49 protein-coding genes and 1 pseudogene (1 of these 50 running past the window's edge) are annotated in these 57,671 nt (G+C 40.0%); 42 read left to right on the top strand and 8 right to left on the bottom strand.

Annotated elements, in window-relative coordinates; all coding sequences use genetic code 11:
- Together yidC and DWW10_RS17755 are read right to left on the bottom strand one after the other, a co-directional pair.
- Window positions 1-1,829 carry the 5' portion of a membrane protein insertase YidC gene (gene yidC / locus DWW10_RS17760; protein WP_118487207.1) on the bottom strand. 22 nt of this gene lie to the left of the window's left edge, so 1,829 of the gene's 1,851 nt are visible here — the first part of the coding sequence; its start codon is at window positions 1,827-1,829; its stop codon lies off the left edge, out of view.
- A 42-nt stretch (window positions 1,830-1,871) separates the two neighbouring features.
- Window positions 1,872-3,503, bottom strand: a complete 1,632-nt coding sequence (locus DWW10_RS17755; RefSeq protein ID WP_118487205.1) for a CTP synthase — start codon at window positions 3,501-3,503, stop codon at window positions 1,872-1,874.
- A gap of 232 nt (window positions 3,504-3,735) precedes the next feature.
- Between DWW10_RS17755 and DWW10_RS17750 the strand changes: the two genes are divergently transcribed.
- From DWW10_RS17750 to galE, 9 genes are all read left to right on the top strand, one after another.
- Window positions 3,736-5,178 (top strand): DUF3078 domain-containing protein, encoded by a 1,443-nt coding sequence (locus DWW10_RS17750; protein ID WP_118487203.1) that lies wholly within the window; start codon window positions 3,736-3,738, stop codon window positions 5,176-5,178.
- Between the two features lie 340 nt (window positions 5,179-5,518).
- The gene (locus tag DWW10_RS17745; RefSeq protein WP_044534790.1) at window positions 5,519-5,938 is read left to right on the top strand and encodes a SoxR reducing system RseC family protein; all 420 of its coding nucleotides are present in this window, start codon (window positions 5,519-5,521) and stop codon (window positions 5,936-5,938) included.
- Between the two features lie 43 nt (window positions 5,939-5,981).
- Window positions 5,982-6,947: a Fe-S cluster domain-containing protein gene (locus DWW10_RS17740; protein WP_118487201.1), complete on the top strand. Its 966-nt coding sequence runs from the start codon at window positions 5,982-5,984 to the stop codon at window positions 6,945-6,947.
- 38 nt (window positions 6,948-6,985) lie between these two features.
- Window positions 6,986-8,323 carry an electron transport complex subunit RsxC gene (rsxC, locus tag DWW10_RS17735; RefSeq protein WP_118487199.1) on the top strand — a complete coding sequence of 446 codons (1,338 nt, stop codon included), beginning with the start codon at window positions 6,986-6,988 and terminating at the stop codon, window positions 8,321-8,323.
- A 6-nt stretch (window positions 8,324-8,329) separates the two neighbouring features.
- Window positions 8,330-9,322 (top strand): RnfABCDGE type electron transport complex subunit D, encoded by a 993-nt coding sequence (locus DWW10_RS17730; RefSeq protein ID WP_118487197.1) that lies wholly within the window; start codon window positions 8,330-8,332, stop codon window positions 9,320-9,322.
- Window positions 9,319-9,981 carry an RnfABCDGE type electron transport complex subunit G gene (locus tag DWW10_RS17725; protein ID WP_022391875.1) on the top strand — a complete coding sequence of 221 codons (663 nt, stop codon included), beginning with the start codon at window positions 9,319-9,321 and terminating at the stop codon, window positions 9,979-9,981. The genes DWW10_RS17730 and DWW10_RS17725 overlap by 4 nt, the downstream gene beginning before the upstream one ends.
- A 17-nt stretch (window positions 9,982-9,998) precedes the next feature.
- Entirely contained in the window at window positions 9,999-10,583 is a 585-nt protein-coding gene (gene rsxE, locus DWW10_RS17720; RefSeq protein WP_118220431.1) for an electron transport complex subunit RsxE, read from the top strand.
- Between the two features lie 78 nt (window positions 10,584-10,661).
- Entirely contained in the window at window positions 10,662-11,240 is a 579-nt protein-coding gene (rsxA, locus tag DWW10_RS17715) for an electron transport complex subunit RsxA (RefSeq protein WP_007663245.1), read from the top strand.
- 150 nt (window positions 11,241-11,390) lie between these two features.
- Window positions 11,391-12,425, top strand: coding sequence for a UDP-glucose 4-epimerase GalE (gene galE, locus DWW10_RS17710; RefSeq protein WP_118487225.1), 1,035 nt, complete (start codon window positions 11,391-11,393; stop codon window positions 12,423-12,425).
- Between the two features lie 321 nt (window positions 12,426-12,746).
- Here the strand turns inward: galE and DWW10_RS17705 are convergent, their stop codons facing one another.
- Window positions 12,747-13,493, bottom strand: coding sequence for an IclR family transcriptional regulator (locus tag DWW10_RS17705; RefSeq protein ID WP_022391877.1), 747 nt, complete (start codon window positions 13,491-13,493; stop codon window positions 12,747-12,749).
- A 236-nt stretch (window positions 13,494-13,729) separates the two neighbouring features.
- Between DWW10_RS17705 and DWW10_RS17700 the strand changes: the two genes are divergently transcribed.
- Genes DWW10_RS17700 through rhaM form a run of 11 tightly spaced genes read left to right on the top strand, consistent with a single transcriptional unit; the run spans window position 13,730 to window position 28,913 of the window.
- On the top strand, window positions 13,730-16,741 hold the full coding sequence (locus tag DWW10_RS17700; protein WP_022391878.1) for a SusC/RagA family TonB-linked outer membrane protein: 3,012 nt from the start codon (window positions 13,730-13,732) through the stop codon (window positions 16,739-16,741).
- Between the two features lie 10 nt (window positions 16,742-16,751).
- Entirely contained in the window at window positions 16,752-18,422 is a 1,671-nt protein-coding gene (locus tag DWW10_RS17695) for a RagB/SusD family nutrient uptake outer membrane protein (RefSeq protein WP_022391879.1), read from the top strand.
- A gap of 21 nt (window positions 18,423-18,443) precedes the next feature.
- Entirely contained in the window at window positions 18,444-20,519 is a 2,076-nt protein-coding gene (locus DWW10_RS17690; RefSeq protein ID WP_118487195.1) for a GH39 family glycosyl hydrolase, read from the top strand.
- A 1-nt stretch (window position 20,520) separates the two neighbouring features.
- A complete protein-coding gene (locus DWW10_RS17685) occupies window positions 20,521-22,179 on the top strand; it encodes a sodium:solute symporter family transporter (protein WP_118487193.1) in 1,659 nt (552 codons plus the stop codon).
- 3 nt (window positions 22,180-22,182) lie between these two features.
- Window positions 22,183-23,127 (top strand): mannonate dehydratase, encoded by a 945-nt coding sequence (locus DWW10_RS17680; RefSeq protein WP_022391882.1) that lies wholly within the window; start codon window positions 22,183-22,185, stop codon window positions 23,125-23,127.
- Window positions 23,128-23,138: 11 nt separating this feature from the next.
- On the top strand, window positions 23,139-23,861 hold the full coding sequence (locus DWW10_RS17675) for an RraA family protein (RefSeq protein WP_022391883.1): 723 nt from the start codon (window positions 23,139-23,141) through the stop codon (window positions 23,859-23,861).
- A gap of 12 nt (window positions 23,862-23,873) precedes the next feature.
- Window positions 23,874-25,274 (top strand): glucuronate isomerase, encoded by a 1,401-nt coding sequence (gene uxaC, locus DWW10_RS17670; protein ID WP_022391884.1) that lies wholly within the window; start codon window positions 23,874-23,876, stop codon window positions 25,272-25,274.
- A 2-nt stretch (window positions 25,275-25,276) separates the two neighbouring features.
- The gene (locus tag DWW10_RS17665) at window positions 25,277-26,122 is read left to right on the top strand and encodes an SDR family NAD(P)-dependent oxidoreductase (RefSeq protein ID WP_022391885.1); all 846 of its coding nucleotides are present in this window, start codon (window positions 25,277-25,279) and stop codon (window positions 26,120-26,122) included.
- Between the two features lie 30 nt (window positions 26,123-26,152).
- Window positions 26,153-27,283: a glycoside hydrolase family 88/105 protein gene (locus DWW10_RS17660; protein ID WP_118487189.1), complete on the top strand. Its 1,131-nt coding sequence runs from the start codon at window positions 26,153-26,155 to the stop codon at window positions 27,281-27,283.
- Window positions 27,284-27,293: 10 nt separating this feature from the next.
- Window positions 27,294-28,592: an alpha-l-rhamnosidase gene (locus DWW10_RS17655; protein WP_022391887.1), complete on the top strand. Its 1,299-nt coding sequence runs from the start codon at window positions 27,294-27,296 to the stop codon at window positions 28,590-28,592.
- Between the two features lie 6 nt (window positions 28,593-28,598).
- Entirely contained in the window at window positions 28,599-28,913 is a 315-nt protein-coding gene (gene rhaM / locus DWW10_RS17650) for an L-rhamnose mutarotase (RefSeq protein WP_022391888.1), read from the top strand.
- A 98-nt stretch (window positions 28,914-29,011) separates the two neighbouring features.
- Here rhaM and ispE read toward each other — a convergent pair whose 3' ends face one another.
- The 5 genes from ispE to DWW10_RS17625 form a co-directional block, all read right to left on the bottom strand.
- Window positions 29,012-29,842, bottom strand: a complete 831-nt coding sequence (gene ispE / locus DWW10_RS17645) for a 4-(cytidine 5'-diphospho)-2-C-methyl-D-erythritol kinase (RefSeq protein WP_022391889.1) — start codon at window positions 29,840-29,842, stop codon at window positions 29,012-29,014.
- A 13-nt stretch (window positions 29,843-29,855) separates the two neighbouring features.
- Window positions 29,856-31,055 carry an ATP-binding protein gene (locus DWW10_RS17640; RefSeq protein WP_118487187.1) on the bottom strand — a complete coding sequence of 400 codons (1,200 nt, stop codon included), beginning with the start codon at window positions 31,053-31,055 and terminating at the stop codon, window positions 29,856-29,858.
- A 189-nt stretch (window positions 31,056-31,244) separates the two neighbouring features.
- Complete coding sequence (locus DWW10_RS17635; RefSeq protein WP_118487185.1) at window positions 31,245-31,946, bottom strand: DUF4373 domain-containing protein; 702 nt, start codon at window positions 31,944-31,946, stop codon at window positions 31,245-31,247.
- A gap of 31 nt (window positions 31,947-31,977) precedes the next feature.
- Window positions 31,978-32,340 carry an SH3 beta-barrel fold-containing protein gene (locus DWW10_RS17630; RefSeq protein WP_118487183.1) on the bottom strand — a complete coding sequence of 121 codons (363 nt, stop codon included), beginning with the start codon at window positions 32,338-32,340 and terminating at the stop codon, window positions 31,978-31,980.
- A gap of 179 nt (window positions 32,341-32,519) precedes the next feature.
- Entirely contained in the window at window positions 32,520-32,687 is a 168-nt protein-coding gene (locus DWW10_RS17625) for a hypothetical protein (protein WP_022392242.1), read from the bottom strand.
- An 830-nt stretch (window positions 32,688-33,517) separates the two neighbouring features.
- Between DWW10_RS17625 and DWW10_RS17620 the strand changes: the two genes are divergently transcribed.
- From DWW10_RS17620 to DWW10_RS17510, 22 genes and pseudogenes are all read left to right on the top strand, one after another.
- A complete protein-coding gene (locus DWW10_RS17620) occupies window positions 33,518-34,054 on the top strand; it encodes a UpxY family transcription antiterminator (RefSeq protein WP_118487181.1) in 537 nt (178 codons plus the stop codon).
- Between the two features lie 65 nt (window positions 34,055-34,119).
- The gene (locus DWW10_RS17615; protein WP_118487179.1) at window positions 34,120-34,608 is read left to right on the top strand and encodes a UpxZ family transcription anti-terminator antagonist; all 489 of its coding nucleotides are present in this window, start codon (window positions 34,120-34,122) and stop codon (window positions 34,606-34,608) included.
- 509 nt (window positions 34,609-35,117) lie between these two features.
- Window positions 35,118-36,302, top strand: coding sequence for a UDP-N-acetyl glucosamine 2-epimerase (locus DWW10_RS17605; protein WP_182021457.1), 1,185 nt, complete (start codon window positions 35,118-35,120; stop codon window positions 36,300-36,302).
- Window positions 36,303-36,423: 121 nt separating this feature from the next.
- Entirely contained in the window at window positions 36,424-37,677 is a 1,254-nt protein-coding gene (locus DWW10_RS17600) for a polysaccharide biosynthesis C-terminal domain-containing protein (protein WP_118487175.1), read from the top strand.
- 89 nt (window positions 37,678-37,766) lie between these two features.
- Window positions 37,767-38,852, top strand: a complete 1,086-nt coding sequence (locus DWW10_RS17595; RefSeq protein ID WP_118487173.1) for a polysaccharide biosynthesis protein — start codon at window positions 37,767-37,769, stop codon at window positions 38,850-38,852.
- Window positions 38,853-40,134: 1,282 nt separating this feature from the next.
- The gene (gene aepX / locus DWW10_RS17590) at window positions 40,135-41,445 is read left to right on the top strand and encodes a phosphoenolpyruvate mutase (RefSeq protein WP_118487171.1); all 1,311 of its coding nucleotides are present in this window, start codon (window positions 40,135-40,137) and stop codon (window positions 41,443-41,445) included.
- Window positions 41,446-41,450: 5 nt separating this feature from the next.
- A complete protein-coding gene (gene aepY, locus DWW10_RS17585; RefSeq protein ID WP_118487169.1) occupies window positions 41,451-42,578 on the top strand; it encodes a phosphonopyruvate decarboxylase in 1,128 nt (375 codons plus the stop codon).
- 3 nt (window positions 42,579-42,581) lie between these two features.
- On the top strand, window positions 42,582-43,310 hold the full coding sequence (locus DWW10_RS17580; RefSeq protein ID WP_118487167.1) for a metallophosphoesterase family protein: 729 nt from the start codon (window positions 42,582-42,584) through the stop codon (window positions 43,308-43,310).
- On the top strand, window positions 43,311-43,790 hold the full coding sequence (locus tag DWW10_RS17575) for an NAD-dependent epimerase/dehydratase family protein (protein WP_259320503.1): 480 nt from the start codon (window positions 43,311-43,313) through the stop codon (window positions 43,788-43,790).
- Between the two features lie 12 nt (window positions 43,791-43,802).
- Window positions 43,803-44,543 carry a DUF6564 domain-containing protein gene (locus DWW10_RS17570; RefSeq protein WP_118487165.1) on the top strand — a complete coding sequence of 247 codons (741 nt, stop codon included), beginning with the start codon at window positions 43,803-43,805 and terminating at the stop codon, window positions 44,541-44,543.
- A 2-nt stretch (window positions 44,544-44,545) separates the two neighbouring features.
- Window positions 44,546-45,745, top strand: coding sequence for a Rossmann-fold NAD(P)-binding domain-containing protein (locus DWW10_RS17565; RefSeq protein ID WP_118487163.1), 1,200 nt, complete (start codon window positions 44,546-44,548; stop codon window positions 45,743-45,745).
- Window positions 45,746-46,413: 668 nt separating this feature from the next.
- Window positions 46,414-47,757: a Gfo/Idh/MocA family oxidoreductase gene (locus tag DWW10_RS17560; protein ID WP_118487161.1), complete on the top strand. Its 1,344-nt coding sequence runs from the start codon at window positions 46,414-46,416 to the stop codon at window positions 47,755-47,757.
- Window positions 47,754-48,485, top strand: coding sequence for an SDR family NAD(P)-dependent oxidoreductase (locus DWW10_RS17555; protein WP_118487159.1), 732 nt, complete (start codon window positions 47,754-47,756; stop codon window positions 48,483-48,485). The genes DWW10_RS17560 and DWW10_RS17555 overlap by 4 nt, the downstream gene beginning before the upstream one ends.
- Window positions 48,486-48,495: 10 nt before the next feature.
- Window positions 48,496-49,923, top strand: coding sequence for a lipopolysaccharide biosynthesis protein (locus DWW10_RS17550; protein ID WP_118487157.1), 1,428 nt, complete (start codon window positions 48,496-48,498; stop codon window positions 49,921-49,923).
- A 1-nt stretch (window position 49,924) separates the two neighbouring features.
- Window positions 49,925-51,082, top strand: a complete 1,158-nt coding sequence (locus DWW10_RS17545; RefSeq protein ID WP_118487155.1) for a CDP-glycerol glycerophosphotransferase family protein — start codon at window positions 49,925-49,927, stop codon at window positions 51,080-51,082.
- On the top strand, window positions 51,082-52,266 hold the full coding sequence (locus tag DWW10_RS17540) for a CDP-glycerol glycerophosphotransferase family protein (protein WP_118487153.1): 1,185 nt from the start codon (window positions 51,082-51,084) through the stop codon (window positions 52,264-52,266). Before DWW10_RS17545 ends, DWW10_RS17540 begins: the two co-directional genes overlap by 1 nt.
- Window positions 52,259-53,095, top strand: coding sequence for a glycosyltransferase family protein (locus DWW10_RS17535; protein WP_118487151.1), 837 nt, complete (start codon window positions 52,259-52,261; stop codon window positions 53,093-53,095). The genes DWW10_RS17540 and DWW10_RS17535 overlap by 8 nt, the downstream gene beginning before the upstream one ends.
- The gene (locus DWW10_RS17530) at window positions 53,092-54,294 is read left to right on the top strand and encodes an O-antigen ligase family protein (RefSeq protein WP_118487149.1); all 1,203 of its coding nucleotides are present in this window, start codon (window positions 53,092-53,094) and stop codon (window positions 54,292-54,294) included. The genes DWW10_RS17535 and DWW10_RS17530 overlap by 4 nt, the downstream gene beginning before the upstream one ends.
- Window position 54,295: 1 nt before the next feature.
- Window positions 54,296-55,099 (top strand): glycosyltransferase family 2 protein, encoded by an 804-nt coding sequence (locus tag DWW10_RS17525; RefSeq protein WP_118487147.1) that lies wholly within the window; start codon window positions 54,296-54,298, stop codon window positions 55,097-55,099.
- A gap of 104 nt (window positions 55,100-55,203) precedes the next feature.
- Window positions 55,204-56,361 (top strand): N-acetyl sugar amidotransferase, encoded by a 1,158-nt coding sequence (locus tag DWW10_RS17520; protein ID WP_118487221.1) that lies wholly within the window; start codon window positions 55,204-55,206, stop codon window positions 56,359-56,361.
- A 736-nt stretch (window positions 56,362-57,097) separates the two neighbouring features.
- Window positions 57,098-57,394 (top strand): hypothetical protein, encoded by a 297-nt coding sequence (locus DWW10_RS17515; protein WP_118487145.1) that lies wholly within the window; start codon window positions 57,098-57,100, stop codon window positions 57,392-57,394.
- Window positions 57,354-57,671 (top strand): annotated as a pseudogene (locus DWW10_RS17510) (UDP-N-acetylglucosamine 2-epimerase); the annotation flags it as partial. The gene DWW10_RS17515 and the pseudogene DWW10_RS17510, both read left to right, overlap by 41 nt.

Below are 57,671 nucleotides of genomic sequence, written 5' to 3'. Positions count from 1 at the left end.
TTCAACAACTGTTCCTGTTGTTTCTGCATTGCCTCCAGGCGGGCGGCAAAGCCGGTTTTTTTAGCTTTCTTCGGATCTTTCTTTCGGGCTTCCAATTGGGCAAGAAGCTTCTCTTCATTCGTAGTTTTGCGCAGAATGAGAGTAGTCACCACACTAATCAATGTCGATATGAAGTAGTAATAGTTCAAACCTGAAGGATAACTGTTCAAGATGAACAACATCATAATCGGCATAAGATAGGTCATCCACTTCATCGCTGCCATCTGCGGGTTTGCTCCGGTGTCTTGTTGCTGCATCATGAACTTGGAGTTCAATACATTCACTACTGTCATCAGCAAGCAGAACAAACTGAGGTGGCTGCCCAGGAACGGGATATTGAACGGGAAGTTGATGAAAGCATCGTACGTTGAAAGGTCATCAGCCCATAAGAAGCTCTGCTGACGTAATTCGATAGCACTCGGAACGAACATGAACAGCGCTATCAGAACGGGGAATTGTACCAACATTGGCAAACAACCACCCATCGGACTCACACCATACTGGCTGTACATTCCCATCATTTCCTGTTGTTTCTTCATTGCATCTTCCTGCTTGGGATACTTCTTGTTGATCTCGTCTATTTTCGGTTTCAACACACGCATCTTGGCAGAAGAAATGTATGTTTTCCAGGTAGCGGGGAATACGACTGCTTTTACAATCAATGTCATCAGTAACAATACGATACCCATGCTTAGACCCCAACCAGACAACCAGTCGAAGATATTGATGGTAAACCATTTGTTAATCCAGCGAATCAACGGCCAGCCTAAATAAACCAGACGGTTCAGTTCCCATTTTTCCGAACGTCCCTTATCCAGTGCGGTCAGTGTCTTGTAATGGTTCGGGCCAAAGTAAAAGAACATCTGTGTAGGCTGTTTGCCTGTCGGGTCAAAGCTCGTACTCATTTCAGCAGAGTAGTCCTTGATGTATCCGCTGCCTTCTCTCTCCATTTTAGATACTAACTTCGTTTTTTCAAAGTCGGTGTCTGCAATAAATACTGAAGAGAAGAACTGATTCTTGAAAGCAATCCAGTCCAGACGTTCCGGCACTTCTTTTTCATCATCTTTATTGGCTGATAAATAATCTGTGCCATTACCCATGAACTTGTATGTCAGTTCAGACAGACGGTTCTCGTATACATAACCCTTTTCGATTTGACGGGCGCGTTGTGCCCATTCGATGTCTACATAGTTATTACTTGCTGCCAACTTGTCTGTCATACCTTTAGCTTCGATGCTGAAGTCCACCAGGTAAGTGTTGGGATGCAATGCATACTTGAAGTCTATATAACTTGCACTGTCAGCTGACAAACGCATTGTTACGGTGCTGTCCGTACGGTTCACAGTGGTGAAATAATAATCCTTAGTCTGTATTGTTTCCTTTTTATTATAGAAAAGGAAATTCATGGAAACATCGTTTCCGGTGAATAAGGTTACAGGAGTCTTCTTGTCCTGCTCCATATACTCTTTCAATACAGCGGAGAATATGGAACCGCCTTTGGTGCTGAGGGTCAACTCAGCCACGTCGTTCTGAATAGTAATCAGCGAATCTGTTCCTTGGAGAGCATTGAAGAAGAGTGAAGTAGAATCCACTGTTTCTACATCTTTTTCATTTGCCAATGCTGCATCCGCTTTGGCTTTCAGTGCTTCTTCACGTTGCTGTACCAGCGCAATGGAATCATAATAACGCTGCTGTGCTTCCAATTGCTCTTTGCTGGGGCGACTCAGAAAACTGAAGCCGACTAACAAAATTGCTATTAAAACAAGACCTGTAATGGTGTTTTTATCCATGAATAATTTCTAGTTTACAATTTTATAATTATTGAAATAATCTTATTTCTTTGCCTTTTCCTTTTCCTCGAAACTTTCGATAGATGCTTTAATGAAAGCCACGAACAACGGATGGGGATTCAATACCGTACTGCTGTATTCCGGATGGAATTGAGTTCCGACAAACCACTTCAGTTTCGGTATTTCCACAATTTCTACCAAGTCTGATTCAGGGTTGATACCTACACATTTCATGCCGGCAGCTTCATACTCCGTTTTATACTGGTTATTGAATTCATAGCGATGGCGATGGCGTTCCTGGATGTGTTCTGTTCCATAAGCCTCATAAGCCTTGCTGCCTTTCTGCAAAATACATTCGTAAGCTCCCAGGCGCATCGTTCCACCCATATTGGTGATGGATTTCTGCTCTTCCATGATGTCAATCACATTATGCGGAGTTTTCTCATTCATTTCGCGTGAATCAGCATCAGTATATCCCAGTACGTTACGTGCAAATTCGATAGCAATGCATTGCATTCCCAAACAGATACCGAAAGTCGGAATATCATGTGTGCGTGCATATTTGATAGCCACGAACTTACCGGCAACACCACGTTCGCCGAATCCCGGGCCAATCAATACGCCTGCCATGCCTTTCAATGCTTCCGCTACATTTTCTTCCGTGAGCTTTTCACTGTTCACGAAGTCTACAGATACCTTACGGTCATTGTACGTACCGGCTTGTGACAGGGCTTCACGGATGGATTTGTATGCATCCTGCAAATCATATTTGCCAACTAATGCAATGTGTAGCGGTTCTGTATTTTCCGCTTTATGACGACGCTCAAGAAAAGCACGCCACGGACCCAGTCCCGGTGTGTCGCCTACGGGCAATCCCATTTTCTTCAATATCGTTTCATCCAGTTTCTGAGCCTGCATCAGGATGGGAACTTCGTAGATGGTAGGAGCATCGATGCTCTGTACTACTGCGTTTTCGTCCACATTACAGAACAAAGCAACTTTCTTGCGTACGTTGCTACTCAGTTCGTGTTCCGTGCGCAAAACCAATATATCCGGTTGGATACCTGCACTCTGCAATTCCTTTACGGAGTGTTGTGTCGGTTTGGTTTTCAATTCACCAGCTGCTGTGAGGTAAGGCACATATGTAAGGTGTACACATAATGCATCACGTCCCAGTTCCCACTTCAACTGACGGATACTTTCCAGATATGGCAAGGATTCGATATCACCCACCGTACCACCGATTTCTGTAATTACAAAATCGAATTTATATTTGTTACCCAGCAACTTTACGTTTCGTTTGATTTCGTCCGTGATATGAGGAATGACTTGAATGGTCTTACCTAAATAATCACCACGGCGTTCTTTATCGATAACGCTTTTATAGATGCGTCCGGTTGTGATGTTATTGGCTTTTGTAGTCTGGATGCCAAGAAAACGTTCGTAGTGACCTAAGTCAAGGTCAGCTTCGTGTCCGTCTACAGTCACATAACATTCTCCGTGTTCGTAGGGGTTTAAAGTACCCGGGTCAATATTGATATACGGGTCAAACTTTTGAATGGTTACTTTGTAACCTCTTGCTTGTAGCAATTTACCAATGGATGAGGCGATGATACCTTTACCTAAAGATGAGGCAACGCCACCGGTGACGAAAATATACTTTGTTTCTCCCACAGCTATACTGTTTTTAATATTATTGTTTTGTTTGGTACGATGTACACATTTGTGTATCTATCTGTCTACACGTGAGACTTAAAAAGCGCAAAATTACAAAAAAAAGAGGAAGTACATAAAGTTTCGGCGAAACAATTATAAAAAAAGCATGTTTTCTTTTTCTTTCTCTATTTCTATGTTTTCTAAACATTTTAATTTAATTTTGCGCTCAAAACATAGATTTTAGGGCGTTATGAAGAATAAATTTTTATCTTTATGGGCAATCGCTGTGCTTTTTTCTTCGTCGGTTATGGCGCAGAATTCGGTGAAGCCTGTATTAAAAACCGGTGAAAAAACGGCTGTAGTACAAGCGGATACTTTATCGGACTTAATGAAGCAATATTTTGTTTTAAAGTTGAAACCGGGAAGTGTTACCCGGCAATTGGATACTGTTTCCATATCCTATGAAAAATATTTCGGAGTATTAAATTACCTGAATGATCCTTCTACTCCGGAGCGTTACATTGCGGACAATCCTAATTATTACCGCTTGTTTATCCCGTTGACTTATTATAATTCTCCCATGGAGAGCATTTCAACATTGAAATGGAAATTCCAGCCTTTTGATACAGCAAAAACTTCTGTAAAGGAACCATTGATGTTTGATGAAGCTCCTTTTACTTCGAAGAAACGTGCCAATGAAGTAGTGGACCGTGCGCTGTTATATCTTTATGCTAATGAGAACCCGCGTAAGATTGTGGCATGGGAAGATGAATTAATGCAGGTGAAAAGCTTCAGGGATAATATTGAAAAAGAAGTTTCATCTAAACCTTCTGTTATAAAATTATTTGTTCAGGAAGATATGGCCAATGTAAAAGAGGATGCAGAGGTTGTGATCCATAAGCCCAATTGGTGGGTGACGGGTGGAAGTGGTTCTTTGCAGATTACTCAGAACTATATTTCTGACAACTGGTATAAAGGTGGTGAAAGTACAAATTCTTTCCTGGCGAATCTGCAGCTGTTTGCTAATTATAATGATCGCGAGAAAGTGCAATGGGAAAATATGTTGGAGGCCAAGTTAGGTTTTGGTTCCACTCCTTCGGACAAGTATCACGATTATCTGGTAAACACTGACCTGTTACGCTTGTATAGTAAAATGGGTATCCAGGCAGCTTCTAATTGGTACTATACCATTTCAACAGAATTTAAAACCCAGTTCTGTCATGGTTATAAAGCGAACAGTGAAAAGTTAGTCTCAGCTTTCTTTGCTCCGGCGGATTTATCCACCAGTGTCGGTATGGACTACAAACTGAATAAGAAAAAATTTAATCTGTCTGTCTTTATAGCTCCGTTGACTTGGACGATGCGGTATATAGGTAATAAAGATGTAAATGAAGTGGATTTTGGTCTGGAGGAAGGCAAGAGCGTGCGTCATAATTGGGGTTCGCAAATACAACCGACATTGAATTGGACTATTATTCCTTCCATCGTACTGAATTCCCGTCTGAATTATCTGACCAGCTACGAGTGGACTCGTGTTGAGTGGGAAAATACGATCAATTTCATATTGAACCGTTATCTTTCTACAAAACTGTATGTACATGCACGTTATGATGACAGTAGCAAGCCGACTACAGGAGACAGTCACTTCCAGGTGAATGAGATTCTGAGTTTTGGTATCAATTATAAGTGGTAATTATAGATACTTGATATATGATGTAGTAAATAAGGCTGCTTCCTTTAAAGGAGGCAGCCTTATTTATAAATATCATTTTGTCATTTTGTACTTGCCAAAGGCTCTACTCCTTATTTATATTAACAGATAGATTCTCTGCTTTGCTTTAAATGAGGGTGCAAAGTGATATATCAATCCGTGTTTTAAAACAGCTTTTTTGACTTTTCCTGTGAAAAATGCGAAGAAAAACAGTTAAAACGGGAAAAAGTGCGTTAGCGTACACATAAAAAAGTAGGTGAAAGCCTTGCAGTTCACAAATAATGCGTAAATTTGCCGCAATTTGTAATGCACAGTTTGCAAAATGGCAGATATTATAAAACATCAAGGTATTGTGGAAAACATAAACGGTTCTCATGTTATGGTGAGAATTGTCCAAACGTCAGCTTGTGCAGCGTGTAGCGCTAAGGGACATTGTGCTTCAGCTGATACCAAAGAAAAAATGATCGATGTAATCAGTAATGATGCATCTTCCTACCAACCCGGTGACCGGGTAATCGTCTTCGGAGAACTATCCATGGGGATGATGGCGGTGTTACTGGCCTTTATAATACCTTTCTGTGTTCTGATTATTTCTCTCTTTATATTTATGGCTATCTGGAACGACGAACTTCTCTCTGCGATTTGTTCGTTAGCTCTCCTTATACCTTACTATTATATATTATGGCTAAATAAAACACGTATGGGGAAAAAGTTCTCTTTTTCCATAAAGCCGATAGACTAACTATTAGAACATTAAAACAAATAATTAAATAAATAACTAATTTATGAATGTAATTCTGATTGCAGTGATTTCATTGGGGGCTATAGCGCTGGTTTCGGCTGCTATTCTGTATATCGCTTCCAAGAAATTCGCCGTGTATGAAGATCCGCGAATTGCACAGGTAGGAGAGGTGTTGCCTCAAGCAAATTGCGGTGGGTGTGGTTACCCGGGTTGTAGCGGTTTTGCCGATGCTTGTGTAAAAGCAGGTTCGCTGGATGGAAAATTCTGTCCGGTAGGCGGGCAGCCTGTTATGACGCAAATTGCCGAAATCCTTGGTTTGGATGCTACTGCTGCCGAACCGATGATTGCGGTTGTGAGATGTAATGGAACTTGTGCCAATCGCCCACGTGTAAACATGTACGATGGTGCGAAGAGTTGTGCTATTGCAGCTTCTCTTTATGGTGGTGAAACAGGTTGTAGTTTTGGATGTCTGGGCTGTGGCGACTGTGTGGAAGCCTGTCAGTTTGATGCTATCCACATGAATCCTGAAACAGGACTTCCGGAAGTGGATGAAGCCAAATGTACTGCTTGTGCTGCTTGCGTTAAGGCCTGTCCGAAGAATATTATTGAAATTCGCCCGCAAGGCAAGAAGTCACGCCGTATCTATGTACAATGCGTGAACAAAGACAAGGGTGCCATAGCACGTAAGGCTTGTACGGTTGCTTGTATCGGTTGTGGTAAGTGTGTGAAAGTTTGTCCGTTCGAGGCCATTACGCTGGAGAATAATCTGGCTTACATTGATCCGAACAAATGTAAATCATGTCGTAAGTGCGAAGAAGCTTGTCCGCAGAACACGATTATCGCACTCAATTTCCCGCCACGCAAGCCGAAGGCGGAAGGTGCTGCTCCAAAAGTAGCTGTTGCACCAAAAGCTACAGAAACTCCTAAGGTAGCAGAGGCTCCTAAGGCTGTAGAAACCCCGAAAGTAGTTGAAACCCCTCAGGTTGAAACTCCGAAGGCGGAAGCTTAATAATCAAGAAGTAATAAACGACTAAAATACAGAATTGTATGTTGAAGACATTTTCAATCGGTGGAGTTCATCCACACGAAAATAAACTTTCAGCACATCAGCCCATCATCAAGGCGGAAGTTCCTGCCAAAGCTGTGATTCTGCTGGGACAGCACATCGGTGCACCTGCAAAACCGCTTGTGGCTAAAGGAGATGTGGTGAAAGTCGGCACAAAGATTGCTGAACCCGGTGGTTTTGTATCTGCAGCCATCCATTCGTCTGTCAGCGGCAAGGTTGCTAAAATCGATTTGATTATCGATGCCAGCGGTTATCCGAAGCCAGCTATTTTTATCGACGTAGAAGGTGACGAATGGGAAGAAAGCATTGACCGCACTGAAACTTTGGTGAAGGAATGTAATCTTACCTCTGAAGAAATTGTGAAAAAGATTGCCGATGCTGGTATTGTAGGTTTGGGTGGTGCTTGTTTCCCTACCCAGGTGAAACTCTGTCCGCCGCCTGCATTCAAGGCAGAATGTGTGATCATTAATGCCGTAGAATGTGAACCCTATCTGACAGCTGATCACCAGTTAATGCTGGAACATGCAGAAGAAATTATGGTAGGCGTATCTATCCTGATGAAGGCAGTAAAGGTTAATAAGGCATTTATCGGCATTGAAAATAATAAGCCAGATGCTATTCAGTTGATGACAAAAGTAGCTTCCAGCTATGCAGGCATCGAGGTGGTTGCTTTGAAAGTGCAATATCCGCAAGGAGGTGAAAAGCAGTTGATTGATGCCATCACCAGCCGTCAGGTAGCAAGTGGCGCATTGCCTATCTCTACAGGTGCCGTGGTACAGAATGTGGGTACTGCATTTGCTGTATATCAAGCTGTACAGAAGAATAAGCCATTGTTTGAACGTGTGATTACCGTAACAGGAAAATCGGTAGCAAAACCCTCCAACTTCCTGGCACGTATCGGTACGCCGATGAAGCAGTTGATTGATGCTTGCGGTGGTTTGCCCGAAGATACGGGTAAGATTATCGGTGGTGGCCCGATGATGGGAAAGGCGTTGATAAATACAGACGTACCGACTGCTAAAGGTAGTTCTGGTATTCTGATAATGAACAATAAGGAAGCCAAGCGTGGTGAAATTCAACCTTGCATCCGTTGCGCGAAGTGCGTGGGTGCTTGTCCGATGGGATTGGAGCCTTATTTGTTGTCGGCGCTTGCTGAACATACCGAATTCGAGAGAATGGAGAAAGAAAGAATTATGGATTGTATCGAGTGCGGTTCTTGCCAGTTCACCTGTCCTGCGAACCGTCCGTTGCTGGACTACTGCCGTTTGGGTAAAGGTAAAGTAGGGGCGATCATCCGTGCACGTCAAGCTAAAAATTAACGAAGTATGGAAAATAAATTAATAGTATCACTTTCGCCCCACGTCCATGGTGGTGACAGCGTGAAAAAGAATATGTATGGCGTGCTCATTGCATTGATTCCTGCATTTCTCGTATCACTCTATTTCTTCGGACTGGGTGCGCTGATTGTTACGGCTACTTCGGTGGCTGCCTGTTTGTTCTTTGAATGGACTATCGGCAAATTCCTTTTAAAGAAAGAAACCACGACTATTTGTGACGGTTCTGCCGTAATCACAGGTGTGTTGCTAGCATTCAACTTACCTTCCAATCTGCCTATCTGGATTATTATTCTGGGTGCATTGTTTGCAATAGGTGTCGGTAAAATGTCTTTTGGCGGACTGGGTTGTAACCCGTTCAACCCCGCATTGGCAGGCCGTGTATTCCTGTTGCTCTCTTTCCCTGTGCAGATGACGAGCTGGCCGGTTGTCGGACAGTTGACTTCTTATACAGATGCAACGACGGCGGCTACCCCTCTTAATCTGATGAAGCAGATTGCCGGTGGAAATATAGATGCCTTGAAAGACTTGCCTTCTTCTTTTGATTTACTGATTGGTAATAATGGAGGTTGCTTGGGTGAAGTAAGTGCTTTGGCATTGTTGCTGGGACTGGCTTATATGCTTTGGAAGAAAATTATAACCTGGCATATCCCTATCTCTATATTGGCTACGGTATTTGTATTCTCAGGTATTATGCATCTGGTAGATCCTGAAGTATATGTATCTCCGGTACTTCAACTGCTTACAGGTGGTTTGATGTTGGGTGCTATCTTTATGGCTACGGATTATGTTACTTCTCCGATGAGCAAGAAAGGGATGCTGATCTATGGTGCGTGCATTGGTCTGCTGACAGTGATTATCCGTTTGTTCGGTGCTTATCCTGAAGGTATGTCATTCGCAATCCTGATTATGAATGCCTTTACTCCGCTGATAAATACATATTGTAAACCTAAACGCTTTGGGGAGGTAGCGAAGAAGAAATGAAAAAGTTAGAATCATCCTTGAAGAATATGTTGCTGGTACTTACGGGGGTAACCGCTATTTCCGTGGCGTTGCTGGCATATGTAAATGAGCTGACGAAAGAACCTATTGCACAAGCCAATGCAAAAACATTGAGCGATGCGGTCAATGCAGTGGTTCCTGGTTTTGATAACGATCCGATTGCGGAAAAAAAGGTGCAGGCTGTGAACGGTGTGGATTATGCCGTGTATCCTGCAACGAAAGACGGACAATTTATTGGTGCTGCTGTAGAAGCCAGTTCAATGGCATTTGGCGGTGAACTGAAAGTACTGGTCGGTTTTGATGCAGAAGGAAACATTATAGATTATTCTCTGTTGTCGCATGTGGAAACTCCGGGATTGGGTTCCAAAGCTGCCGATTGGTTTAAAGAAGGCAATAAAGGAAGTATCAAGGGAATGAATCCGGGTAAAGCTCCTTTGTCTGTTAGCAAAGACGGGGGACAGGTAGATGCTATTACTGCTTCTACCATTACTTCACGTGCTTTCCTGAATGCTGTGAATGCTGCTTATGCTGCTTATGCGGGTCAGAATGAGTCTGATGCTGCTACGGGCGCTACACAAAAAGTTGTTGAACCTGCTGAAAACGCAGCCACTGAGGCTACGGATTCCATCAGCGCTAAATAAAGAAAGGAGTAGAAGATATGAATAATTTTAAAGTTATGATGAACGGGATTATTAAAGAGAATCCTACGTTTGTACTCCTGCTTGGTATGTGTCCTACGCTAGGTACTACCTCTTCCGCCATCAATGGTATGGGTATGGGATTGGCAACCATGTTCGTGTTGATTTGCTCTAATGTTGTAATCTCGGCTATTAAGAATGTTATCCCTGACATGGTACGTATTCCATCCTTTATCGTAGTTATCGCATCTTTTGTAACCTTGTTGCAAATGGTGATGCAGGCTTATGTTCCTGCTCTGTATGCTACACTGGGTCTGTTTATTCCGCTGATTGTGGTAAACTGTATCGTACTGGGACGTGCCGAAGCTTTTGCTGCAAAGAATACTCCGGTAGCTTCTTTCTTCGATGGTTTGGGAATGGGACTTGGTTTTACCTTGGCTCTTACTCTGCTGGGTGCCGTACGTGAGTTTCTGGGAACAGGCAAAATCTTCAATCTGACTATTCTTCCTGAAGAATACGGCATGTTGATATTTGTACTTGCGCCGGGTGCATTCATCGCGTTGGGTTATCTGATTGCATTGATTAACAGCTTGAAGAAGAATTAATAATGGAAAATTAAAAATTAGAGATGAGAGTAGCAACTACTTTTAATTTTTAATTTTTAATTCTTAATTTTGAAAACTATGGAATATATATTGATATTTATTTCGGCAATCTTTGTTAACAACATCGTGTTGTCACAATTCCTGGGAATTTGTCCGTTCCTCGGAGTATCCAAGAAAGTGGAAACTGCATTGGGTATGTCGGCTGCCGTAGCATTCGTACTTACTATTGCTACTATAGTGACATTCCTTATTCAAAAGTTTGTTCTTGATGCTTTCGGTTTGGAATACCTGCAAACAATTACTTTCATTTTGGTAATTGCAGCCTTGGTTCAGATGGTAGAAATCATTCTTAAAAAAGTATCACCTTCCCTATATCAGGCACTGGGTGTATTTTTACCTTTGATTACTACAAACTGCTGTATTCTTGGTGTGGCCATTCTTGTAATTCAAAAGGATTATGACCTGTTGACGGGTGTAGTTTATGCATTCTCTACTGCTATTGGCTTTGGCTTGGCACTGACACTCTTTGCGGGTTTGCGTGAACAGATGAGTTTGGTGAATATTCCGAAAGGTATGAAAGGGACTCCGATTGCTTTAATTACAGCCGGTCTTTTGGCTATGGCTTTCATGGGATTCTCCGGTGTGGTAAAGATCTGAAAAAAGAACATTGAGTAATAGATAAGGGGTAGAAGAAATTCTGCCCCTTTTAAATTTAAACTAAAAAAATACTCTTTTTTCTTTTTATCTAAAATTAATTTCCTTAAATTTGCCGCCACAACGATGATAACCTATAAGAATAAATCACTGATGAAAGAAAAGATCTTGGTTACAGGTGGAACAGGTTATATTGGTTCACATACTGTAGTAGAACTTCAAAACGCAGGTTATGAAGTAGTGATAATAGATAATTTGTCAAACTCTAGCGCTGATGTAGTTGATAACATCGAAAAAGTATCAGGTATTCGTCCCGCATTCGAGAAATTGAATTGTTTGGATTTCGCTGGTCTTGACGCTGTGTTTACTAAATATAAAGGCATTAAAGCCATCATCCACTTTGCAGCCAGTAAGGCTGTAGGCGAGTCGGTTCAGAAACCATTGCTTTATTATCGCAATAATCTGGTTTCATTGATTAACCTGCTCGAGTTGATGCCAAAGCATGGAGTGGAAGGTATTGTGTTCTCTTCTTCTTGTACAGTTTACGGTCAGCCGGACGAATTGCCGGTAACGGAGAAAGCCCCGATTAAGAAAGCTGAATCTCCTTACGGTAATACGAAGCAGATCAATGAAGAAATCGTTCGCGATACAGTGGCTTCAGGTGCTCCTATCAATGCAATTTTGCTGCGCTATTTCAATCCGATTGGTGCGCATCCGACAGCATTGCTTGGTGAGTTACCCAATGGTGTGCCTCAGAACTTGATACCTTATCTGACCCAGACCGCTATCGGTATCCGTGAGAAACTGAGCGTCTTTGGTGATGATTATGATACGCCCGACGGCTCTTGTATACGCGACTTCATTAATGTAGTCGATTTGGCAAAAGCACATGTTATCGCTATCCGCCGTATCTTGGAAAAGAAACAAAAGGAAACAGTGGAAGTATTTAATATCGGAACGGGACGCGGTCTTTCAGTATTGGAATTGATTAACGTTTTCGAAAAAGCAACCGGTGTGAAACTGAATTATCAGATTGTCGGTCGTCGTGCGGGAGATATTGAAAAGGTATGGGCCGATCCTAAATTCGCTAATGAAGAGTTGGGTTGGAAAGCTGTTGAAACCATCGAAGATACATTGCGTTCTGCATGGAACTGGCAATTGAAGCTTCGTGAGAGAGGTATTCAATAAGCGATAAAAGAGATTTTTGTTTTTATTAACAAATAGGAAATGAACAAATGCTTCCCCGCATTTGTTTATATGTTGCAAATCAGCCTGACGCTGTTTATGTATATGTGAATATCCGTAACTAGTACTTATGCCTCCCCGGCATAGACAGGTAAGATTGCATAGTAGTTTTGTCGTGTTTTATTTTGTGTTTGTGTTGTGAATAAGCCTTGTCGGGAGACAGGGCTTATTTTTTTGTATGCCGAGCATGAGGCGTACGCTTTAGGGTCCAAGTCCTATTTGTCGTGAGAAGTTAGCCGGGCTCATATGTTTTCTACTCTTTTTTTATTCTTCTTGTTCTTCTATTGCCTTATTCAGTAAAAAAGTCGTTTCTTTAAGTTTTTCGACAATCTTTATTTTAGTAGTTTCGTCAAACCGAATATCTGGCAAATAAATCCCCAGACTTGCGATGATTGTCTTGTTTTTATAAATAGGAGTTGCTAGGCTAACAACATGGTTGGCATTGGAAGTGATTTCCACTTCTTTTGCTCTAATTTCACTTAAGGCAGCAACCAGATTTTGTGTATTCTTTATTTCCGGCCACAATTCTTTATCGGGTAATCCGTATTTTCCAGTGAAATAGTTTAGTTCTTTTAGGGAGTAGTGGGCTAGTATCATTCTTCCGGTAGTAGCTTTATAAACGCTGGATTCTTGAGTGGTTCTGACCTGGATTTCGTGGGTGCATTCTGCTTCATATAATAAAATTCGTTTTCCCCCTTCAATAATGGAGAGAATAACCGTTTCATTTATACTATCCCGGAGCTGCTCAATGAGAGGCTTTGCGATTTCTTTCAGTTCAGCATAATAGGTATATGAGTTGGTTAATTGATAAGCCATATAGCCTAGTTTGTATCCCTTTTTTGCACCTATCTGTTCTACATAGTTTCTGTTTACCAATGTTTTTAATATGTTGGCACATGTTCCATGGTTTAATTGAAGTGAATCTGCAATTTCGGACAAGCTTAGGTCTTCTTTGGGGCTGGAAGCTATTACTTCAAGAATGCTTAGGGCCCGATGTATGACTTGTATCATATCTATAATATAAAAGTTATTTTTTAATAGTTTTATAATGCAAAATTAGGAATTATAATTCTATTGCCAATTTTTATGTTTTGTTTTTAACTACTATTGTGTGTATGGCCTCGTGTAGAGCCCTTTTGATGGCTTATTCTTATGTTCTACAGCAGAAATCGCATTTTTTTTCTGCTGATTATTTTGATCCTAAAAGACTAATAGTAATTTTGCATTGAAAAATTAAATTTTATATTATGAAAACAAGATGTTATTTGTTACTGTGTATGTTTGTTTGCACCACGGCTTTTGCTCAGCATGGTGTAAAAGGCAGAATTGTGGATGCCGGTACCGGAGAGTCTTTGGTAGGCGTGAATGTTACGGTAAAAAATGAGAGTTCCGTAGGTACGATTTCTGATTTGGACGGAAATTATTCTTTGGTTGTTTCTAAAACTGCTACTTTGGTATTTTCGTATATAGGTTACATAAGCCAGGAGATACCAGTAGGAGAGAAAAACATGATTAATGTTTCATTGGTTGAAGATTCGAAAACCTTAAATGAAGTTGTTGTGATTGGTTATGGAACTATGAAAAAATCAGATTTAACTGGTTCTGTGGTCAAAGCAGATTTGAATACTATGAAAGATTCTCCAAATACAAGTATCATTCAGTCTCTTCATGGTAACGTGGCTGGCATACAAGTAGGGCAAGTGAATACAGCAGGAGAAGAACCGACTATGCAAGTACGTGGTCAGACTACCATCAATGGTAATAAGGATTTGTTAATTGTGTTGGATGGGGTTATCTATAACGGTAGAATCGGCGATATAAATCCTTCAGATGTTACATCCATTGATATATTGAAGGATGCCAGTAGTAAGGCTGTATACGGTGCTAAGGCAGCTAATGGTGTATTGATGATTTCTACTAAATCCGGGCGACGTGGGACTGCTCCGCGAATCAGTTATTCCAGTAATTGGTCATTTAGTAATCCTACCAAAAACTTCCGTCCGCTGAATCGTGAAGAATGGCTGCGAAAAGTCCGCGACGTAGAATATGAAAAGGCTTATACGCAATCTTCCGGTTATACGGAAATAAATCCTGCTTGGGAGTTTTCTAGCAGCTCGTTGAATATTTCTCAGATGAATGGGGTAGATGACGGAATCGAATACGACTGGTGGGGAAATGCCAAGCAGACAGGTCATATCTATACAAATACCATTAATGTGGACGGAGGGAATGAACAGGTATCCTATTTCCTTTCCGGTAGTTTTACGGATCAAGCAGGCATTATAAAGAATGATAAATATAAGCGAACTACGTTCCGGACTAATGTGGATGTTAGAATAGCTCCTTGGTTAAAAGTAGGAACCAATACATTTATCTCTTTTCTTAACTATTCCGGAGAATGTCCGAATATAAACAGTATAGTCCGGATGCCAAGTGTTGTTATGCCTCAAAATGATGAAGGTGAATGGATAGTTAGTCCAAACGGCGGAAACATAAAGAATCCATTCCTTGCTTATCTTTCGGATGATTTGGACAAAAGGCATCAAATAAATACAACTGTTTATGGTATAGTGAATATTCCTTTCGTTAAGGGATTAAGTTATAGAATTAATTACAATTACACGACGGGAGTTACCAACCAGTATAATTACAATCAATATGAGGCCAGTGAGAAAGGAGAAGCTTCAAAATATATCGGCAATACTTATTATTGGCTGGTTGATAATATTGTAAACTATTCCAACACATTTGGTAATCATCATTTGGATGCGACGTTTGTTTACGGTTGTAACAGGCGAAGCGGAGATGGGACCCGAGCATTGGGAGAACAATACTCGAATACAGCCACAGGATATAATGACTTGGGACAAGCTATTATTCAGAAAATTAGTTCATCTGCTTGGAAAGAAAGCAATCTATATCAGATGGGACGTTTCTCGTACAATTATATGGGTAAATATTTCATGACCGGAACATTAAGGCGCGATGGCTTTTCCGGTTTTGCTTCCAATCATAAGTTCGGATGGTTTCCGTCATTTGGTTTAGGCTGGACACTATCTCAAGAATCTTTTATGGAGAGATTCAAGCATTTGGATAATTTGAAACTCCGTGCAAGTTATGGAGTGACTGGTAATCAAACAGACCGATATTCTTCTTTGGCTAAAGTCGTATTGGGAGGTGAGCACAGTTATGTGTTTGGAGATGGTGCTGTGACGGCTTTGGGTTCTAATGTCTCAACCATGGGTAATGTGGATTTGAAGTGGGAAACGACATCCGAATATAATGTAGGCATTGACTTTGCATGTTATGGAAACAGGATTTCAGGTTCTATCGACTATTATAATGCCACTACCAAGAATCTGCTTTGGAATGTCGTGATTCCTTCGATAACCGGTTTTAAGTCAGTTCGAAGCAATGTAGGAAAATTGAGAAACCAAGGCTTGGAAATTGTGCTTAATACCATTCCTGTCAGAACAAAGGATTTTGAATGGTCGTTGGGATTTAACTTTGCAACCAATCAAAACAAGATTATCTCATTGTTGGGAGAAGATAATGATAAAGATGGGAAAGAGGATGATTTGATATCAAGTGGTCTTTTTATAGGAGAATCAATAGGTACGATATATGGGTACGAGATAGAAGGTATTTGGCAAATTGCCGATAAGGAGAATGGCAGCATTATGGAAGGTTTTTATCCCGGTACCTATAAGATAAAAGATCAGAATAATGACGGGAAAATATCCGCTGATAAAGACAGGGTAATACTGGGGCATACAGAGCCTGCTTATACTCTTGGCATCAAAAACAGGTTCAGTTACAAAGGATTTGATCTTAATCTTTTTATTAATGTAATCCAAGGAGGGAAGAAAGGATATATGAGCTACAATAAACGTCCGGATTATATAGGCAATTCCATAGGCAATGCAGAAAATCAAAACTGGACGAATGCATATGATTATTGGTCACCGCGTAATCCGAACGCTAAATTCGCAACAGTATGGTCTTCACCGACGATGGAGGGAGAGATTGTACAGCAAAGGAGTTTTGTCCGTTTGCAGGATGCTTCCTTAGGATATACTTTAGAGCAGAAATTCATCAAGAAATTGGGTATTGACAATCTCAGGCTCTTTATGAGCGGGCAAAATCTGTTGACATTTACCGGTTGGGATGGTTGGGATCCGGAAGTCGGTTTAGGAATTGCGTCAACCGCTTATCCTGTTATGCGAACATATTCTTTGGGTATAGATATAACTTTTTAAAGATAATAAAATGAAACTAAATAGATTAATTATTGGATTGTTATCCATATGTTTTGTCGCTTCTTGCGATGAAAGTGCTTTTTTGAAAGAAGAACCGTTAGATTTTTTAGGTCTTGAAAATGCTTATAAATCATACGATGATTGTCAAACAGCCATTAATGGTCTTTATGCCAAGGTACGGGCTAATTTCTATAATAGTGATTTCATTTTTTTCATGAGTACGGATGTTGCCAAGAATGCGCGTCACAATAACAATTTTATGGGAAATATGAAGGACTGGATGATACCCGAACAAGCAGGCATTGCTGATTTGTGGGATAGGGAATACAAACTGATAAGCAATGCAAACACTTTGATAGACAGGGTGGCTGCATTGTCGATTACTGATGAGCAAAAGTCTCTTGTTACAGCAGAAGCCAAGTTCTTCAGAGCTTTCGGATACAGGACGTTGGTGTATTGTTTTGGAGGGGTACCTCTTGTTCTGGAGGAAAATAAAGTTCCCAAAACGGACTATACACGCAATACGAAAGAAGAAGTATTGAAAGCCATGAAAGAGGACTTTGAGGAGGCCACAAAAAAACTTCCGGATATTGAAGTTGTGGCAGATGGAAAAATATCCAATCTGGTAGCCAAACACTATTTGGCGGAAACTCTTATTTCATTGGGAGAATATTCGGCTGCAGTCAAGTATTTGAGCGAAATAATCGATGCTCCCCATGTCGCATTAATGAAGACTCGTTTCGGATCACATAAGAATGAAGCAGGAGATGTGTTTTGGGATTTGTTCAGAAGAAAGAACCAGAATCGTTCAACTAACGGGAATACAGAAGCACTTTGGGTTATTCAGATGGAAGTGGATACGGAAGGAGGATATCTGGTTTCGACTAAATACCGACCCTACTATCTTGAGCGTTTTGCTGCTCCTGTCACTTATTCATTGAAGGACCCCGAAGGGAAGGTGGCCTTTTTGTCGACGAACGGCCGTTCCGATTTGAATGTAGGAGGTCGTGGCGTATCGAACATGTGTAATACCGATTGGTGGTTGAATGATTTGTGGGAGAGTGATTTTGATAATGACATACGGAATTCCAAGTACAATATTGTCCGTAATGCCTATTATGATTTACCTTCTTCCAAATACTATGGAAAAAGTGTGTTCGGCGAAGACTCGTATAGTAAGACTTTGAAGGAAAATTGGTGGCGTTGGTTTCCATGGCCGTCAAAAATCACTACTCCGGGAGAGCATCCTGAAGCATTGTATGAGGATAAGGAAAAGCTGCTTTTGAAATCAACGGCTGGTGGTACCTATCTTGACCAATATATGCTTCGGCTGCCCGAATGCTATCTTCTTCGTGCCGAAGCCTATCTGGATATGGGGGACAAGGACAAAGCGGCCGCTGATATAAACGTGGTAAGAAACAGGTCGCATGCAAAAGATATCGTTGCGGAAGATGTGACTATCGATTATATTTTGGATGAACGTGCACGGGAAATGGTTTACGAGGAGTTTCGCCGTATTACACTGGGACGTTTGGGAAAATATGTGGAGCGTACACGTAAATGTAACGAATACAATGGTCTGCAAATGGAAGATTACCACGAGCTGTTTCCCATTCCATACAGTGTGATTGAGGCTAACAAGAATGCGGTTCTGGAGCAAAATCCCGGATATTCCGATTAATTAATCTTTAACTATACAATTATGCTACGTTTACTAATTGTTTGTTTAATGTTTGTTTTAGGCACCGGAGTTTCTTCCGGTGCTCAGAAAGATACAATCAGGGTTCTTTTCATCGGGAATAGCTATACTCATTTCAACAGAATGGTACAGACGGTACAAGAACTTGGTCAAAGTGTGAATGTGCCTGTCTATGCTCAAAAGGTGGCTGTCGGTGGATGGTTTCTGAAACAACATGCTGCCAGTTCACATACAATTGATGCTATTAAACAAGGTCGTTGGGACTATGTTGTGTTGCAGGAGCAGAGTCTGGCAATGGCATGGGAGTATGAGTACTTGCAAAAACAGGTTATGCCGTCAGTTGTAAAATTGGATAGCATTGTCCGGAAATATAATACGGAAGGAAAAGTGCTGCTCTACATGACGTGGGGACGAAATAATGATAGTTTTGACAGTATGCAGAAGCGTATTATGGCTGCATATACTTCCGTGGCAGACAGCATAGGCTGCGAGTGTATACCTGTGGGGTTGGCTTTTGAGCGGGTAAGGAAAGAACGCCCCGAATTGAGTCTTTATCAGTCTGATGACAGTCATCCCACCCATATCGGAAGTTACTTAATTGCCAATATGTTTCTTTCTTATTTCACTTCCAAGCAATATGTGAGTCATTGTTACGGTCGGTTAATGCAGGAAGATGCACTTTATTTGCAGCGGGTGGCTCAAGAAGTTAACAAAAACTGGAAAAGAGACAGAACGTTCCCGCTCCTTGGTCATTTAAAGCCTAAATCGGTGGCCGATACACGCAATCATTTGACAATTGGCTGTGAGGTCCTAGACCGTGATTATGCGGATTATGAACAATACAAGAAATACCTGGCTCCATTAGGTATGCGTAAGATAAGGCTTCAAGCAGGATGGGCAAAAACGGAGAAGGTGAAAGGGCATTATGATTTCAGATGGCTCGACACTATCATAGACGACGCTTTAGGACGCGGACTGGAAATCTGGTTGGAAGTTTCGTATGGAAATCCTATATATCAAGGTGGAGGAACTCCTTTTCTGAAAGGAGGATGGCCTGTTTCGGAGGAAGGAAAAACTGGATGGAATAATTGGGTGCGAGCATTGGCGCAACATTATAAAGGGAGAGTACATGAATGGGAAATCTGGAATGAACCAGACATAAACAAGGAACTGGGCAAGGACTATGAAAGCCTTGCAGAACTGAATATTCGTACTGCGGAAATCATTAAGGAAGTAGATCCTAAGGCTAAAATCGCAGCATTGGCTCTTGCGTTGATTACTGATACGACATTGACTGAAAATTGTCTTAAAGAGTTTAAGAAACGTGGTAAACTGGATTTGTTCGATTGGATTTCGTATCATCAATACATGTTCCGTCCCGAGGACATGTATCCTTTGGTGGAGAGGCTTCGGACGGTAGTCGGTAAATACTCATCTCACATAAAGTTGTGGCAGGGAGAAAGCGGTGCCCCGTCAAGAGGACGGATGGGGGGAGCGCTGAGTGCTTACGACTGGACTGAAACCTCTCAGGCCAAATGGGCGTTAAGGCGGATATTGGGTGATCATGGACGAGACATTGCCACGGGAATATTCTGTATTTCAGATATGAATTATGCGGCAACTGATGCCATTAAAAAGAAGAACGTGAAGGGATTGCTGCAAACAGATGATGAGAAACGGGTTATACGTCCTAAAATGGCCTATTTTGCGGTTCAGAACCTGGTGTCGGTGTTTGATTTATTCAACTATAGGCTTGATGTAGAAAAAATTAGTCTGAATCGTGATTATTCATGTAGTAAATTCTTGTATGAGACAGAAAAAGATGGACTGCAATCATGCCTGTTATGGTGGGATGATTCTACTCCATTTAATTTTAATGCACCTATTCCAACGGAAGTAAGAGTTAAAAATGGGAAGTTTGAATGTCCGGTAATTGTAGATATTCTTTCGGGAACAGTTAAAAATATACCCGAGGATAAAATTACGAAGAAGGGAAGTGAATACATCTTCAGTGGCATCCAGATATATGATTCACCTATATTGATAACGGATAAGAGCTTGATTCAATTTGACAAATAATATGGAGTTACAATTACAGGAACTGGATTATTGGGCCATTGGTATTTATATATTATTGATGGCGGGGATAGGGTTATCTTTTGGCTGGTTTATCAAAGATGTCGGTGCTTATTTCAAGGGAAATGGCACTATTCCCTGGGTGATGGCCACCGTTACGAATTTTATGGGATTGTTCAGTACTTTTGTCTTCGTGGCTTATGCCGGGATTGCTTACGAGTACGGGTTGGTTTCTGTTACGGTATTTTGGTCCACTGTACCGGCGTGTATCATTGGCAGCCTGTGGCTTGGCGGACGTTGGCGGCGGACTGGCTGCGTCACTCCCATCGAATATTTGGAACAGCGTTATAGTTTCTCTGTTCGTGAAATAATGACGTGGGTGGGACTACTGGTGAGGCTGTTAGACAATATGGTACGGTTGTATGCTATTGGTGTTTTTATTACTGTAGTCACTCCTCTGTCATTGGAATGGGCCATCATCATTTCGGGAATAATTGTTACGCTGTTCAATATTATTGGTGGTATCTGGACTGTAACGATTATGAGTACAGTACAATTTGTAATCTTAATACTTATCACCTGTGTGCTGTTGCCCGTATCCCTACATGAAGTGGGAGGTATCGGTGGACTTTATCAACAGATTCCTGAGAAGATGACGTGGTTTAATGGTCCTAAAGGAGCATTCTTCTGGTTGGCAATCTATTATGTAATGACGATGATAAAATACAATGAGAACTGGACATTTATTCAGAAATTCTTTTGTGTGAAAGATGAAAAAGCAGCTAAGAAAATGGGAGTTCTGACGGGTATCCTCTTTTTAGTGTTTACCCCGATATTCCTGATTCCGGCTGTTGCCTCTTCTTTAATAGTTCCGGAACTGGAGAATCCGGAGATGTCATATATATCGGTTGCCATTCGCTTGCTTCCTGCCGGTATTATGGGTATTATGTTTTCTTCGATGTTTGCAGCAACTATGTCTTCACTAAATGCCGAGTACAATGTTATGTCGAGTGTTTTTACAAAGGATGTATATCAGCGGTTGTTTAATATGGAAGCTGCTGAAAAACGCCTTCTGGTTGTGGCTCGTTGGTCTACATTGGTTATCGGAGCATTGATTACAGTAGGTGCTATCTATATCGAAGGGTTTGGAGGAGCTTTTGAAGCCAATAAACTGTTTACGGGAATATTCTGTATTCCTATAGGTATTCCTTTGGTATTGGGCATTGTAAGCCGCAAGCCGAATGCCAAGGCGGCTATAATTACGATCAGTGCTGGAATTGTAGTAGGAATTGTCTTGAATGCACTTCCCGAAGTGGACTGGGAGATGGCTACACTTATCGAGTTAATAGTTTGTTTGGTTCTTTATTATCTGCCGGTTTATGGGCAGATGGATATGAAAGACAAAGTGAAAGTGGATGAACTGTTCAATGCCTTGAATGTGAATATAGACTCTACAAAGGTTCCTTCCATTTCATCGCAATATGTTAAAGCACTGATGATATTACTGTTGGTATCTCTTGTAGTATCCGGTGGGCTTTTTATAGGAATGAGCATTCCCAATCTGCATTCTATGGGTGGAGATTTGAGTTTATGCGCCGGTATTTTGAGTCTTTTACTGGCAGTGGCTCTATGTGTTGTTTATAAATTGAAAATAAAGAAGTAAATAGTGAAACTAGCATGGTATTTACCTACTTTACCATCGGTAAAGTGGAAGATTGCGACCCAATTGGGTGTAGAATATGCGGTAGCGGCGTTGCCTGCCGAACGGTATTATATGAAACCGTGGGATTTCAAGGCTCTGCTTTATGCCAAAGAGAGTTTGAATGATGCAGGTCTGAAGCTCGAAGTGATTGAACCGGCTCCTCCTCATTATAAGATTAAGCTGGGATTGCCGGGCAGGGATGAAGAAATAGAGATATTCAAGCAAGTACTGAGAAATATGGCGGCTTTGGATATTCCTGTTTTATGTTACAATTTCATGCCTCAATCCGGCTGGTATCGTACCTCTTTTGCTAAAAAGGGGAGAGGTGGGGCATTGGTAACGGCTTTTGATTCAAAATTGATGCAGGCAGCTCCGCAGCTGACTGAAGCCGGGACACTGACTGACATGCAGATATGGGATAATTATAAATACTTTATGGATAAGGTATTACCTGTAGCAGAAGCGTGTAAAGTGAAACTGGCTCTCCATCCGGATGATCCTCCGATACCTTCTTTGCAGGGAGTGTCGCGTATCTTTAGAAATGTAGAGAATTTCGACAAAGCTTTAGAACTCTATCCCAGCGATTACAACGGGATAACATTTTGCCAGGGTTCTTTTGCTGCCATGAATGAGGACATACCTTCTTTGATAAGACATTTCGGCCGGAAGATTTTCTTTGTTCATTTCCGTGATATACGCGGAAATGCAGATGCTTTTGAAGAGACATTCCATGATGAAGGGCAGACTGACATGAAAGCCTGCATGCGTGCATATAAGGAAATAGGGTTTGATGGAGTGATCCGTACAGACCATGCTCCTGTTATGGCTGGTGAGTCAGGAGAAAATCCGGCGTATGAGATGCTGGGACATATATTTGCGACAGGATATTTAAAAGGTTTATTAGAATAATAATGATGATTATGGACAATAATTTAATGAAGTTGGAGAAATTGATTGAGAAATTGGATAGGATAGATGGTATAGAGTTTCCGATTTCAGATCAAGAATTGTGTGAACGTTACGAAAATCTCTATACAGGAGCCGTAAACGATGTTTTGCGTGAAGCCACATTGTTGGATCAAGCCTTGCCGATTACTATCTTGCCATTGCAGTTTGAGATGCGTGCGGCAGGCATCGCATTCACTATTCGCAGTAATCCGGACCCCACTGTCAAGGGGGAAATGGATATCAGGGCACAGATGCTGGATGACATGCCGAAAAATTGTTGTGTGGTATGGGATGCAGGCAATGAAGATGAGGCGGCCCATTGGGGAGAGGTAATGACAGCTTCCGCTATAGCCCGCGGAGCAAGATGTGCTGTGGTCAACGGTGGACTGCGTGATACGATTCAGGTATTGAAGCAAGACTTTCCTATATTCTACCGTTACCGCAGTTCGAACGGCTCTTTAGGGAGAACCAAAATAACAGGGTATAATATACCGGTTAGGATTGGGAAAGTTTATATAAAGCCGGGAGATATCATTTTTGGTGATGTGGATGGTGTGGTAGTCATTCCGCGTAGCATCGCCTATGATGTATTGTTGAGAGCTGAAGCTATCAAGCAGCAGGAGAGAGAGATGCGTACTTGGGTACATGAAGGTTTTTCTGCTCAGGAGATGGTAAAGAATGGTGGTTATTTTTAAAACAGCTTGAGTATGGATAGTTTTATTAATGAGGATTTTTTGCTGACGACCCATATTTCCAGGCAACTCTATCATGAGATTGCTGAAAATCTTCCGGTTATAGACTTTCATAACCATCTGGACCCGCAAAAACTGGCAGAAAATCATAAGTTTGCTGATTTGGCAGAATTGTGGATTCATACTGATCCTTACAAGCATCGTGTGATGCGTATAGCCGGTATTGACGAAGAGATGATTACAGGGATTGGCATTTCCGGTAAAGAACGGTATGATACTTGGGCTTCCATATTCCCACGTACCCTTGGTAATCCTTTGTTCCATTGGTCATGTATGGAGTTGAAACGCTTTTTCGGTATTGACGAAATCTTGAATCGGGAAAATGCGGGGGAGATATGGAAGGTGTGCAATGACATCCTCCGGCAGTCGGGATGGGGGATGCTGGACATCCTGAAGAGATGTCGGGTGGAAATGTTATGTACTTCCGACGATTTATTGGCCGATTTCACTTTGCATCGCCAGGCATCCCTACAACCTCAGAATATTATAGTGAAGCCTTCGTTGCGGGCGGATTCAGTAATTTCTTTTACAACTCCTTCTTTCAGGGATTTCGTTTCGCAGTTAGCGGAGCTTTCAGGTATAAAAATAAAGTGTCTGGAAGATTATCTGAATGCAATAGATAGTCGTCTGAATCTCTTTTCCGATGCAGGATGCGAGTACGCCGACCATTCTTTGGATGCCGGTTTCAGGTTTGTGCCGGTTTTATCGGGAGAGGCTTCATCCTTGTTCGGTAAATTATTGCAGACTGGGGAAATCTCTTCTGTGGAAACGGTGAAATTACAGTCGTATATCTTGTTGTTCATGGGGCGTTGTTATGCACGGAGAAACTGGAACATGCAATTACATATTGGAGCCAAACGGGATACCAATACCCGGTTGCGGACACGGCTTGGTCCGGCAGGAGGATATGCAGCAATCGGTTCGGCGTGCGATGTGAACAGCTTGGTTTGCTTTTTAGACACATTGAATGAGGAGGATTCGTTGCCTCGGACCATTTTGTATACATTAAATCCGGCGGACAATGCTGTTTTTGCCACACTGACCGGTTCATATTCGGGTAGTGGTATTTTAGGAAAAGTGCAATTTGGTCCTGCCTGGTGGTACAATGATCATTTGGAAGGAATGACGCAACAATTGCAGTCCTTATCTTCTTATGGACTTTTGAGTTGTTTTGTCGGTATGACGACAGATTCACGGAGTGTACTTTCCTTCTCGCGTCATGAATATTTCCGCAGGGTGCTTTGTCGGTTTATTGGTGAAAAGGTAGTCAGCGGAGAGTTCCCGTCGGATATGACTTTATTAGGCGATATAGTGAAAGACATTTGTTATAGAAATTGTAAAAATTGGAGGAAATAGGTATGAACAATATAAAAAAAGAAGAAGTGGCTGTCGTTACGGGAGCTGGTGGTACGTTATGTTCGGAGTTAGCTGTAGACTTGGCTCGGAAGGGCTATCGAGTAGTCCTTATAGGTCGTGGTCTGGAGAAGTTGCAGAAGACGGAGAAAATGATAAAAGAGGCAGACGGGAATGTTTTGTCTGTTTCGTGTGATGTTCGTAATTTAGCGGAAGTAAAGAGAGCACATGCTTTGATTAACGAACAACTTGGTGCATGTTCGATTCTGATTAACGGGGCGGGAGGTAACCAGCCGGAGGCGGTGACTAACATCAATGAATTTAACGAACGGGAATTGGAAGAGGAGCAAGGAGAATTGCGCGGTTTCTTTAATCTGGACATGAGCCGTTTTTTGGATGTGATTGATGTCAATATTATGGGCACGGTTATTCCTTGTCAGGTTTTTGCTCCGGATATGATTCGGTTGGGCAAAGGATGTATCATCAATTTTGCATCAATGAATACTTATCGGCCTTTGTCGCGGGTACCGGCTTATGCCTTGAGTAAAGCAGGTATTGCAAATTTCACCCAATGGTTGGCTGCCTACCTGGCACCGGCCCATATACGTGTGAATGCCATTGCTCCGGGATTTTTCCTGAATGACAGGAGCCGTAAGTTGTTGATGACTCCGGATGGTAACTTTTCGGAAAGGGGAAGTAACATTTTGCGTCAAACCCCCATGAAGCATTTTGGGGAAGCGCAAGAGCTGGTAGGTTGTATGAACTGGCTTATCAATGAAGAAGCTTCCGGTTTTGTAACCGGTATTACCATACCTATTGACGGTGGCTTTCTGGCTTGTAGTGGGGTATGAACCTAATTTTTTATCAATGAAATATTTATTATGAAAAACAAGTTTGTGATTTTACTGATTATTGTGTTCTCTAATTTTCTTATGCTGAATTCACAGCAAATACCGAAGCAGGAAGAAACTTTGAAACATATGCTGTTGGCCAATAACTATTTTATGGTCAAATATCCGGATCCTTGTCAACCTACATTTGTACAGACCTTACGACCAAGCAATATATGGACGAGGGCTGTATATTTTGAAGGCTTAATGGCTTTTCATGCCATTTATCCCCAAAAGGAATTTTACGATTATGCATTGAAATGGGCGGAATTCCATAAATGGGGGTTGGATAAAGGAACTGTTACTCGTCATGCAGACAATCAGTGTTGTGGGCAGACTTATATTGATTTGTATAACATTTGCCCCGATGATCCCAATAAAATCAAGGATATAAAATTATCCATTGATATGATGGTGAATACACCTCAAAACGATGACTGGTGGTGGGTAGATGCCATCCAGATGTCTATGCCTGTATTTGCTAAGCTGGGTAGACTGACTGGAGAACAATCTTATTATGACAAGATGTGGGATTTGTATTCATTCACACGCAACCAGCATGGCGATAAGGGGTTGTACAATCGTAAAGACGGGCTTTGGTATCGCGACAAGAGATTTGCCCCGCCTTATAAGGAGCCTAACGGACGAGACTGCTACTGGTCCAGGGGTAATGGATGGGCATACGCTGCGTTGGCGCGTGTCATGAATCTGATTCCCCGAAAAGATAAGCATTACAAGGATTATCTGAAAGATTTTTTGCAGATGAGCAAGGCTATTAAACTTTGCCAGCGCGAAGACGGCTTTTGGAATGTAAGCCTACATGATCCCGGTAATTTTGGTGGAAAAGAAGGTACCGGTACCGCTTTATTTGTATATGGTTTGGCATGGGGAATAAGGAACGATATTTTGGACCGTGACGAATATCTGCCAATGACCTTGAAGGCTTGGAATGCTTTGGTAAAGGACTGTATGCATCCGAATGGTGCACTGGGATATATGCAAGGGAGAAGTAATAGTCCCAAAGCCGGTCAGCCCTTAACTTACGATTGTATACATGAACCGGAGGATTTTGCAGTAGGCTGCTTTTTGTTAGCCGCTTCGGAAATATATAAATTGAAATAGCATAAATATTATGTATAGAAATATTTTATTATTTATATGCGGACTGTTTGGGAGTATCTCTTTGCTGCATGCCCAGAAACTGGTCAAAGCTGGTATGGGATATAGCAGTACATCTGTTAACACTGCTATTTTCCGGACAAATTCCGTTACCTCGAAAGGAAATATACAATTTATTGCCTATTATGACGAAGATGGATATCTGACGTTGGGGAAACGCCGTTTAGGAAACGATCGTTTTGAAATACTCCGTTCACCTTATAAAGGAAAATGCGAGGATGCCCACAACGTTATCAGCATTGGTATTGACGGAAAAGGTTATTTGCATGTAGCCTTCAATCATCACAATGCTCCGTTGCAATATTGTAAAAGCGTAGAGGCTTATTCCCTTCGGCTGGATACGTTGCAATCTATGGTAGGTAAAGATGAAAGGAAGGTGACTTATCCCGAATTCTATACATTGAAAAATGGTGATTTGCTGTTTGCTTACCGTTTGGGTAAGTCCGGTCAGGGCAATCTTGTTCTAAATAGGTACGATGTACGGAAAGGCCAGTGGAAGCGCTTGCAGGATACTTTAATTGATGGTGAAGGACAGAGAAATGCATACTGGCAAATGTGTGTTGACAGGAAAGGAACCATACATGTTTCCTGGGTGTGGCGTGAAACGTCTGCTGTAGAGACGAACCATGATTTATGCTATGCCTGTTCCAAGGATGGAGGAATCACCTGGCAGAAGTCAACTGGTGAGCGGTATCACCTTCCCATTAATGTGAGAAATGCAGAATATGCATTTAAAATTCCTCAGAAAAGCGAGTTGATAAACCAGACAAGTATGGTTGCTGATAAGGAAGGCAATCCTTTTATTGCCGCATATTGGAAAGAACCCGGAGATGCTTGTCCGCAATATCGACTGGTCTTCATAGAAAATGAAAATTGGCAAATGGTAAAGGTTGCCGATAGGAATACGGATTTTACGTTAAGTGGGCGCGGTACCAAAATGATTCCTATGTCACGTCCTCGTTTGGCTGTTGATACCCGGGGAAAAGGAATATATTATATATATCGTGATGTAGACCGTAATAGCCGGGTGACGGTAGCATATTCGGGTGACCTTTCAAAAGGGAACTGGAATGTGAGTGATCTGACGGATTTTTCGGTTGATGCATGGGAACCAAGTTATGATACAAATTTGTGGAACAAGAAGAGAATGCTGCATCTTTTTGTACAATGTACCTCACAAGGAGATGGAGAGAAGGTGAAGCAATCGGTTCCCCAACAAGTATATGTATTGGAAGTAGATACAAAACAATAAATAATTATGAAACGAGAAGCATTTAAAATGTTTTTAAAGCCGGGATGCGAAGCCGAATATGAAAGACGGCATGCTCAGATATGGCCTGAATTGAAACAATTATTGTCAGAAAACGGAGTTTATGATTATTCCATTTATTGGGATAAGGATACCAATATCCTTTATGCTTGTCAGAAGATCAAAGGAAAAGCTTCATCCCAAGAAATGGGAAATACTTCTATTGTACAAAAATGGTGGGATTATATGGCTGATATAATGGAAGTTAATCCGGATAATTCTCCTATAAGTATTCCACTTGTAGAAGTCTTTCACATGGAATGATATAGAGGTAAGTCTTAGGCTACCTCGTGGGGATTGCGGAGAGGTTTTTGCGCAGAAGAATAGGGGACTCTCCATGCTATTGTGAAGAGTCCCTTTATTTATTTTAATGCTCCTTGGTATACAAAGGCCTTTTCTCCAAAATCTTCTTTAACAGATTTATTATCTTCCGGTCTGAACAACCCGAATACGGATGAGCCGGACCCTGTCATTGCTGCATATATAGCCCCTGCCTCATACAGCTTCTCTTTAATCTCTCTGATAGCGGGAAATTGGGGGAATACGCTTTCTTCGAAATCGTTCACCATTCGTTCTTTCCATTCCTCTATAGGTTGCTTTATGACTTCTTTCAATGGAATTTCTTGCCGATGAGGCTTTATTTGCGCAAAAGCATCACGAGTGGAGACAAAGATATCCGGTTTTACTAAAACAATCTGATATCCTTTTAAGGATAAAGAGATAGGAGAGAAGATGTTTCCTATTCCCTCTGCATAAGTTGGGGTGTTTCGGATGAAAAAGGCACAATCTGCTCCTAATTTGGCGGCATACTCTTCTAAGTTCTCATCCGACAATTCCAGATTGAACTTCTCATTCAGCAATTTCAGCATGTAAGCAGCGTCCGATGAACCGCCGCCTAATCCCGCACCGGAAGGAATATGCTTGAACAGGTGAATATCTATGGGAGGGAGATTGAATCTCTCATCTAAAAGTTTATAAGCTTTCACTACTAAGTTATTTTCTGCTTCTCCCGCAATTTCCAATCCCGCCTGATGCAGACGAAACTTCTGCGGGCTTTCATTCAATATATTGACTTCTAACGCATCTTCTACGGGGATGGGATAGAATACTGTTTCCAGATTATGGTATCCGTCAGGACGCTTCTCTACAATGTTCAGCCCCAGATTTATTTTGGCATTCGGAAATGTTATCATGGTGTTTTCTGTTTTAATACGTTAATCCTACTATCCACAGAGGCAGTTTTTTACCTGTGGCATATTCGATGTTATCAGCAAGAATAAAGGAATTCGGTAGGTCGGCAATCTGCTTGAAAGTCTTGTCTGCTCCTCCTACTTCGAATGTATATTTGTGGTCGACAACAAAATCTCCCTGCGCTTTTCCGTATTCTATTTCGTGATTAACCGAAAGCTGGCTCATTACAAAAGTCTCTCTTGCTGTACCAATCTGTACAGATGTTGAAGCAATGGCATAGAGCAAGTTCGGGTTCTGGAGATATATTTTGTCCGGTTTCTGCATCTTTTTTACTGAGGTAAGATCAGAATACAGTAATTTAAGCAGTTCTGCACGATCCAAATTTTGGAGATAAGTAATCACTGAGTTTCTGGTAAGCCCTATAATCCCTGCCAGCTTGGTGATATCGACTTCATAAGGAACAGATGAAGCCAAAATGCTCAATAGCGCTTTTAATTTTCTTACGTAGGCAGGATCTACTCCGCACAACAGAGGCATCTCCTGTTCTAAGATGAAGTTGACTACATTTTCAATATTCATGTAGTAATCTTCCCGGTTGCCGGTGAAGAATGGATAGTAACCATCATGTAAATACTCATTGAACATTTGTACGGGTCTGCACTGTTCGTTAATGCCTTGGCAAATCTCGCCTGCATTCTTTAGTACTTCTTCTAAAGAAGCGACCGGAATCCGAATATTCTTATAGAACATCAAAAATTCGCGGAATGATAAGCCGTACATATTGTAAGGCAGGCATCTTCTGGAAAGGTCTGCATCAGCATTTAGTATGTTGAGTAGTGATGAACCGCTGAAGACAATCTGCATAGATGGATACAGATCATAGATTTCTTTAAGCTCTTTGCTCCAAGTAGGGTATTTATGAACTTCGTCCAGAAACAGATGTTTACCTCCCTGAAGATAGAATTTTTCTACAAGCTCCAGTAACGTGTGACTGCTGAAATAAATGCTGTCGAGTGTACAATAGAGAGCTACCCGGCTTCCGGGTGAATAATTCAATTTGATGTATTGTAACATTAAGGTTGTTTTCCCTACACCACGAGAACCTCTGATGGCAATCAAGCGGTTATTCCAATGAATCTTATTCATTAGTTCTCTTACAATATTGGTGCTTGTTTGCGCCAACATTCTTTCTTGCTTTAAAAACAGGCTATCCATATTCAGAGTGATTTATGTAGCAAATATACGAATTTGTTTAAAGCAAAAAGCAAATTAGGAGGATATTTGTTTAAAGTAGAAAGCAAAATCTGGATATTTTTGTTTATAAAAGAAAGCAGTTTGAACTTGATTGATTTGAAAATAGTAAAAAGGTTGCTCTTGGGGGAGAGCTAACCTTTTTGAGATCATTTAGTTCTGCAGTAGCTTTAAGATATATTTTCCCGGCATAACAATCCGTGCCTTCATCTGTGGTGAACTGTTGATGTCATAGATGATTTTCCAAATTTTGCCTCCCAGTCTTCCGAAGTCCGTCAGTCTGAGAATGGCGTTTTTCTCTTTTATGGATGCAACTTTTTGCCGTTCCAATTCTGCTATCAATCCTTCGTAGTTGTGCGTCTGCCTGTTGAGTGCATACTCTGGAGGAACAAGAAGAATCTCCTCATTCTTCACTGTCTCCCCTTGGGGAGATATAGAGGGGTCTGTTTTATTTTCTTTATTCTCTTTATTTGTTGCTAAAGCGTTGCCTGCCTTTGCATCTCTGATTCTCTGTTGGTTAGCCAGTCCTCCATGCTTGCCTGCCTCTCTGTTCGCTTCGCGCTTGGCTTCCAGTGGTCTCATCCGCAGGGTAAGCCCGGGCGATGAAAAGGCTGTATCGTCCACCTCAAAGAGTTTATAATTGTAGATAATTCGCTTCGAGGTAGTCACTGTCACTCTCATCTTTTGTGCCAGGATAGGCAATACCCTCAGATCGGCTTTATATCCGTTCTGTAACCTCAGGAATTCAAGCAGCATCCAGTAGATGCCATATCCTTTCATTCCTTCTTTTTGTATCATCATCATAATTTTAAAGTTATTGCCTGCATTGGCATCATGTAATAAATATGAATCCATAATTCTTCATTCTTAATTTTTCATTCTTCATTTAAACAATCGGTCTCCATTCCAGGAAGTTTTCAATCTGGAAGGTCCTCCATCCTTGCTGTTCCGTATCCCAGTATGCTACATGGTTTTTGATGCGCTCAATATCATATTTCCGATGGAAATCGGATTCATAATAAATAAGTGTTCCTCTTGCCATGTAGAATTCGCCATTTTGTTTTCTGTAGGCTATCAGCGCACATCCGTATGGCATGTACTCGGTCAACTGTCGGATGCGTAGTGCCATCCATGCAATGGTTTCTTCGGATAAATCGGTTTCTTGCCTGATAAGTTTTTTCCATAGATTCTCTACTCTCTCATTTTTCGTTACATACTTCTGTTGGTGCCCCAACTTTTGTTTTTCCATTTTTGTACTTTTAGTTATTTGTAAATTGTTTATAATCAACCTTCTGTGATGGCTACACCCTTTGCTCTGGATAGCTACACCCTTTTATGCTTAGGGCTACACCATCCGGGTGAAAGGGTGTAGCTCTTCCACTGTCAGGTTGACGGGGCAAAGTTATGTCCTTTCTTTGGAGTAAACTATCAATGATTTATCCTTACATCATATCCATAGGGGTCTATATGTTCCGTATCTTCCTTTTGTATCACTGCCCATATCTTTCTTAGTTCTGTCATTAAACTGCTCAGTTCCAGTGGAGTATCTTCTCCTTTTTCGTGTTTTAAACCATCACCCGATTTGTATAAGTGCATTCCCAAATCGCTTATGGTGTTAATATTTAGGCCTCTAAAATGGCCTAATTTGAAACTTCTTAGAATTCCTACATACATGTGGGTTTTTGTGCCTGCATAATACCGTTCAGCCAGTAAATTTTCGTCGACTATACTGATTCGACTTACTGTTCTGCTACGGCTTGTACTCTGATTTTCAATTTGATGAGACTCTTTCTTTGCATCAGATTCGTTCTGATTCTCTTTTTTTTAAATCTTTCATATTATATAAATTTTAATTATGGATTTAACTGATATTCACAGTTAAAAATGTCGCAAAAGTAGAAATTAAAATTTAGATATGGTAATGGGGAGAAGGAAAGTGAAAAGAATGTGATTTTTTATTGGACTTAAATGGCTGTAAATTAGATTGGTAACTTTGTTTTTGAAGGTGTTTCAAAAAACGTTCGTTTAATGGACGCAAAGATAGAGGTGTTTTTGGAAACGACAAAATGTTTGATAAAAAATCTTCTTGTGATTACTTCTTTTATACGATAACATTCTGATTATGAGTAATAAAATGGGAATGAAAATATCAGTTAACATCTATTCATTTTATTGTTTTCTTCATCTCTCATTTTTTTAAAAATTGACGTCCATTAAACGAACGTCTAAAAGACATTTTTTGTTTGTGACTGGTTCGTTTATAGCTTTTTACCTGTAAGGTAATGAACTACTATAGAAAATCTGTAGGCAAGAAGGACGCAAAGCTTGCTATATTCTACATAAAGCGTTCGCAAATGATTGAATTTCAGGTATATGTAAGGAATTCAAAGCCCCGAGAGAACACCCTTTTCTGAAATAATCATAAAATGGAAGTGGAGAAAGAGAGCGAAATATGGTATGCCATGCGTGCTACATATCGGCGGGAACCTGATGCCGTGCGTCTGCTCCAAAGTGAAAATTTGGACTGTTTTGTACCTATGCAATACAAGATAAGTATAAAGAAGGGCAAGAAAATTCGTATCCTAGTTCCTGTCATACACAACCTGATTTTTGTTCATGCTTGTCCTTCGGATTTGAAACGTGTCAAGTCAAAGGTCTCCTATCTGCAATATATTACTGATACGCGTAGTGGTCAGAAAATAATCGTCCCAGATAACCAAATGAAACGTTTTATTGCTGTAGCGGGTACTTATAACGACCATCTTCTATACTTCCAACCCGAAGAACTGAATTTGTCAAAAGGATCGAAAGTTCGTATTACTGGTGGTGAGTTTGAAGGTCAAGAAGGTATATTCCTGAAAGTGAAAGGTGCTCGTGACCGCCGTGTAGTAGTTGAGATACAAGGTGTTATTGTGGTTGCCATGGCTACTATCCATCCCGACCTTATAGAAGTCATGACATAACATGCATTCTGCTGTATATCAGTCAATATATCAGAATTTACAAATAAATATCAATCATAAACAATATGTCTCTTTCTGAAGAAACACTTAGGCTTCAGCGTGCGGCGCACGATCTGATGTATCTGGGCATGGACGGTAGCCCCGTCTACAGCGATGACCTTTCCCGTCGTAACGGTGAGGTTTATCGTCTGACCACCTCTTTATATAATTCCGAAGTTCAAGGTTCCACGGTCAAGGAGCAGGCTGATGTCTGTCTCGCTCTTCTGATGGGTTACAACGCTTCCTTTATCGACCATGGTGAAAAGCAGGAACATGTTCAGGAAGTCCTGAACCGCTGTTGGGATATTCTTGAAGTTCTTCCTGCTTCACTGTTGAAACTTCGCTTGCTTACCGCCTGCTATGGTGAGGTTTATGATGAACCCTTGGCTGATGAAGCCCGTAAAATCATCGCCGGTTGGACTTCAACTTCACTCACTTCCGAACAACAGGAGGCTATCGAGGAGTTTCAGAATGTGGTGGATAATCCTTATCCGTGGGAATATATTGAGGAGTAGAAAAACGACAAAAAAGTTTTCTCTTAGAAGAAAAAGTTTTTTTACTCCGCCCGACAAGTATCAGCGATTCCTGAACGATATCCTCAAGATGCCGCAAGGCACAAAGTCTCTCTTCCAAAAGGAGTGAGGAATATCATGCTTTACAAACCAGGCATAGAGGAAGAGAAGCTCTGCATCATCATGAACTGTGCCGAGTATATTAAGCACCTCGATAACCCAATGTACGGCCATGAGAAGTCCAAGTCTCATTTTTTTATTGCTGACCTCGACAATGGTCCCGGTGGGTTCATCCACTATGCCATCGCAACCGTCTCATGTCTGACTTTGCTCTCAATTCCAACTATGTTTATTGTAATGGCAAGCAACTAGCATAGGACAACCTCGACTTTTAGCAAGAATATTGAGGAGACAGGAATACTGGGACGAATTGCTACAGATTTCGGATTTTTGTTAGAATGTCTGTTATTGAACTCTCACAATTAACAACAAGAATTAATAAGTCAATAAAATTGGAACTCAGAACTGATTATTCAAACGTAGGTTTCCAGAACAACGGCAAACTGAAGTTGCTCATTATTGTTGGGACACGTCCGGAGATTATCCGTTTGTCTGCTGTCGTCAACAAAACCCGCAAGTACTTTGACGTCATTCTTGCCCATACAGGCCAGAACTATGACTATAACCTCAATGGCATCTTCTTCCGTGACTTAAAACTCAAGGAACCGGAAGTATATATGGATGCTGTAGGTGACGACCTCGGTGCCACCTGTGGCAATATCATCAATGCCAGCTATAAACTCATGGTAGCTACAAAGCCTGACGCAGTACTTGTACTTGGTGATACTAACTCATGCCTGTCTGTCATTGGAGCAAAGCGTCTCCATATCCCTATCTTCCACATGGAAGCAGGAAATCGTTGTAAGGACGAATGTCTCCCAGAGGAAACTAACCGCCGTATTGTCGATATCATTTCAGATGTGAATATGGCATACTCTGAGCATGCACGTCGCTACCTCGCTGACTGCGGTCTTCCAAAGGAACGTACATATGTCACAGGCTCACCAATGGCAGAAGTGCTGTATGAGAACCTGGCAGAGATAGAGGCTTCAGACGTACATAAGCGACTTGGTCTTGAGAAAGGACACTATATCCTTCTTAGCGCACATAGAGAAGAGAACATCGATACTGAAAAGAATTTCTTTACTCTCTTCACTGCCATCAACAAGATGGCAGTGAAGTACGATATGCCAATCCTCTATAGTTGTCATCCACGCTCTCGTAACCGCCTTCAGGTCAGTGGTTTCCAACTCGACTCACGCGTACAGGTGCAGCAGCCCCTCGGCTTCCACGACTACAACTGTCTCCAGATGAATGCTTTCTGTGTAGTGTCCGACTCCGGCACCCTCCCAGAGGAGAGCTCCTTCTATGCATCTATCGGCAAGCCTATCTCCGCAGTATGTATCCGCACTTCCACTGAGCGTCCCGAAGCATTGGATAAGGCATGTTTCATCCTTTCAGGCATTGATGAGAAAGGTCTCCTCCAGTCCGTTGACCTTGCCGTCCAGATGACAAAAGATGGTAACTATGGCATTCCTGTTCCCAATTATACCGATGACGTTAGCAATAAGGTAGTTAAGATTATCCAGTCCTACGTAGATGTAGTCAACAAGATGGTTTGGAGGAAGGAGATATAATTTTATCCCGAATTGGCGAATTGTTGTCAGTAGGTTAAGTCATTTATAATTCTTTAATTAGATAATTCGTGACTGAGAAAAAGTAGTCTCTTAGTCTTTTCAACATTTAGACTCAAAGAAAATGAAAATTTTAGTTACCGGTGCAAAAGGTTTTGTAGGTAAAAATCTTTGCTCTCAACTTCATAATATTCAAGACCAGAATGTGTGCTGGTACAACTTGCCAGAGCCTATCGAAGCCATCTATGAATATGATATTGATAGTACTCTCGAACAGCTTAATGCTTGGTGCGAGGATGCCGATTTCGTGTTCAATCTCGCAGGAGTCAATCGTCCACAGAATCAGGAGGAGTTTATGCAGGGAAACTTCGGTTTTGCTAGCACCCTGCTTGGTATGCTGAAAAAGCATAGTAACACCTGTCCCGTGATGCTCTCTAGTTCTATTCAAGCCACCCTCGCCGGTCGCTTTGGTACGTTAGAATATGGCAAGAGCAAAAGAGCTGGTGAGGAACTGTTCTTCGACTATGCCAAAGAGACGGGAGCCAAGGTATTTGTCTATCGCTTTCCTAACCTCTTCGGTAAGTGGTGCCGTCCTAACTACAACTCAGCCATCGCTACCTTCTGCAACAATATTGCCAATGACCTTCCGATTCAGGTCAACGACCGATCAGTAGAGATGGAATTGCTCTATATCGATGATCTGGTTGACGAGATGATATCCGCACTTCGTGGTGAAGTCCACTACTGCACCTTTGATGGAGTAGAGACAGTTCCCGTTCTTTCGAACTCCCAGAACCCTTCGAACTTTTCAGAACACCTCTACTGCTATGTCCCTGTTGTCTATAAGACTACTCTTGGCATAATTGTTGACATCATTCAAGAGTGTGCAAGGGCAGCATCTAATGTCGGAGGCATCAACATGATAGAGCTCCCGCAAGGATCACTCCGTTATAAGCTGATGACCACCTATTTGAGTTATCTTCCTAAAGAGAAAGCCATCTACAACTTCAAGATGAATGTAGATAGCCGTGGCTCTTTCACCGAACTCTTCCACACTCTCAATTGCGGTCAAGTAAGTATCAACATCAGCAAGCCAGGAGTCACCAAGGGCGAACACTGGCACCACTCTAAATGGGAGACCTTCATAGTCGTCTCCGGTCATGGACTTATCCAGCTTCGTAAGGAAGGAACCAACGAAGTATGGAAATACGAAGTCTCTGGCGACAATATTCAGGCAATTCAGATACTTCCTGGCTACACCCACAATATTATTAACTTAAGTGACACTGAAGATCTCGTAACAGTTATGTACTGCAATGAGATATTCAATCTTAACCGACCAGATACCTTCTTCGATCTAGTTGAAGTAAAGGGTTAAGAAGAGTCCGAAAGGTTAAGAAAGGTAGCCTCTCGAATATTTCGAACATTTAAAACATTTCAGAACAAAATAATTAAAAATATAACATCATGTCAATTTTTGCAGGCAAAATCCTTATGATTACCGGTGGTACCGGTTCTTTTGGCAACGCAGTTCTCAACCGTTTTTTGGAGACTGATATCGCCGAAATCCGCATCTTCTCGCGTGACGAGAAAAAGCAGAACGACATGCGTCATGAGTATCAAGCCAAGATGCCTGAAATGGCCCACAAGATCAAGTTCTTCATTGGCGACGTCCGTAACCTTCAGTCATGCCGTGACGCTATGCACGGAGTAGATTACATTTTCCATGCAGCAGCCTTGAAGCAAGTACCAAGTTGCGAGTTCTTCCCGATGGAAGCCGTCAAGACCAACGTCATCGGTACCGACAACGTCCTCACAACAGCTATCGAAGCAAAGGTAAAGGCTGTTATCTGTCTCTCTACTGACAAAGCAGCTTATCCTATCAACGCCATGGGTATCACTAAGGCCATCGAGGAGAAAATCGCCGTAGCTAAATCCCGCTATTCTGGCGACACAAAAATATGTTGCACCCGTTACGGAAATGTAATGTGTTCTCGCGGTTCCGTTATTCCTCTTTGGATTGATCAGATTCGTAACGGCAATCCTATCACTCTCACCGAGCCAAAGATGACCCGTTTTATCATGTCTCTCGAAGAAGCTGTTGATCTCGTTCTCTTTGCTTTTGAGTATGGTCAGAACGGAGATATCCTTGTTCAGAAAGCCCCAGCTTGCACTATCCAAATTCAGGCCGAAGCGGTCCGCGACCTCTTCAAGCACCAAGCACCTCAGAACCTTTCGAACCCTTTAAACCCTTCTGAACCTGAAATTAAGGTCATCGGTATCCGTCACGGCGAGAAAATGTACGAGACCCTCCTCACCGATGAAGAATGTGCAAAAGCTGAAGATATGGGGGATTTCTTTCGTGTACCAGCCGATAATCGTACTCTCAACTACGACAAATATTTCACTGAGGGAGATTCAAAGCGTTGTCAACTTACAGCTTTCAACTCAAATAACACTAAACTGCTCTCTGTTGAAGAGACCAAGGTAAAGCTTGCTTCTCTCGAATATATTCAGAATGAGCTCAACGGCATTGCCAACCTCGCAAAGTAATATGTCAATGTAATATGTGTATAAGATTGCTTCTTAGATGCGTGTTCAGAAGTAAGTCTTTACACTTTATATGCTATTATGTATAAAGAGAGTTGACAGCTAATACACAACAAAAATATTGTATTCTGTATTTTAACACTGATACACTATTATGGATAATACAATAAGTCATTTGTAAATCTTCCTCGAGTATCTATTACTGACGATACTTCCATATATATCATTAAATCTGATGATGGTAGTGTCCATGAGTTTCTGTTTAAAAATAACGAGCTTAAAAGTAAGAGTTAGTTTGGAGTTTTGCTTGATAGTGTTAAACATAAAGTAGGAACATTATCTTTATTATCGACACAACAGACTGAAAGTGGAATAAAAATTGAGATAGAAGGCGAGGATAGAATATGCTCTTTTGATTCTGAAGACATCAAAATAGAGAAACGAACTGTTTCTATGGACACGATACTTTAAAGAATCGAACTCAATAGTAAAAATCTCAAAGAATTTCCAGCTAAGTATTACAATCGAATTAAGGAAGCTGAATTTACTTTTGTAATAATCAATTCGGAAATGCCTGATGATGTAAAATGAAACATCTTTAAGCGTTTGAGTTGACGGGAGTACATTATATATTTGTCTTTACGGGACAAAACTTCAAATCATGGAAACGGTCAAGAGTCGGACTTCAGAATGGCTGAGTCCATCTACAATAGAATAAGACAAAATGCTATTTCAGTAACAATGCAGACTACACTTCAAATCACATGATTGCTGATTCTTATTAAAAGCGTATTACCAACAGATCGTGTAACCGTGATAGCCAAGTGAGCGCATGGCGAAAACTATAGAGGGCATGTAGAAGGAATAATCCTAGGTATGATTGAATGATGTGACGATACAATGAAAGCTATATGGCTTTCGAAGCTATTCAAGGTATTAGTTCTTGAATGCAATTATTCTCGTTAGTTCCTGAGGGCAGAGAAAGCAATATCCTCTCTATTGATCATGGATATGTAGGTTTTCTTTAATTTTCACAAGATATATATGACAGGATTTCTGTTCAAGAGTACGAATCATTCATAGAAAATGGGTTATATCAAAACCCACAGGTGAGCGCCATTATTGGCGGAACTCTTAATCTCTTTGATATGTACTACGAAACAACTGAAGTAGGATTTTAGATTTATCATGTTCTGAATGATATTAATTGTCGTATAGTCTTCTTGTTTTAGTCATTTAGAAGATTACACATCTTTGGATAATATAATATTAACACAATACATGTATGGTAAAAACAGTTTATCTTGGTATGATAGGTGATATCATGCACCCTGGTTACATCAACATCATCAACAAAGCTGCTGAATATGGCGAAGTGATGATTGGTTTGTTCACTGATAAGGCGATAGCTAACCACCGTCGTCTTCCTTACCTCACTTGGGAGCAGAGAAAGAACGTTGTTGAGAATATCAAGAACGTATCGAAGGTGGTTCCTCAGGATGATTGGAGCTATATTCCTAATCTTCTTGAGTATAAGCCTGATTACATCATTCATGGTGACGATTGGCAGACAGGTCCTGATAAGTATATTCGCGATGAAGTATACAAGGTGATGGAGAGGTTGGGAGGAGAGGTTATCGAGATACCTTATACTCAGAATATTTCAGCATCAGGCATCAAACAGGAGATTGATGCTCTCGGTGTAACTCCTCAGATGCGCCTTTCTTCCTTTCGTCGCCTCATTGCAGCAAAGCCTATAGTGCGCATTCTTGAGTCTCACAATGGTCTTACTGGTCTTATTGCAGAACACACCAAGGTTGAAGTCAACGGACAGGAGCGTGAGTTTGACGGTATGTGGGCTTCTTCACTTACCGACTCGACTTCTAAAGGTAAGCCTGATATTGAGGCGGTTGACTTGACAACTCGTCTGCATGACCTCAATGATACCCTCGAAGTAACCACTAAGCCTGTCATCTTCGATGGAGATACGGGGGGAAAGATTGAGCATTTCGGATTTACCGTTCGTACTCTTGAGCGCCTTGGTATCTCTTGTGTAATCATCGAAGATAAGGTAGGCCTGAAGCAGAATTCACTCTTCGGAACCGATGCCGTTCAGACTCAAGATACCATCGAGGGCTTCCAAGCTAAGATTCGTGTCGGTAAGGAGGCACAAATTACTCGTGATTTCATGATTGTCAGTCGTTGTGAGTCTCTCATTGCAGGTAAATCGGTGGATGATGCTCTTGAGCGTTGTCATGCTTACGTTGAAGCGGGTACAGATGGTATTATGATTCACTCAAAGGAGAAGTCTGGTGAGGACATTAAGGAGTTCTGCTTGCGTTTTCGCGAAAAGGACGATCACACTCCGATTATCGTTGTACCTACTACCTATAACCTATTCACTGAAGAGGAACTTGCAGAGTGGGGCATCAATGTAGTAATCTATGCAAACCACATGCTTCGTTCGGCTTATCCTGCAATGGTAAAGTGCGCTGAGACCATTCTCCGCACCAGCCGTTCGCTTGAGGCATCTGAACAGTACTGTATGCCTATCAAGCAGATTCTCAACCTTATTCCTGGGACAAAAAAAAAGTAAAGAAAATGGTAAGACCTGAATTTTTCGTAAATAAGCTTAAGGAACACGGAATAGATTTCTATGTTGGTGTTCCAGATTCATTGCTCAAGAATATTTGTGCATATATTACTGATAATCTTCCTGTTGAGCATAATATCATTGCTGCCAACGAAGGTGGTGCTATGGGCATTGCAGTTGGCTATCACTTAGCTACTGGTAAGGTGCCTGTGGTTTATATGCAGAATTCTGGTGAGGGCAATATCATCAATCCTCTTGCATCACTCACTGATAAGGAGGTTTACAATATTCCTGTACTTCTTGTTATCGGTTGGAGAGGACGTCCAGGTGTATATGATGAGCCCCAACATGTGAAGCAAGGTAAGGTGACCACAGGTTTACTCAACACCATGGGTATCAACTATGCCATTCTGCCAAAGGACGAAGAAGGTGCGGTAAAGCAGATAAAGATTGCTGCCGATTTCATGAAAGCAACTAACGAGTGTTATGCCCTTGTTATTGAGAAGGATACTTTTGATGCATACAAACTTCAGAACGTGGAGACCAATAATCTTACTATATCTCGTGAAGAGGCTATTCAGAAGGTCGCTTCAAGCATCGAAGATAATGCTTGTATTATATCCACCACAGGTATGATCTCCCGCGAGCTCTTTGAGGCTCGTACAGCTTGGAATCAAGGCCATGAACGTGACCTCCTTACTGTTGGTTCAATGGGACATGCATCTCAGATTGCTCTTGGTATTGCACTCCAGAAGCCTGAGCGTAGAGTTTATTGTTTTGATGGTGATGGTGCCAGTATCATGCACATGGGCAATATGGCTATTACAGCCAGCATGAAGTGCAAGAATTATGTGCATGTAGTGTTCAATAATGGTGCACATGATTCTGTTGGTGGTCAGCCTACTGTTGGCTTGAAGATTGACTTATGTGCTGTGGCAATGGCTGTGGGGTATAAGGTAACCTACTCAGTTGATACCTTTGAAGCTTTCAATGAGACTCTTGAAACGCTAAAGTCAGTAGAAGGACCTATTCTCCTACAGGTTTGCGTCAAGAAGGGTAACCGCAAGGATCTTGGCCGTCCTACCGTAAATCCTATTCAGAACAAAGAGGCTTTTATGGAGTTTCTACAGAAGTAATCTATGAAAGCAATTCTGTTTGCTGATATTCACGCTAATCTTTCTGCTTTCGAGGCGGTTCTTGCTGATATTGAAAAGCGTTATCGTCCAGATTCAATGATTAGCTTAGGAGACTTTATCGACTATGGTATGCGATCCAACGAAATTATCCAGCGCATGCAAGATGTCAAAATTCCATTGATCGCTAATTTGAAGGGTAACCATGAAAAGGCTTTGATTGATGGTGAACTTTTCCGTTTCTCGTCAGAAAGAGGGCGTGTGATGTCAACCTATACAAGAAGTCATCTCAATCAGTTTTCCATTGATTACATCGATAATGTGATGCAAGAGCCTATGCAGAAGCTAGAGATAGATGGTTATAATGTGCTTCTCCTTCATGGCAGTATTGAGGATCCATATTGGGGCAAGTTGACTCCCTCAAAGATTGAAGATGAGAGGTATCAGGAATATGATTATGTAATCAGCGGGCATATTCATCAGCCCTTTAAGATTGACGTATTCTTCAAGGCTGATAATTCTACGATGCGTAATCAGAAAAGAACAACCTTTATCAATCCTGGATCTGTAGGTCAGCCTCGAAATCATAATCCTTTTGCACAATATGTGTATATAGATTTCCAGACAGGTGAAACACATTTCAATACAGTCCCTTATGATATAGAGGCGGAACAAGCACTTTTTCCAGAAGAGATAGATAAGTTTTATAGTGAACGGTTAAAATTTGGAATATAAATGAAAAACCTATATGCAATAAGTGGCGTCACAGGTATGACTGGTAGTGAGCTTTCATGTCAGTTTGTTACACAAGACCACAAGGTAATCGGTTTTGATAATTTCTTTATAAGTTCTATCAATACCGTAAAAGACATTGTGGATAATCCTTCTTTTATATTCTATAATTACGATATTAACTGTGTAGTTCAAATGGATGAGGTATGTGAGAAGGCTAATACACAAAAAGTAGAGTGCGACGGTCGTCTTGTAGTGATTAACTGCGTGAATGTTGTCCATACAAAGCATTTTTATGAGGTAGAAAGTACATGCCACACAAATGTCTTTGCAATGAAGGGTTTCTTGGAACGTGTAATCGCAATAGGTACTGACACCTATATCAATTGTTCTACCTCTGAGGTTTACTCTATGCAGTCTTGGAATGATAATGGTGATGTGCTCGAGTCAGACTATTTGGCAAGGTCTTTCAATGTGGCGTAATAATATTAAAAAATGAAATATCTGATCATTACAGTCGCAGGAACATCCACACGTTTCAATCGCGATACGAAGGAAGATACCTTGAAGTGTCTTTATTATATTGATGAACCTCAATACTCTCTTCTTTCTCAGCTGTTGAAGAATTGTGGGCAGTATGATAAATACATTATTGTGGGTGGTTATCTCTATGAGAAGTTGGATAAGTTCGTTAAGGACGAACTCTCTGTTTATGGAGATAAGTTAGAGCTGGTTTATAATGACCATTTTAAGGATTATGGCTCGGGGTACAGTTTATACAAAGGAATAGAGGCTATCAAGGAGTCTGGCGATGTAACTTTTGTAGAAGGCGATTTGTTTTTTATGGCTTCTACCTTCAAACAGGTATATGAATCTGCGAAGAGTGTTATTTCCATCAATTGTGAACCAATCTACTCGAACAAGGCAGTTGTATTGTATATCAATGCCGATGGTAAACCAAGGTATCTGTACGATATAAATCATCAAACCTTGACTGTTCCTGAACCATTTGAGGCAATTTTTAATAGTGGTCAAATGTGGAAGTTTGCTTCTTCAGAGAAACTCTTGAATGTCGTCAAGACTCTCTCGGAAAAACAGTTACAGGGTACCAATCTTGAAATTATTCAGGATTACTTTAGAGATATGAATGCTGAAGATTATGATGTAGTGACTTTCGCGGAATGGTACAACTGCAATACTGTAGCAGATTATATAATTGTAAGAAAATTGATGTAAATATGGAACTTTTAAATAAAAAACTTACCTTTTTAAAGCAGAAGGTTGATAACAATCAGCCGATAACTATTATGATTATTGGCTTGGGTAGCGTTGGCTGCTACTTACTGGATTATCTTGTTTCTCTTGGTGATCCGCAGCTTCGTCTTGTTGTAGCCGGACGAAATACAGAGAAGATGCAGATGGATGTAAATATTATCCGTACAGCTTCTACCATTCGTAGGCAATGCCGAAGTGAAATTAAAGTAGTGGGCAATTGTGATCTTAATGATGTTAACAGTATTGCTGTAGCCCTTAAGACTGAGAATCCAGACTTCATAGTCAATAGTAGTCGCGTCTATTCTGGCCTGAAGTACGGCAGTATCTCATGGAGTAACCTTCGTGCTTATGGCATTTGGACGCCCCTTTCTATACGTTATGCTAAAAATATCATGGAGGCTTACGCTCAGGCTGGCTGTGAGGCCATTTCAATCAATACATCATATTCTGATGCTGTAATTCCTTGGTTAAAATCTTCAGTTAAGACATACTTTGATTTTGGTAGTGGAAACTTGAACCATCTTATCCCTCGCATGAAGTTCTATATTGCAGAGAAGTATGGTATGACTAATCTCAACGAGATTGATGTTACGCTTGCTGTTTCTCACTTTCATGATGTAGTTATTTCAAAAGAAGGTCATGCTGAAGGACAGGATATTCTGCTTGACATTAAGTATCAAGGCAGGACTATTCAGTTCAATAAAGAAGAACTTCTCAAGACTTGCTCTATTGCTATGCCCGTTGACCAGAAACGCAATATGATGAATGCTTCCAGCAACTTCAACATCATTGACTCTGTTTTGACTGCTTTTCGAGAGAAAAAGCAGGTGAAAGTTCATGCCCCTGGTGTAGATGGTGAAATTGGCGGTTATCCTGTCATTATTGATGGTGTTTCGGCAACTGCACAGTTTGATGAATCCATTTGGTCAATGGATCAGATGCGCGAAGCAAACCGTAAATCCATCTATTGTGATGGTATAGAGAATGTAACTGACGCTACTCTTGTTTTTACCGACCAGCTTGTTGCCAAGGTCAAGAAAGCTTTCAATGTTGATCTTCCAAAGACTATTCAATTTGAAAATATTGACATAGTTGCTGAATTTATTATAAATCAAATAATTAAACCCCAAATTACCTCCCCCTCCATACGTAGCCAAAAATAAATCAATGTTTTACATGCAGTATGGTAATTATTGTATGGCTACATAAACATATCGTACTATGAATAAGGCTTATGTAATTATGGCTGTGGGTATGGGTACTTGCTTTGGTCAATACACAGAAAATGTGCTGAAATTAACGGCATGTATACATTCTTGGATTGCTGAGAAGCGATTGGAGAGAATGATTTCTTCTTGTTAGAGTCTGGTCTTGCATTTGAGAAAAAGCCATTTTTTTACAAATCAAGTGTTCTACTCTTGATGCGATGCTCATTATTCCTGCTACCAAGTTTCAGGAGTATTATGTAGAGTCTAACAATAACCGCATCCTTACCTGTTCGGTGAAGAAGGATGATTTTAATCAATACCAAAGAGGACTTGTCGGCATCCATAAATTCTCTTCAAGTTCTACAAACTAATACCTAAACTCTGATATGAGTATGAGTTACTCTCTATGTTGCAACGCATTTCTCCTATTTTTGTCTTAAAGATAAATGGTTTAAAATGGTATGAAATAGATGATATTGAGGATCTGCGCTATGTAGGAAGTAATGAAAGGAGCACTGGAGGAGCTTAATATGAAATTATAGTGAACAAAGGATAAGCAACCATATAGGTAGAACTTAGTAGTTCGATACACTGGTTACTACATAATAATTTTTATAATTTTAATGAAAAAAATTATCACATACGGCACCTACGATCTTCTGCATGAAGGTCATATTAATCTTCTTCGACGCGTAAAGGAGCTTGGTGACTACCTTATCGTGGGAGTTACTAGCGACAGCTTCGATCGTGGGCGAGGTAAGCTCAATGTGCGCAACAACGTGTTGGAGCGTGTTGAAGCAGTTAAAGCAACTGGTTATGCTGACGAGGTGATAATTGAAGATTACCTCGGTCAGAAGATTGATGATATCCAGCGATATGATGTGGATATTTTTGCTATTGGTTCGGATTGGGAGGGTAAGTTTGACTATCTGAACGAGTATTGCAAAGTGATCTATCTTCCTCGCACTGAAGGCATCTCTTCCACTATGCTTCGAGAACAGACTGAAGAGGTTTATCGTATCGGTATTGTGGGTTCTGGCCGTATCGCTAAACGTTTCGTTCCAGAAAGTAAAGTAGTCAATAGTGCAAAAGTAATTGCTGTATATGATCCGAATAAAGAGAGCGCAGATGAATTTGGCGAGATGTTTGGTTTGAAGGTGTTTTCAGATAGGTATGACGATTTTTTGAGTGAGATTGATGCCGTCTATGTGGCATCTTCTCACCTTACTCATTATGAATACACTAAGCAATCGCTTTGTGCTGGCAAGCATGTACTTTGCGAGATTCCTTTTGTGCTTTCTACTGTTCAGGCTCGTGAGTTATATGATTTTGCAGAGACTCACAATCTTGTTCTTTTGGAGGCGAGTAAAACTGCCTTCTGTCCTTCGTTTAACCACCTTGTTACACTTGTAAAGAGCGGAGTAATTGGTGATGTTGTGGATGTAAAGACGTCGCTTTCGAAAATGGTAACTGCACCTACCCGAGAGTTGGATGCCGCACAGGCAGGTGGTGCTATGAACGAGCACGCTCCACTCAACATGATGGCCATTATCAAACTTCTTGGTAAAGATTATTCCAAGGTAGACTTTTACTCTAAGATGGAAAATGATGTGGATATTTATACAAAGGTAAACATCTGCTACCCGCGTGCAACAGCTTCTATGACTTTGGGCATTGGCGTGAAAACTGAGGGCAATATGGTTATCTCTGGTACAAAGGGATATGTGTATGTTCCTGCTCCATGGTGGCTGACCGACTTCTTTGAAATTCGTTATGAAGATCAGACCAAAAACAAGAAGTATTTCTACAGTTACGATGGCGATGGCCTTCGCTATGAAATACAGGAGTTTATGTCTATGATTGTGAACCAGCGCAAGAGTTCATATAAGCTTCGTCAGCGAGAGAGTGTTGCTATTGCAGAGGTTATTGAGAAGTTTAATCAAAGAGAAAATTTCAAAGAAATATGAGAAAAGCATTAATCGTAGGAGGAGCTAACGGTATCGGACTCGCTATTGCTACTCAGTTGGCCAAACGTGAGGACTACGAGAAAATCTATATTGTTGATAAAGTTGCAGTTGCAGAAAAGTTCTCCAATTCGAAGTTTGAAAGCATTCTGTTCGACTTAACCTCAGAAGATTTTTCCAACTTTGATAGATTCAAAGATATTGATACTTTGATGATTACTGCTGGCTTTGGAAAGCTTAGTTTATTCAAGGATGTATCTGAACAACATATAATAAGCTCGTTTAGTGTCAATGCGGTAGCTCCAATTCGCATCATTTATCATTTTGTGGACAAACTCATGAGTGATGAGGATTTCCGTTGTGGTATAATGGTAAGTATTGCAGGATTTATGTCATCACCATTCTTTGCTGTCTATGGAGCGACGAAGGCGGCTCTCAAGATATTCATTGAGAGTATCAATGTGGAATTGGAGAAAGGTGGAAGTAGTAACCGTATCCTTAATGTATCTCCTGGTTCTATTAAGGGAACCAGTTTCAACAATGGAAAAACCGATCTCTCTGTTACTACTACTCTTGCTGATGATATTATTGCGAATCTTGAAGCAAAAGAAGACTTGTTTATACCACAGTATGAAGAGATTTTCAAGAATGTGCTCGCTCGCTATAAGGCAGACTTTAGGGATGAAGGAAGGCATAGTTATGATTATAAGCTGAACTCAAATAGATTGTAGGCTATTGATCATGAAATACTTGCAAACATACAAGTCATTATCTGTTACAAAAAAAGCTGCTATATGGTATACCTTGTGCAATATTTTGCAAAAAGGAATTTCATTTATTGTTATTCCAATATTTGTAAGACTTCTTACTGTTGAAGAATATGGTAATTATGTTACATTTATTGCATGGAAAGATATTATCATCATATTTGCCACTCTCAATTTATATTGTGGTGTATTTACAAAAGCACTTGTAGATTTTGATCAAGATAGGGACAGATATACATCGTCTATGCAAGCACTAGGTACCATAGTTACTCTTGGCCTCTTTTGTTTGTATTTTCCTTTTCAGTTTTTTTGGGAAGATGCTTTTGATATGGGAAAAGTTACGATGTTGCTTCTGCTTTTGTATTATATTACTACACCTGCTTTATCATTTTGGCTTGTAAGGCAACGAGTGGAATATAAGTATGTGTCCATGATAATAGTTACATTGTTAACATCTATGCTAACTCCATTATGTAGCATTATTCTATTTCTGTTAACAGATTGGCGAGATGAAGCTATAATTTGGGGATTTTTGATTTCTCAAATAGTGTTTAGCGGAATTTTTTATATTTATTATTTCATAAAAGGAAAGTGCTTCTATGATAAAAGGTATTGGATCTTTGCTTTGAAATATAACATCCCATTAGTTCCTCATTACTTGTCTCTTATCATATTAGGACAGGTCGATCGTATTATGATTAAGGACATGGTTGGTGCAGACAAAGCTGGTATTTATACTTTGGCGTTCCAAATATCACAGGCTATGACAGTCCTGACTGCTGCTATTAATGCTTCGTTTGTACCATGGTTTTATGAGCGATTAAAATATAGAGACTTCCAATCGGTTAAACCAGTTGTTGATAAACTCTGCCTTTTGGTTGGGTTATCGGTCATATTTGTAATGCTTATTTCTCCTGAAGTTATCAGTGTTATTGGAACAAGTGAATATAAAGAGGCTATGCTAATAATGCCCGTTACGGCAGCAGGAGTCTATTTAACATTCTGTTATAGTTTCTTCTCAAGCGTTGAGTTCTATTATAGTGCAACAAAATTTGTCATGTGGGCATCATTATCTGTCGGTTTGACTAAAGTGTTATTGAATTATTTAACAATCCCTGTATTTGGCTACCTGTCAGCTGGATATACCGACTTGACGTGTTACATATTGTTCACGATAAGCCACTTTATATTTATGAATAAAGTGTGCAGAAAGAATAATATAAAACAAAATATTTTCAATAATCGGTTGATATTTGGCTCAGTGATTCTAATAATTATTGCAGTTTTCATAACCCTCTTTTTATATAAGATCCCATATGTGCGTTATTCAATAATTGTTCTAGCCTGTGCTGTCCTTTTGGCTAGTAGAAATAATATTGCGAAATTTGTAAAATTTAGTTGATATGCAAAAAAAAGAGATTACCTTTATTTATGATAATAGTGCTCAGATAAGTATGTATAAACCAATTGTTGCTGAGGCAGAAAGAAGAGGTTATACTACTAAGATGACCCAAAATATATTGGAAAAATGTGAAATTGGATTTTATTGCCACCATATTAATTTTCCTCAGCATAGTAAGTTCTCTGTAATTATGTTGCATGATATCATTCAACAGTATAGCAATTGGCCAGATATTTGGTATCGTGAACCGTGGAATAAATACGATATTGGAATTCTTCCAAGCAAGCAATGGGTCGATAACTGGAATGCCTGTTCTAAGTATTTTTATGCAAATCCAAGGCTTGGAATGTATTTAGTTGGTTGGCCTAAAGCTGATGTAATCAACGAGATAAAAAAGAACTCAAGCAAGGAGGAGTTCTATGCTAAACATAATCTTGATCTCAACAAGAAAACAGTATTGTACGCACCAGCTTGGGAGAACGACAATAAACAAGATGATTTTGTACAGGCCATGATAAAGCTAGATGTGAACATATTAGTAAAGCAAGCTCCTTGGAACGAAGCAAAATGGCCACAGATAGTAAAAAACATTAAGGAAATGGAGTGTCTACATAGCTCAAATAGTCGTGTCGTTATTCTTCCTCCTGTAACGAATATTTTTGAAGCGATTGCAGTTTCAGATCTTTTAGTATCAGAAGAGTCTTCCACAATGTGTGAAGCTTTAATGATGGGGATTCCAGCTGTGTCAGTATCAGATTGGTTAATTCCTGACACGACTCCAAGCCGATTTCCGAAATGTGATTATGATTTTGTGATAAAGACTAAAAAGAGTCAATTGAGCGATTGTGTCAAGGCTATAGTTGATAACTACGATTCTTATAGAGTATCTGCAGAAGAGTTTGCAAAAAACAACTTCTCTAACATTGGCGACTCATCTCGTATTATCATGAATATAGTTGACGATGCTATATCTGGTAATACAATACGATATGAGCCTATAAAGCCACAGAATAGAGAACGTGTCAAAGTGGCAAAGTTGATTATGTTTTGGTTGATGTCTTTCAAACGTGAGTTAGATGAAAACTATGCAGTAAAATGTAAACCATTAGGAGAAATTTTAGTGTTCCTTCGCAAGATCAAACATAAGTTATTGATGTAATGAAAGTTCTATATATTATCGTTTCTTATTTATACTCGCTGTTTTTGCCATCAAAAAAGATTGTATACTTCTGTAGTTTCTTTGGCCAATTCAGCGATAACCCCAAGTATATTTATAAGAAGTTGGTTGAGTTTTATCCCGATATAAATATAGCTTGGTGTATAAATAAAGCCAATTCTGGCAATTTTCCTAATAGTGTCAAAAAGGTTGTATTTCAATCTTTCCTTCACTATTATTATATATACAATGCTTCCGTTGTTGTTGACAATAACATGGGATTACGTCAGTATCCGGGTACGAATGGGTTAATTCACAAGATGCTTTTTGGAAGGTTATCTCGTAAATCAGAAAAGCAGCTAAATATTTCAACTTGGCATGGAACCCCATACAAGTGTATAGGTATGGATAGTCTTGATTTTCCCAAAAAATGCCGATTTTATCATAATGCTGATTACGTAGTAGCCGGTTGTAACTTAACATATGAAAAATTTAAGAAAGCATTTGGAGGTGAACTTCCAATTGTAAAGTATGGCACTCCAAGAAATGACATATTCTTTGAAAGAATAGATGTCGTACAAATCAAGGAAAAGCTGAAACTTCCTGTAGATAAGAAGTTAATGTTATTTGCGCCTACTTTTAGAAAAGAAATGTCGCAAAATGGCGCATGTCAGTTGGATGCCATCCAACCTAGAAAGCTGCTTAATGAATTGAATAATAAATACGGAGGAGAATGGGGTATCGTATGTAGATTCCATAGCCATGTTTTAACTGAAATTAATTTGACTGGTTTATATAACGATTCAATATTTAATGGTAATATTGGTGATGATATGCAAGAGTACCTCTTGTGTGCGGATGCATTGATTACTGATTTTAGCAGTTCTTTCTTCGATTATGCGTTAACAAAGAAGCCATGTTTCTTGTTCGCTTCTGATATGGAGCATTATACATCCAACGAACGGGGGGTTTATATAACCAAAGATGAACTTCCGTACACAATTGCTTATACTTCTGAGGATTTGCTGAATAATATAATGGGGCATAATGGAGAAATTTACATTCAGAAGATCAATTCATTTTTGGAGAAAATTGGAAATTTTGAAGATGGAAAGGCTTCATCTCGTGTAGTAAAAGATATTGCTTGTTTTTATCTTTCAAAACAGAAACGCCAATCATATGAATGAATTTATGCAAGATGTAGCTGTAATTGTCGTTTTTTATAATCCATCAGATAAACAGTTGCAAAATTTTGAAAACCTAAATAAGGACATTTGTGTCATAGGTGTCGATAACAGCCCTTCAGAACATAAGGTGTACATAACTAATTATCTGCCACAATTTAAAAATAGAGGGATTGCTGCTGCTCAGAACGTAGGCATCAGGAAAGCAGTAGATTTAGGGTATAAGTATATTATTTTCTTTGATCAAGACTCTTTGGTGTCATTGGAGTTTATTGAGAATATGAAGAAAGAATATATTTCAATAAGCAAAGCTGATACAAGAATGGGGTTATTAGGACCGATAGTAGTAGAAGAAGCTACAAATATTGCGTACAAGAATCTAGCAAACCCACAAGAAGAATTCTGTATTGTTTCTGATATAATATCATCAGGAATGTTCTTAAACACAGAAGTGGCAAGAATAATAGGGCCTTTAGAAGAAGAATTGTTTATTGACTATGTAGACTGTGAATGGTGCTGGCGTGCTTCTGATAAAGGCATACTAACTTATATGACTGGAAATGTGCTTCTTCGACATACAGTGGGAAATAAATACTTTTCTATATTTGGAATCCATTTTGGAGTATCTTCAGCCTTTAGGTACTATTATCAATATCGAAATGTGTTTTGGTTGTTTATCAGAACATACGCTCCTGCAAAGTGGAAAAGGAAAATTTTATTTAGATTACTCGCAGATTTTTTCGTAATTCCTGTTATATCTGATGAACATATTCAGGTTACGAAGAATATGTTGCAGGGTGTTGTTGATGGATTCAAGAAGAAAAGAAAATGAAAAAAATCAAATTCTTTTTAGGAGCATTACTGCTATCCTTAATGTTGATTTTTGAAGCTAGATATTATGAGATAAAAATTTTCATTCTTTTACTTTTACTTTTGTTAAATTCTAGGCAAATATTTATTTCAAATAGGGTATTTAAACTATATGTTCCGCTATGTCTTTCTGCATTAATAGGAATTTTGGGCGGAACAATAAGGGGCTATGAAAATTCATTTATTGGATTTACGACAGGAGTATTGTGGCCCTTAGTTTCTTTTTTTATTGCATTGCCTTTATTATTGCGACAAGAGAATTATAAATATTTGATACAAATCTTATTTTGTATACATTCTTTTTTAATTCTATATGATTTGTGTTATGCGTTTAGTATAATATATGGTTTTTCATTTCCCAATATTTATCCAGAAATAGAAATACCATTTAGTTTCTATGGAAACACTTCCAGAATGAACTTTGTGAATCTTAATGTACTAACATATACTATTCCCGTTTTCTTGATGTTATGGTTGACAAAGTATGAATTTGGAGTTACTAGATTAATACAGACAATAATTTTATTGTTTAGTTTTTTTTTATTAATCATTTCAGGAAGACGAAGTTTAATGATGATTTTTCCTTTAGCCCCACTTCTTGCTGTGTTTATGGGAAAACAATTGTCAAAGGATGTTGTAAAGAACATCAAACGTTATGCATCTATATTTATTTCATTGCTAATAATTTTCATTCTATACTTTTACATTACTCAACCTGAGGTTTTTGAAGGTTATTTATTTACTTTTACAAAAGCATTTGATTCAGATGAGGAGCCTGTAAAGTTTTTGCAAGCAAAGCAATTAATGAATACATTTATAGAATACCCTTTGTTTGGAGCAGGCACAGGTATGAAACTTTATGAAAGCATTAGAGGAATTTGGAAATATCAATTTGAATTAACTTATCTATATATGTTGGCAAGCAGAGGTTTAATTGGATTTATTCTATATCTTATTGGCGTAATAGGCCCATTTTGGATTGGTTTGAAATATGCAAAAAAGTACAATGATTGCTTATTTGCTTACTTGCTTGTTGGCTACTTTTTAGTTTTGTTGGCAGACGCTACAAACCCTGTATTATGTAGTTTTGACTTGATGGTTCCACTATATTTGTGTTATGCAAAAATAAATTCAATTATTTACAATAATAGATGTTTGTGAAATGAAAACTTATAAATATATATTCATCGTATTGGTTTATAAGAATACTAATGTTCTAGAAAACTTCTTTGAAAACTTTTCAGAGCAAGATAGCAAAGTTATTGTAATAAACTCGTTTTATGATGAAGAGAGTTTAGAAGAGTGTAAGGAGATAGCAGAAAATTTTGGGGCAGATTTTCTCCAAGTTGATAACGAGGGTTATGGTTATGGAAATAACATTGGTGTAGAGTACGCTTTGAAGCATTATTCCTGTAATTTTCTCATAGTATCAAATTCAGATATCATTATCAAAGATCTATCATATTTGGACGAGATAAAGGAACAAAAAGCTATTATTGCACCAGAAACAAGAATGTTGACTGGTAAACTACAAAATCCAGATTTGCCTTGGAAGTTACCATTCTTGTTTGATATAACACATTATGCTTTAGAACATAATATGAAATGGCTGTATACAATGACTCATGTATATACTCGTTTGGTACGAGAGTACTTTCTTGTTATGAAGAAATTTAGTAGAAGTAAATTACAGAAAATATTTTCACCACATGGATCATTCTTTATGATTACAGAAGAGGCCGCAAGGATATTACAACCAATATTTGATAATAATATGTTTCTTTATAATGAAGAGTGGTATTTGGCAATGAATGCTCAAAGTAAGAACGTACCTATTTATTATTGTCCTTCTATAAAAGTGCTACACCTTGAGGGAGCAAGTTCAGATTCGAATAAAGAAGTGCTTTTTGAGCATAATAAAAAATCATACAATGTCTTTTACAAGAAGTTCTTTAAGTTAGTATGATTTGTCAATGTCTAATCTGTAAAATCTCCCCCCCCCAGTGCCTTTTTTGCACTAATAAAGGGCTATTCTTGAATAAAACAATAATAACAAATAGAAGAATAATTATGGCATACAAGCAAATTACCCCTTATCAGGTCTGCAAATGTTGTGTGATGGATACAAGTGATCCAGATATCGTATTCGATGAGAATGGCGTTTGTATGAGATGTAATGAGTATAAAGAGCGAATCCTCCCAAGTTGGAATTATGGCAAAGGGCATGAGACTGAATTGAAAGCGCTTATAGAGAAGATAAAGCTGTCGGGGAGGGATAAAAAATACGATTGTATCCTTGGTCTGAGTGGAGGTTTGGACAGTAGCTACATGCTTCACCTTGCTGTGAAGGAATGGGGCTTACGCCCTTTCGTATTTCATATTGACTGCGGTTGGAACCTTCCTGTTGCAGAGAACAATATTAAGAAGATTTGTGATAAGCTTAGAGTACATCTTCATATTCAGAAACTGAACTGGGAAGAACTCCGTCAGATGCAGATTGCATTCTTTAAAACGGGCCTTCCAGCTCTTGACGTCCCTCAGGATCATGCCTTTATCGCTCAGATTGACAAGTACTCTCAAGAGTTGGGCGTCAAGTACATTATGAATGGCTATAACATCTGTACTGAGGTGGTTGCTGATCCTGCTTCTTGGTTTGCTGGTGGTGGCCAAACATCCGATCCTACTTATGTAAAGGATGTGCTCAAAAAGCACGGAAACGTGAAAGTGAAGGACTATGTTTGGACCTCTGGTATTAAACATAAGTTCATCATTCCTTATATTAAGGGAGTAAAGACTCTTCAACCGCTGAACCTAGTGGAGTTTACCAAGCAGTCGATGATTGATACTCTCGTAAAGGAGTATGGCTATGAGCCCTACGAACAGAAGCACTTTGAGGACCTGCTGACTAAGTTCCTTGAGGCTTGGTGGGCACCAAAGCGTTTTGGTTGTGATATACGACGCGCTCAATTGTCTAGTCTTGTAGTTACTGGTCAGATAACTCGCGAAGAAGCACTAAAGATTCTTGAAGAACCTCCTTGTTCTGAAGAAGAGTGCATGCTGATGTTTAAGGAGGTAGCAAAGCGTCTTGAGGTAACAGAGGAAGAGATGTGGAAGTGGTTTAATCTTCCTAAAGAACCTCAATATAAATACAAGAGCGATGCTTGGATGTTCGATTTTGGTATCAAACTCTATCAGTTCCTTGGATTGGATAAGCGAATCCGTAAGTAAAATTCAAAAAAGGTAGGTGTTTGGCGCGAAACTGTAGATCGAATCCATTGCTTATTTTAAATATTTTTGATTTATACGTTTACAAGAATACCATTTGTTTTATAGTTAATGCTATAGGCAAGAATCTTTCTCCTTTCTGTTATCTTTCTTTGGAGAAAATTACTCCGCTGCCGTTATGGAGATATGTTTATACTTGAAGAGGGTAAGGTCTTGAAGACCATTCCTGTATTTCAAGGTAAAAAAGAATGAATCCTCGGGCGTTGCAGATACTTGTATCGCCTCATGAGAATGGGAGCTTGTACTACTTGGGTGCTGGATGAACAGAATGTTAAGCTGTCTATTGGCAAAATGATTCATTAACTAAATATTGTGGGTAACTCACTTTCTAAAGGTTATTTCTGTGGAAAAGATATCTGTCCGCAGGTTTTTATTCAGGTTGAAGGTATAACTAATGTTGACGATGGCATTATTGGGGTTGATGTCTTGGCAATAGGGCAAAGAATTTGGTGTCTGTCTATAAATGTGTGAGCAAGGATAAATGGTAGGTTGTAAATACTTTCCACACAAGATACTATCAACCATGTAGATGCCATTGTGAATGACCCATATCGTAATTGTCTTTGGATTTTCACAGGTGACTTTGATGGAGCACCAGTTAGTTAGTTTCTAAAAAGGACGTATATGAAAATTGATAAAAAATGGAGATATTTGTCGTTGTAACCAAAAATATTAAATTATGTACAGTGACTCAGATTTTGAAAGTTTTTTTATTCGTTATAAAGCCGAAGCTTTTCCGGTTGGCGAATTCATGCAGAAATTCTGCTTTAGAAACAAGATTCCTTATAGCTTATTTGAAAAATGCTACAAAGACACTCGTCACAAAGTAGTTTCCGTTCAGGTTCAAAGTGCTCCTCCCATAGTTAAGACGGGCACTTTAAATAAGGAGGTTTCGACTACTCCGAATTTCTTGTCAGGTATTCGTATCCTACTGGATATCCGATACCAATTCCTGCTTTTTCATTATTGGTGCTAAGCATCTTCATATCCCTATCTTTCATATGGAAGCGGGTAACCGCTGTTTTGATGAATACCTTCCTGAAGAAACGAACCTGAGGATTGTCGATGTGACTGCTGACGTGAACCTTTGCTACTCCGAGCATGCCCGTCGTTACCTGAATGCTGCGGGTACTCCTAAAGAACGTACTTATGTGGTCGGTTCACCCATGGCTGAGGTTCTGCATAACAATCTGGAACAGATCAAGAGGAGTGATATTTTGGAAAAACTAAAACTGGAAAAAGGAAAATATATT

Origin of the sequence: Bacteroides intestinalis (assembly GCF_003464595.1) — a bacterium.
In the GTDB taxonomy this organism is placed as follows: Bacteria; Bacteroidota; Bacteroidia; order Bacteroidales; family Bacteroidaceae; genus Bacteroides; species Bacteroides intestinalis_A.
The sequence above is the reverse complement of the archived record's forward strand: the minus strand, read 5'-3'. Positions and strand labels throughout refer to the sequence as shown.

Excerpts from the sequence above, each read along its gene's own strand:
- DWW10_RS17660 (WP_118487189.1), top strand. The coding sequence starts at position 26,153 with ATGAAAAACAAGTTTGTGATTTTACTGATTATTGTGTTCTCTAATTTT.
- DWW10_RS17690 (WP_118487195.1), top strand. The coding sequence starts at position 18,444 with ATGCTACGTTTACTAATTGTTTGTTTAATGTTTGTTTTAGGCACCGGA.
- rsxE (WP_118220431.1), top strand. The coding sequence starts at position 9,999 with ATGAATAATTTTAAAGTTATGATGAACGGGATTATTAAAGAGAATCCT.
- DWW10_RS17740 (WP_118487201.1), top strand. The coding sequence starts at position 5,982 with ATGAATGTAATTCTGATTGCAGTGATTTCATTGGGGGCTATAGCGCTG.
- ispE (WP_022391889.1), bottom strand. The coding sequence starts at position 29,842 with ATGATAACATTTCCGAATGCCAAAATAAATCTGGGGCTGAACATTGTA.
- DWW10_RS17565 (WP_118487163.1), top strand. The coding sequence starts at position 44,546 with ATGGAACTTTTAAATAAAAAACTTACCTTTTTAAAGCAGAAGGTTGAT.
- DWW10_RS17515 (WP_118487145.1), top strand. The coding sequence starts at position 57,098 with ATGTACAGTGACTCAGATTTTGAAAGTTTTTTTATTCGTTATAAAGCC.
- DWW10_RS17535 (WP_118487151.1), top strand. The coding sequence starts at position 52,259 with ATGAATGAATTTATGCAAGATGTAGCTGTAATTGTCGTTTTTTATAAT.
- DWW10_RS17635 (WP_118487185.1), bottom strand. The coding sequence starts at position 31,946 with ATGGATTCATATTTATTACATGATGCCAATGCAGGCAATAACTTTAAA.
- DWW10_RS17520 (WP_118487221.1), top strand. The coding sequence starts at position 55,204 with ATGGCATACAAGCAAATTACCCCTTATCAGGTCTGCAAATGTTGTGTG.
- DWW10_RS17630 (WP_118487183.1), bottom strand. The coding sequence starts at position 32,340 with ATGGAAAAACAAAAGTTGGGGCACCAACAGAAGTATGTAACGAAAAAT.
- DWW10_RS17625 (WP_022392242.1), bottom strand. The coding sequence starts at position 32,687 with ATGCACTTATACAAATCGGGTGATGGTTTAAAACACGAAAAAGGAGAA.
- DWW10_RS17550 (WP_118487157.1), top strand. The coding sequence starts at position 48,496 with ATGAAATACTTGCAAACATACAAGTCATTATCTGTTACAAAAAAAGCT.
- DWW10_RS17570 (WP_118487165.1), top strand. The coding sequence starts at position 43,803 with ATGAAATATCTGATCATTACAGTCGCAGGAACATCCACACGTTTCAAT.
- DWW10_RS17545 (WP_118487155.1), top strand. The coding sequence starts at position 49,925 with ATGCAAAAAAAAGAGATTACCTTTATTTATGATAATAGTGCTCAGATA.
- DWW10_RS17685 (WP_118487193.1), top strand. The coding sequence starts at position 20,521 with ATGGAGTTACAATTACAGGAACTGGATTATTGGGCCATTGGTATTTAT.
- DWW10_RS17575 (WP_259320503.1), top strand. The coding sequence starts at position 43,311 with ATGAAAAACCTATATGCAATAAGTGGCGTCACAGGTATGACTGGTAGT.
- DWW10_RS17730 (WP_118487197.1), top strand. The coding sequence starts at position 8,330 with ATGGAAAATAAATTAATAGTATCACTTTCGCCCCACGTCCATGGTGGT.
- DWW10_RS17725 (WP_022391875.1), top strand. The coding sequence starts at position 9,319 with ATGAAAAAGTTAGAATCATCCTTGAAGAATATGTTGCTGGTACTTACG.
- DWW10_RS17745 (WP_044534790.1), top strand. The coding sequence starts at position 5,519 with ATGGCAGATATTATAAAACATCAAGGTATTGTGGAAAACATAAACGGT.
- DWW10_RS17530 (WP_118487149.1), top strand. The coding sequence starts at position 53,092 with ATGAAAAAAATCAAATTCTTTTTAGGAGCATTACTGCTATCCTTAATG.
- aepY (WP_118487169.1), top strand. The coding sequence starts at position 41,451 with ATGGTAAGACCTGAATTTTTCGTAAATAAGCTTAAGGAACACGGAATA.
- rsxA (WP_007663245.1), top strand. The coding sequence starts at position 10,662 with ATGGAATATATATTGATATTTATTTCGGCAATCTTTGTTAACAACATC.
- DWW10_RS17560 (WP_118487161.1), top strand. The coding sequence starts at position 46,414 with ATGAAAAAAATTATCACATACGGCACCTACGATCTTCTGCATGAAGGT.
- aepX (WP_118487171.1), top strand. The coding sequence starts at position 40,135 with ATGGTAAAAACAGTTTATCTTGGTATGATAGGTGATATCATGCACCCT.
- galE (WP_118487225.1), top strand. The coding sequence starts at position 11,391 with ATGAAAGAAAAGATCTTGGTTACAGGTGGAACAGGTTATATTGGTTCA.
- rhaM (WP_022391888.1), top strand. The coding sequence starts at position 28,599 with ATGAAACGAGAAGCATTTAAAATGTTTTTAAAGCCGGGATGCGAAGCC.
- DWW10_RS17595 (WP_118487173.1), top strand. The coding sequence starts at position 37,767 with ATGTCAATTTTTGCAGGCAAAATCCTTATGATTACCGGTGGTACCGGT.
- DWW10_RS17580 (WP_118487167.1), top strand. The coding sequence starts at position 42,582 with ATGAAAGCAATTCTGTTTGCTGATATTCACGCTAATCTTTCTGCTTTC.
- DWW10_RS17615 (WP_118487179.1), top strand. The coding sequence starts at position 34,120 with ATGTCTCTTTCTGAAGAAACACTTAGGCTTCAGCGTGCGGCGCACGAT.
- DWW10_RS17525 (WP_118487147.1), top strand. The coding sequence starts at position 54,296 with ATGAAAACTTATAAATATATATTCATCGTATTGGTTTATAAGAATACT.
- DWW10_RS17705 (WP_022391877.1), bottom strand. The coding sequence starts at position 13,493 with ATGATACAAGTCATACATCGGGCCCTAAGCATTCTTGAAGTAATAGCT.
- DWW10_RS17750 (WP_118487203.1), top strand. The coding sequence starts at position 3,736 with ATGAAGAATAAATTTTTATCTTTATGGGCAATCGCTGTGCTTTTTTCT.
- DWW10_RS17695 (WP_022391879.1), top strand. The coding sequence starts at position 16,752 with ATGAAACTAAATAGATTAATTATTGGATTGTTATCCATATGTTTTGTC.
- DWW10_RS17700 (WP_022391878.1), top strand. The coding sequence starts at position 13,730 with ATGAAAACAAGATGTTATTTGTTACTGTGTATGTTTGTTTGCACCACG.
- DWW10_RS17655 (WP_022391887.1), top strand. The coding sequence starts at position 27,294 with ATGTATAGAAATATTTTATTATTTATATGCGGACTGTTTGGGAGTATC.
- DWW10_RS17620 (WP_118487181.1), top strand. The coding sequence starts at position 33,518 with ATGGAAGTGGAGAAAGAGAGCGAAATATGGTATGCCATGCGTGCTACA.
- DWW10_RS17555 (WP_118487159.1), top strand. The coding sequence starts at position 47,754 with ATGAGAAAAGCATTAATCGTAGGAGGAGCTAACGGTATCGGACTCGCT.
- rsxC (WP_118487199.1), top strand. The coding sequence starts at position 6,986 with ATGTTGAAGACATTTTCAATCGGTGGAGTTCATCCACACGAAAATAAA.
- DWW10_RS17675 (WP_022391883.1), top strand. The coding sequence starts at position 23,139 with ATGGACAATAATTTAATGAAGTTGGAGAAATTGATTGAGAAATTGGAT.
- DWW10_RS17665 (WP_022391885.1), top strand. The coding sequence starts at position 25,277 with ATGAACAATATAAAAAAAGAAGAAGTGGCTGTCGTTACGGGAGCTGGT.
- DWW10_RS17640 (WP_118487187.1), bottom strand. The coding sequence starts at position 31,055 with ATGGATAGCCTGTTTTTAAAGCAAGAAAGAATGTTGGCGCAAACAAGC.
- DWW10_RS17600 (WP_118487175.1), top strand. The coding sequence starts at position 36,424 with ATGAAAATTTTAGTTACCGGTGCAAAAGGTTTTGTAGGTAAAAATCTT.
- uxaC (WP_022391884.1), top strand. The coding sequence starts at position 23,874 with ATGGATAGTTTTATTAATGAGGATTTTTTGCTGACGACCCATATTTCC.
- DWW10_RS17540 (WP_118487153.1), top strand. The coding sequence starts at position 51,082 with ATGAAAGTTCTATATATTATCGTTTCTTATTTATACTCGCTGTTTTTG.